Origin of the sequence: Leptospira interrogans (genome assembly GCF_900156205.1) — a bacterium.
Classification (GTDB): Bacteria; Spirochaetota; Leptospiria; order Leptospirales; family Leptospiraceae; genus Leptospira; species Leptospira interrogans.
On sequence record NZ_FTNA01000027.1, the window covers coordinates 1 to 49,737 of the forward strand.

The 49,737-nt window shown below is 34.6% G+C and carries 38 protein-coding genes and 1 pseudogene; 14 read left to right on the forward strand and 25 right to left on the reverse strand.

The annotated features are described in order from the left end of the window. The first annotated feature begins 828 nt into the window (after positions 1-828). The gene (locus tag BW942_RS16940; protein WP_001109419.1) at positions 829-2,100 is read left to right on the forward strand and encodes a leucine-rich repeat domain-containing protein; all 1,272 of its coding nucleotides are present in this window, start codon (positions 829-831) and stop codon (positions 2,098-2,100) included. An 848-nt stretch (positions 2,101-2,948) separates the two neighbouring features. Here the strand turns inward: BW942_RS16940 and BW942_RS16950 are convergent. Continuing rightward, positions 2,949-3,845, reverse strand: coding sequence for an LA_0442/LA_0875 N-terminal domain-containing protein (locus BW942_RS16950; RefSeq protein WP_000881487.1), 897 nt, complete (start codon positions 3,843-3,845; stop codon positions 2,949-2,951). A gap of 60 nt (positions 3,846-3,905) precedes the next feature. On the opposite strand from BW942_RS16950, the gene BW942_RS16955 reads away from it, so the two are divergent. Together BW942_RS16955 and rsx are read left to right on the forward strand one after the other, a co-directional pair. Further along, positions 3,906-4,448, forward strand: a complete 543-nt coding sequence (locus tag BW942_RS16955; RefSeq protein WP_000081452.1) for an RNA polymerase sigma factor — start codon at positions 3,906-3,908, stop codon at positions 4,446-4,448. A 10-nt stretch (positions 4,449-4,458) separates the two neighbouring features. Then, positions 4,459-5,511: an LIMLP_03685 family anti-sigma factor gene (gene rsx / locus BW942_RS16960; RefSeq protein WP_000433647.1), complete on the forward strand. Its 1,053-nt coding sequence runs from the start codon at positions 4,459-4,461 to the stop codon at positions 5,509-5,511. Positions 5,512-5,686: 175 nt separating this feature from the next. Here the strand turns inward: rsx and BW942_RS16965 are convergent, their stop codons facing one another. Further along, entirely contained in the window at positions 5,687-6,157 is a 471-nt protein-coding gene (locus BW942_RS16965) for a hypothetical protein (protein WP_001019268.1), read from the reverse strand. Positions 6,158-7,092: 935 nt separating this feature from the next. Between BW942_RS16965 and BW942_RS16975 the strand changes: the two genes are divergently transcribed. Both BW942_RS16975 and BW942_RS16980 read left to right on the forward strand, forming a co-directional pair. Continuing rightward, entirely contained in the window at positions 7,093-7,443 is a 351-nt protein-coding gene (locus tag BW942_RS16975; RefSeq protein ID WP_000267358.1) for a hypothetical protein, read from the forward strand. A 53-nt stretch (positions 7,444-7,496) separates the two neighbouring features. Next, positions 7,497-7,937 (forward strand): hypothetical protein, encoded by a 441-nt coding sequence (locus tag BW942_RS16980; protein WP_000847799.1) that lies wholly within the window; start codon positions 7,497-7,499, stop codon positions 7,935-7,937. Positions 7,938-8,748: 811 nt separating this feature from the next. Here the strand turns inward: BW942_RS16980 and BW942_RS16990 are convergent. Genes BW942_RS16990 through BW942_RS17045 form a run of 12 tightly spaced genes read right to left on the reverse strand, consistent with a single transcriptional unit; the run spans position 8,749 to position 20,503 of the window. Then, the gene (locus BW942_RS16990; RefSeq protein ID WP_001047885.1) at positions 8,749-10,287 is read right to left on the reverse strand and encodes an NADH-quinone oxidoreductase subunit N; all 1,539 of its coding nucleotides are present in this window, start codon (positions 10,285-10,287) and stop codon (positions 8,749-8,751) included. Continuing rightward, on the reverse strand, positions 10,284-11,972 hold the full coding sequence (locus BW942_RS16995; protein ID WP_000347200.1) for an NADH-quinone oxidoreductase subunit M: 1,689 nt from the start codon (positions 11,970-11,972) through the stop codon (positions 10,284-10,286). Before BW942_RS16995 ends, BW942_RS16990 begins: the two co-directional genes overlap by 4 nt. Position 11,973: 1 nt before the next feature. Then, positions 11,974-13,923 (reverse strand): NADH-quinone oxidoreductase subunit L, encoded by a 1,950-nt coding sequence (gene nuoL, locus BW942_RS17000; protein WP_000406351.1) that lies wholly within the window; start codon positions 13,921-13,923, stop codon positions 11,974-11,976. Positions 13,924-13,927: 4 nt separating this feature from the next. Continuing rightward, positions 13,928-14,248: an NADH-quinone oxidoreductase subunit NuoK gene (nuoK, locus tag BW942_RS17005; RefSeq protein WP_001015281.1), complete on the reverse strand. Its 321-nt coding sequence runs from the start codon at positions 14,246-14,248 to the stop codon at positions 13,928-13,930. After that, positions 14,245-14,946 carry an NADH-quinone oxidoreductase subunit J family protein gene (locus BW942_RS17010; RefSeq protein ID WP_000010969.1) on the reverse strand — a complete coding sequence of 234 codons (702 nt, stop codon included), beginning with the start codon at positions 14,944-14,946 and terminating at the stop codon, positions 14,245-14,247. The genes nuoK and BW942_RS17010 overlap by 4 nt, the downstream gene beginning before the upstream one ends. 13 nt (positions 14,947-14,959) lie before the next feature. Next, entirely contained in the window at positions 14,960-16,000 is a 1,041-nt protein-coding gene (gene nuoH, locus BW942_RS17015) for an NADH-quinone oxidoreductase subunit NuoH (RefSeq protein ID WP_001104353.1), read from the reverse strand. Next, entirely contained in the window at positions 15,997-17,328 is a 1,332-nt protein-coding gene (gene nuoF / locus BW942_RS17020; protein WP_000829480.1) for an NADH-quinone oxidoreductase subunit NuoF, read from the reverse strand. Before nuoF ends, nuoH begins: the two co-directional genes overlap by 4 nt. 15 nt (positions 17,329-17,343) lie before the next feature. Then, the gene (nuoE, locus tag BW942_RS17025; RefSeq protein ID WP_000540770.1) at positions 17,344-17,823 is read right to left on the reverse strand and encodes an NADH-quinone oxidoreductase subunit NuoE; all 480 of its coding nucleotides are present in this window, start codon (positions 17,821-17,823) and stop codon (positions 17,344-17,346) included. Continuing rightward, entirely contained in the window at positions 17,823-19,040 is a 1,218-nt protein-coding gene (locus BW942_RS17030; protein WP_000990075.1) for an NADH-quinone oxidoreductase subunit D, read from the reverse strand. The genes nuoE and BW942_RS17030 overlap by 1 nt, the downstream gene beginning before the upstream one ends. A gap of 1 nt (position 19,041) precedes the next feature. Next, positions 19,042-19,578, reverse strand: coding sequence for an NADH-quinone oxidoreductase subunit C (locus BW942_RS17035; protein ID WP_000660863.1), 537 nt, complete (start codon positions 19,576-19,578; stop codon positions 19,042-19,044). Beyond that, positions 19,575-20,135, reverse strand: a complete 561-nt coding sequence (locus tag BW942_RS17040) for an NADH-quinone oxidoreductase subunit B (RefSeq protein WP_000524416.1) — start codon at positions 20,133-20,135, stop codon at positions 19,575-19,577. The genes BW942_RS17035 and BW942_RS17040 overlap by 4 nt, the downstream gene beginning before the upstream one ends. After that, positions 20,126-20,503, reverse strand: a complete 378-nt coding sequence (locus tag BW942_RS17045) for an NADH-quinone oxidoreductase subunit A (protein ID WP_001057833.1) — start codon at positions 20,501-20,503, stop codon at positions 20,126-20,128. The genes BW942_RS17040 and BW942_RS17045 overlap by 10 nt, the downstream gene beginning before the upstream one ends. 369 nt (positions 20,504-20,872) lie before the next feature. Between BW942_RS17045 and BW942_RS17050 the strand changes: the two genes are divergently transcribed. The 5 genes from BW942_RS17050 (at position 20,873) to srpC (ending at position 27,164) form a co-directional block, all read left to right on the forward strand. After that, positions 20,873-21,526 (forward strand): hypothetical protein, encoded by a 654-nt coding sequence (locus BW942_RS17050; RefSeq protein WP_001050075.1) that lies wholly within the window; start codon positions 20,873-20,875, stop codon positions 21,524-21,526. Positions 21,527-21,538: 12 nt separating this feature from the next. Further along, positions 21,539-22,003, forward strand: a complete 465-nt coding sequence (locus BW942_RS17055) for a MaoC family dehydratase (protein ID WP_001151672.1) — start codon at positions 21,539-21,541, stop codon at positions 22,001-22,003. A gap of 30 nt (positions 22,004-22,033) precedes the next feature. Continuing rightward, on the forward strand, positions 22,034-22,489 hold the full coding sequence (locus tag BW942_RS17060) for a MarR family winged helix-turn-helix transcriptional regulator (protein WP_000074962.1): 456 nt from the start codon (positions 22,034-22,036) through the stop codon (positions 22,487-22,489). A gap of 1,543 nt (positions 22,490-24,032) precedes the next feature. Next, positions 24,033-25,664 (forward strand): N-6 DNA methylase, encoded by a 1,632-nt coding sequence (locus tag BW942_RS17065; protein WP_082279658.1) that lies wholly within the window; start codon positions 24,033-24,035, stop codon positions 25,662-25,664. 765 nt (positions 25,665-26,429) lie between these two features. Continuing rightward, a complete protein-coding gene (gene srpC / locus BW942_RS17070; RefSeq protein ID WP_000486770.1) occupies positions 26,430-27,164 on the forward strand; it encodes a sigma factor SigX-regulated lipoprotein SrpC in 735 nt (244 codons plus the stop codon). Positions 27,165-27,738: 574 nt separating this feature from the next. Here the strand turns inward: srpC and BW942_RS17075 are convergent. Together BW942_RS17075 and BW942_RS17080 are read right to left on the reverse strand one after the other, a co-directional pair. After that, positions 27,739-28,158 (reverse strand): globin, encoded by a 420-nt coding sequence (locus BW942_RS17075; protein ID WP_001026807.1) that lies wholly within the window; start codon positions 28,156-28,158, stop codon positions 27,739-27,741. Positions 28,159-28,556: 398 nt separating this feature from the next. Next, positions 28,557-29,351 (reverse strand): FcpA-related putative periplasmic flagellar protein, encoded by a 795-nt coding sequence (locus BW942_RS17080; RefSeq protein ID WP_000682938.1) that lies wholly within the window; start codon positions 29,349-29,351, stop codon positions 28,557-28,559. Between the two features lie 132 nt (positions 29,352-29,483). Between BW942_RS17080 and BW942_RS17085 the strand changes: the two genes are divergently transcribed. Both BW942_RS17085 and BW942_RS17095 read left to right on the forward strand, forming a co-directional pair. Beyond that, positions 29,484-29,930, forward strand: a complete 447-nt coding sequence (locus BW942_RS17085) for a methylglyoxal synthase (RefSeq protein ID WP_000665953.1) — start codon at positions 29,484-29,486, stop codon at positions 29,928-29,930. A gap of 923 nt (positions 29,931-30,853) precedes the next feature. Beyond that, entirely contained in the window at positions 30,854-31,480 is a 627-nt protein-coding gene (locus BW942_RS17095) for a hypothetical protein (RefSeq protein WP_001009732.1), read from the forward strand. Here BW942_RS17095 and BW942_RS17100 read toward each other — a convergent pair. The 5 genes from BW942_RS17100 to BW942_RS17120 form a co-directional block, all read right to left on the reverse strand. Beyond that, positions 31,477-33,474 (reverse strand): tetratricopeptide repeat protein, encoded by a 1,998-nt coding sequence (locus BW942_RS17100; protein ID WP_000603580.1) that lies wholly within the window; start codon positions 33,472-33,474, stop codon positions 31,477-31,479. The genes BW942_RS17095 and BW942_RS17100 overlap by 4 nt on opposite strands. Continuing rightward, positions 33,471-35,501, reverse strand: a complete 2,031-nt coding sequence (locus BW942_RS17105) for an NHL repeat-containing protein (protein WP_017861764.1) — start codon at positions 35,499-35,501, stop codon at positions 33,471-33,473. The genes BW942_RS17100 and BW942_RS17105 overlap by 4 nt, the downstream gene beginning before the upstream one ends. A 491-nt stretch (positions 35,502-35,992) precedes the next feature. Beyond that, entirely contained in the window at positions 35,993-36,196 is a 204-nt protein-coding gene (locus tag BW942_RS17110) for a hypothetical protein (protein ID WP_000406198.1), read from the reverse strand. A 44-nt stretch (positions 36,197-36,240) separates the two neighbouring features. Next, positions 36,241-36,804 carry a DUF1564 domain-containing protein gene (locus BW942_RS17115; protein ID WP_000575851.1) on the reverse strand — a complete coding sequence of 188 codons (564 nt, stop codon included), beginning with the start codon at positions 36,802-36,804 and terminating at the stop codon, positions 36,241-36,243. Positions 36,805-37,726: 922 nt separating this feature from the next. Continuing rightward, positions 37,727-38,668, reverse strand: a complete 942-nt coding sequence (locus BW942_RS17120) for a histone deacetylase family protein (RefSeq protein ID WP_001141967.1) — start codon at positions 38,666-38,668, stop codon at positions 37,727-37,729. Positions 38,669-39,126: 458 nt separating this feature from the next. Here BW942_RS17120 and BW942_RS17125 point away from each other — a divergent pair, with 458 nt between their 5' ends. Next, positions 39,127-40,305, forward strand: a complete 1,179-nt coding sequence (locus tag BW942_RS17125) for a putative glycoside hydrolase (protein WP_000291460.1) — start codon at positions 39,127-39,129, stop codon at positions 40,303-40,305. A 1,098-nt stretch (positions 40,306-41,403) separates the two neighbouring features. On the opposite strand, the gene BW942_RS17130 is transcribed toward BW942_RS17125, so the two are convergent. Together BW942_RS17130 and BW942_RS17135 are read right to left on the reverse strand one after the other, a co-directional pair. Continuing rightward, entirely contained in the window at positions 41,404-42,204 is an 801-nt protein-coding gene (locus BW942_RS17130; RefSeq protein ID WP_000505733.1) for an enoyl-CoA hydratase/isomerase family protein, read from the reverse strand. Further along, positions 42,204-42,731, reverse strand: coding sequence for a hypothetical protein (locus tag BW942_RS17135; protein ID WP_000381195.1), 528 nt, complete (start codon positions 42,729-42,731; stop codon positions 42,204-42,206). The genes BW942_RS17130 and BW942_RS17135 overlap by 1 nt, the downstream gene beginning before the upstream one ends. A 633-nt stretch (positions 42,732-43,364) precedes the next feature. Here BW942_RS17135 and BW942_RS17140 point away from each other — a divergent pair. Next, positions 43,365-44,651 (forward strand): DUF1577 domain-containing protein, encoded by a 1,287-nt coding sequence (locus tag BW942_RS17140; RefSeq protein WP_000268191.1) that lies wholly within the window; start codon positions 43,365-43,367, stop codon positions 44,649-44,651. Between the two features lie 1,235 nt (positions 44,652-45,886). Here the strand turns inward: BW942_RS17140 and BW942_RS17155 are convergent. Continuing rightward, a pseudogene (locus BW942_RS17155) lies at positions 45,887-47,036 on the reverse strand (IS110 family RNA-guided transposase). 489 nt (positions 47,037-47,525) lie between these two features. Then, positions 47,526-48,767, reverse strand: a complete 1,242-nt coding sequence (locus tag BW942_RS17160) for a tetratricopeptide repeat protein (RefSeq protein ID WP_000232107.1) — start codon at positions 48,765-48,767, stop codon at positions 47,526-47,528. Positions 48,768-49,737: the final 970 nt, after the last annotated feature.

Below are 49,737 nucleotides of genomic sequence, written 5' to 3' on the forward strand. Positions count from 1 at the left end.
TTTTATAAAAGATGTTTCTGATTTTTTTTAAAATTTATCTCAAAAATAATTTAAATATCGCATAACGGTTTACTTTGATTAGTAAAAAGTTTTTAATAAATTTTAATTTATAGAAAATGAAACTAAGTTTGTAGAAACTTAAAAGAAATCTGCGAAAGGTAGTGACAAGTTGGTAATAAATAACTTTTAGAAATCTATAAATTGGACTTTAATATGGTGAGTATCACTTAATAAAGATTGGATATAAGATTTAGATCTTAGAGTTGTTACTCTGAGTTTATGTTTCCTCTTGCACAAATTTATGTTTAAGAGAAATTATCTAAACGGAGAAAACGTATTTCATGCAAAAATTCAAACTAAAAATTTATTCTACTATAACTATAGAATAAAATACGCAAATTTTTATTTGAGTATAAAATATTTGATACTTTGTTATAACATTATCAGTGAAACTTAAAAGACTTTGGTAGTAAGTAAAATAGTTCCAAAGTGTATATTACTGATCCTTATAAGATATGCCTAAAGTTTTATCTCTCAACTCACATCTGTCTACAACTCGATAAGGTTTATAGTCTGGGAGAAATACTCAATTCTATCTGTTTAAAGAAGAAGTTTAATACTTGCTAATGGTCCCGAAAATCAGGGCAGCCAAAAGTTACGTAATTTGTGAGGACTAATTCAAAAAGGTCACATAAATTTTCTAGGAGATTGATTCTTTCAAAAATATTTAAGGTGTTTTACTTAAGTGGATTTTACACACTGCAATAGTTTTCAATTTCGGGAACATATCAGGATAGACTTTAATTTTAAAACGGGAAATATCGGCGTATGAATTATAGATTTACAAACATCCTAAAGGTTATAATTTTCTTTTGTTTTATTTTCGAAATACAATCAGAAGAAATACAAAAACCTTATAAAAATTTAGCAAAGGCTCTTCAAAATCCAGCAGACGTTCGGAACTTAGATTTGAGTTTCCAAGGGTTGAAGACGTTGCCAAATAAAATAGGACAACTTAAGAATTTACAAAAATTGGATTTAGGCGGAAACGAACCTACGATTTTGTCTAAAGAAATCTGGCAGTTAAAAGATCTGCAAAAATTGAATTTGAACAATAACAAACTTACGGTTCTCCCTAAGGAAATCGGACAATTACAAAACTTGCAAGAATTAAGTTTGCATAGCAATGAGCTCGTAAATCTTCCGAAAGAAATTGGACAGTTTAAGAATTTGCAAAAACTAAATTTGGACAATAATAAACTTACGGTTCTCCCTAAGGAAATCGGACAATTACAAAACTTGCAAGAATTGAGTTTACTTAGTAACAAACTCATAAGTCTTCCCACAGAAATTGAACAACTTAAAAGTCTGAAGAATCTAGATTTGAATCACAATGAATTTACTACTGTTTCGAAAGAAGTTATGCTACTTGAAACTTTAGAAAATTTAGATCTAAGATCCAACAAACTGAAAACAATTCCTAAAGAGATAAGACAACTTAAAAGTTTGAAAGTGTTGATGTTAACTGGCAATCAACTTACCTCTTTGCCGAAAGAAATCGAACAACTCCAAAATCTAAAAACATTAAATTTGGGAGAAAATCGTTTTCAAATATTTCCCGTAGAAATTTTAGAACTTAAGAATTTACTGGAATTGAATTTGTATTATAACCAACTTGTAGAGTTTCCGAAGGAAGTTGGACAACTTAAAAGTTTAAAGTATTTGAGTTTGTATCACAATCAAATTACAACTCTTCCGGTAGAAGTTACACAATTGCCGGATTTGCAAGAGCTGCATTTGTCTGGGAATAAAATTACGATTCTTCCAAAAGAGATTCTACAACTTAAAAATTTAGAATGGCTGTCATTGAGTAACAATAAACTCAATGCGCTTCCGAAAGAAATCGGACAGTTGAAAAAATTACAAAGGTTGGAATTAGGAAACAATCAGCTTACGACCCTTCCGAAAGAAATAGAACAACTTAAAAATTTACAAAGATTAGAATTAGATTCCAATCCCATTTCTCCAAAAGAAAAAGAAAGAATCCGAAAACTTCTTCCTAAATGTGAAATCGATTTTGAAGGAGGGGGAGGAGAATAGTCGGGGCCTTCCGAACTTTTGAAAGATTGGAATTGTATTTACCTGAGAAATTTTAAACTTGTTGTAAATCTCTAAAATCAATCATCTTTGAATTTTTAACTGTGGTTTGAGTTCCCAAAGTTTTAAATAGAATTATAGATTTTGAATATTTATTTTTTTGATTCGATTTATGGTGGTTTTTACATTTATTTTTATGGAAAAGTAAGTTTTTTATAAATGAATTTCTTGCGCCGAACTCAGGTTACTCGGAACTATAAAATAGAATTCCCACATTTTGCACTGAAACAGGATTTTATAATAAAAATTTACAGTACCTAATTTGATAGTATAACCAACCCACAAGTTGATTAGGATTTTAGAATCAAAATGAACTCAACAGAACGGGCTTTCTATGGATCGCCGTTCTGGGCTCAAAAAGGCACATTTTTCAAGTATTCCGATAAGAATGAGTCTTTGTACTTGCAAAAAGTATGTTTTTCTGATAGAGAAAAATTTTCCAAACCTTATCGCCTTACCCAAAAATAGGGAAAACTCAGCACAACGCTTTCCTCAAACTCAATGCATCGCTCCCTAAGGGTCGCTCTGCAGGTTGCGTTGGAAAACTCAACACAACGCTCTTTATGAATCGCGTTGTGGAGTGGGAACTAAGTTTTACAGAGGATTTGTCGTAATTCCGACAGATTTATATTGAGATCAAATATTTGTAGGGTTGGTGATGATTTGATAGGAATCAGTGATCTATAAATTTTAAAATAAGTTCTAAATTTGATGAAGGTAGATTAAAATATCAATCGGATATAGAAATTTGATTTAAGAATTGTTAATCTTGGATCTTTATAAAGGGAAAATTAAAACCGAATGGTTACACCGCCTGAAACTTCCTTATCTCGATAAGAAACGTTTACGTTAGGCACAATTTCCCAGTTTTCAAATTTATATCCTAGAAACGCATCTAAAATTAAAATTAAAATAAGACCACGAGTAAATCCTTCTTTTTCATAAGCATAACGGTCCTTAGTTAACAGTTGACCATCCGAAAGTACAACTTGGCCAGATTTTTCAGCTAAGCTATAACTAGCAGCTATATTCATTAGATTGTGATCCTGTGATGTAATAGCGATTAAATCCAAAGGAGTAGCCGGTTGGTTTGTTTCAATCGCTTGTTTTACAGGACTTAAATATATATAACTTTTATAGACAAAGAATAGTTCTACAAAGACGAAAAAGACTCCTAATCCTTTTACGTAATAAGAATCATTTCTAAGTAATCTAGACCAACCTGGTATTAATCCTTCGGCAAAAACTCCAATCCCTGATTTTTTTTCTCGATTTTTCGGAATATTTTCTTCTTTTACGGTTTCTAAATTGGGGACTGAGTTCGTTTTTGTGGTCTCTTGATTTTTTACTGTTTCTTGGTTTTTGACTGGAATCGGTGCTCGATCAGAAATAAAAACTTTTTGTACTTCTGTGAGAGGGATTTTTTCCACTTTCCCACTTTTATGAGTAATTTCAAAACCGTTGGAAACGGTTTTAACGCTCACATTATTGATCGTCCTACCGTTTTTGAGTAGGATTGACTTTGCATCTAAGTTTGTAAAAAGAGAAATCCATAAGAAAAGAAATGATACACCTTTCATAAAAAGTGATTTGTTTTGGTTTTGGAATAAAATATCTGATTTTGCAATTTTAGATTTCTGGATCTTGGAGAATTTAAGTTGGAAAAATTTTTGAAACGTCGCAAGCATTCGAATTTTTTTGATTTTTAGTGACACTTTTTGGAAAGTCGGCTCGTTATTGAATATTAGATGAGCCAAAATTCCGAAAGTCAAATTTTTGATTTTGACGGTTTATATTCTAGAAATTATGAGAAAATTTATCGGTTTCTTCTTAGTAAAGGGGCTTCCAAAGAAGAGGCAGAAGAAATTTGCCAGGAAACTTTTATCAAGGTCTTGAGACATTGGGAAAAATTTGATCCTTCCAAGGGAAATGAAACCTCTTGGATGCTTACGATCGCAAAAAACCAATTCTTAGATATGATAAAAAAGAAAGATACGGTTGAAAAGAGAGAATTGGGAGATTCTCAGAAAGTTTTAGAGATTATTTCAAAAAAGGAAACAGAATACGAGGAAGATAGATATCAGTTGGATCTTTTAAACGCAAGTGTAGAAAGTCTACCTCAGTTGGAAAAAAATATAATTGTACTGCGTTTTTTAAGGAAATATACGATCAAAGAGACCGCCGATAAATTGGGAATATCAGTGAGAACGGTAAATAGAAAAACATTCGCCACACTCACCGTTTTACGTAAGAAATTGGAAGCATTGAATTTCGACTTTGAGAGTATATAGGAGATAAAATATGGAACCTAATTCAGATTCAAATCGAAGGTCAAATATGGAACGAGCAATTTCAAACGAAATGACACGGCTAGAACTCAGTGAATTTTTATCGGATCCAAGATCTAGAAAAGAATTTTTTGAGTTGATGAAATTAAAGAATAAAATCGGACATTTAGAAATGAATCTAAAGTTAGGATCCGATGAAAACAAAAGTAGAACTTTCTATATTAGAAATTCATTATTAGCTGCTGCTTGTGTTCTTTTGCTTTCAGCTCTAGCTTTTTATTTCAGATTTTTTTCTTCGGAACAAAACGAATTTGAAATTACAAAATCAGTAACTACTGGTCAGTGTAATGTTTCTATTAATAAAGAAAACATTATTCTGAAATCGGGTAAGGATTCTTATTGTGATTATACAATTTCGGGAGAATTAGGACTAACGTTGAGGATTTTACCAGAATCCATTTTTTCAGCTTCTAAAAAAGGAGATGAAGTAAATCTAAGTTTAAGTTCCGGAAAAGTTTTATTCACTACGAACAAAAAAAAAATATCTTTAAAAATTCGGTCGAAAGTAGATACTTTATCTTCCGAACTTTTGGGAACAACTCTCGTTTTGATCGCAGATCAACATTCTAAAAAATATCAAATTATGGTTTTGGAAGGAGCTATACGAGTCGATTCTACAAAATCAAAAATGGATATTTTACCTGGTTATTCGGTTTTGAAGGATGGATCTTCTGAAAGTTCTACTCAATCCTCTGGGCAAGAAGTCGAGGTTATGAAAATTGAGCCAAAAGAATTTACAAAATACCAAGCGCTTTCGGAGAATTCTAAAAAGGTCTTAAATGAAAACTTTACTCATCACAATCGGGAAACGGATTTTTTAATCAAATCCGAAATAGAAGAGAATTCGTATCCTATATATCGTATCACTCTTAAAAACAAACAAGTTGTTTCTGGAACGATCGAAGAGACTGAAAAATTTTATCTACTTAAAGATAAAGATGGGAATATCAAAGAAATTGAAAAAGAGGATATAATCGAATTAGAACTTGTTCAACCAAAGAACTAACACGTGTTAGATTTTTTTTCAATACAGTATTTCCATTTAATATTCTTCTAATACAAGGTTTCACAAACTTTTACCTTGTCAATTTAGCCCTTCTTTAAACGTGGGAATTATTTGAAACCGAGATTTTATAGTCGGTTCTTAAATTAACTTTCTATCGATTTTAAATTTTAGACTCTTAGTATTTGGGCCAATCGATCTGATCATCTTTAAATAATGGACTAAACCCGAAAAAGACTAGTTCATCTTCTTCAAATTGAAAGACCGCGTTGATTTTATCGGAGAAAGCAGTGACTCCAGTATGATCATGATCTTCTTCCTGGTCGTGTTCCTCTTCGTCATCTTCTTCGAGATCGTCGATTCCGTTTTGATTGAGAAGCTCTCGGATCGTTTCGATGGATTCTCCAATGATTGGTTTTCCGAAAAGCTGAATTGACGGATTTGAAGTTGTAATCGAATATAATTTGTTATCTTCTTCTTGATCAAATTCGTATTCGGATTCTTCGGAAAAATATTCATATCCGGTGGATTGTGTGCCTTCGTAGTCGTAGTCGTAAATTTCGTCTGGTTCTCCTAATTTTGATTTTACTTCGTCTATAGACATTCCGAAATAAATTCCGTTTAATCCTTTTCCGATTTCTATGTTCATTTTTTTCTCCTTCCGATAGAATCACAGACTTTTAAATCTCTGTGACTTGACAATCTCTTAAAATTCTTCTCTTGGTTATTTATCTACAACTTTATGTTTTTAAATTTGGCGGAATCAATTCCCTGGGTATAAGAAAACCAGAATGGATTTTTTGTTTTAATCTTTGGAAATCCAATACTTGAATATGTTTACTACTGAAACATTCGTTGTGGTATTTTGGTTAATTTTAGAATTGTATGATTCGTTTATATAAATTTGAAGATATTGGATGTTGAAAAATTCCATAATGGAAGATTAATAAAACGCTTCAACCGATCGTTTTTATACAATGGAGACCGATGGAGAGTTAATTTTTCAACAACTCTATTTATTTTAATGTCGTTTATCAATACTGATTCTAGATAAAGTTTTATAGATTGGTTTTCATTTTTAAAAATTAAAGTTTGTGGGGTTTTAACCAATTCTATTTTTTGCTATAAGTAGAGTTGAAAATTAATTTTCTTTTTACTATTACTTTGGCACATAAAAATAATATTGGAAACTTTTTTTAAAGGTTTAGATGTGGAATCTGCTTCGAAAAAAGTCATAAGATAGTATAATTTGTAAACTTTTATTCTTCGTAAAATCCACGATTCATTTTGAACACTATTTTTTTGTGTCTGAGTAGTTAAAGGAATGGAGTAAGATATAGAACTTTTCAATAACTTTAATATAAGAAATATTTAGATTGAGATTTTTTCTTGAATGAATTTTTCAAAATAATTGAAGCAATGTAATAAAGATACTGAGAGCCTTGTCGCAAAAGTTTGTTTGAGTGCAAAATATTGGATACTTTGTCATATAGTTATCAATAAAAAAGTTTGAAACTTAACTGAAGTAAATAATAAATCGTAAAATTCGCTTTTCAAGAAAACGCTATCTGGTATTAGATATGTATGTGGAATTCCATTCCCAATAACGTTAGAATTAGTTTTTTCATTTTTATAATCTTAGCATTTTTAGGATTTTTTTCGCTGGGAGCCGTAGGTTTTGGATTGTATTATTTGATTTTCCCGGTTGCTGGGTTTTTATTTCCACATCCTGATTCCTTACACGGCGATTGGGTTTGGCCTTCTGCGATTTGGGTAGGTATATTATGGCCTTTGGGTTTTATATTTGCGTCTATTCTATTTAATTTTCTTAAGAAAAGAAACTGGCCTAAAAGTATATTATATTTTTTATATATTCCTTTATTATGGCTTTGGGTAGCTCTTCTTTGGCTTTATTTTATCAATAATAAAATGTAATCAATGACAAAAGTAACGTGTTGTTTGTTATATTTGAATTTAGGTAAAGCTCTATGAAAACAGGAAAATCGTGGATTGCAGTTTTATGGATCATGCTGTGTTTATTTGTCTACGACTGTGAGGAAATCAATACGAACGATCCAGTTTCCGCATATTTATATTGGTCCGGTGATAGCTCCTTGCCCAAAGATTTGGAAGTAATTCACGGTAAATATTGGGAATCCCCTCATATTACTCATGAACACATTTTATTTTTAGAGATCAAGGCGCCCTTACAATGGAGAAAAGAATTTAAAGAATTGAATCAATTAAAAGAAGTGAAAAGAAAGTCGAGTAAAAATAAGTATTTCGACCAAAATGCTGAGTATCCGGTTTGGTTTAAACCTCCGAAATATTTTAAAGTGTTTATTCCAAAAAGTGAATATATCAAAGGATCTACCTACTTTGAAAACCCCGTGGATGGACATATGTTTCTTTATGAAGTTCATTTATAATTGGAATACTACGTTTTAAATTCATGATTTATTTGTTTAAAATCTAATTTGAGGTTTTGGTATCTTGTACGTTTAAGTCGTGTTATAGCAGAATTCGAGTTGTTTCAGAACTTGAATTTGTGGGGACTAGTATAAAATACAAAAAGAATCATCGTCCATCCGATTTCTGCGCAAAATCGCTGTTTTGCGGTCATTATTAAAATTTAAATTTTATTTTTTACTCGGACGCATGAAAGATACCCGAAATGAACCGTCTATTTTTACAAAAATAAGGAAGTCCTCAAAAACTCGGAATTGTTGGTTGTTTTTTAAAGGAGGTCGTATATTCTAACTTTTGAAACAAGCTTTGGTAGTATTATTTTCATGCGTTCGAGTAGTAACGTGAGTTCGACTGAGTAAAAATTTTCTAAAAATATGAGTCTTACAAGTTTAGAATTTGTTCGTAAAATCGTCGATTTGTAATAGTTCCCACATCATTTTACAGACAAACTTAAGTTTTGTGGTAGTTCCTACAGATTACGTCTCTTTTTATCTTTTTTGTGATTTTAAATCATACTTTTTTCGAACGAAATCTTGCAGTAGTTCCCACATTTAAAAAATCAGTCTGTAAAGTTCAGATTCTAACTTTTTTCAGAATCATGGTTTTCTTACGCCGAACTCATGTTAAATAATAACTGTTAAAAACTATAGCTTTGAAAGAGTTCCCGCACATTTAAAAACGGTAAAATCAAGTTATCGATTGGTTTTAAAATTGGACTTTTGGATCGAATTATATTCCAGTGGTTGTAAATTGTGGTGTTTGTTCTTAAATTCAACGAAAGATGGAACTTGATAACCGCAATTCACCTAACGCTAGTAAGTTGCCTGGAACTAACAAAAACCATCCTACCGAGACCATTAAAAGACAAAATAATACGACCCCGGTTACTCCTACGCTGTAAGGCGCTGCGTGGTTCCTGGATATTTCTCCTTCGTCGCTACTCATAAAAGTTGCGATTCCAATTCTTAGATAATAATAAAGTGCTAATGCTGAATTAGTTACCCCACCGATGAGTAATATCCGATTCATGAGTGTTTCCGATTCTGCGAGTTTTTGAAATAAGAATAACTTTGCCCAAAAACCTCCAAAGGGAGGAACTCCCGCTAAAGACATGAAGAAAATGTTAATTGCTATTGCAGTTAAAGGTTTTACTCCAGATAAGGATTGAACGGAAAAGAAAGTCACTTGTCTGGTTCCTTCTTCCAAATATGCGAGGATCGCAAACGCTCCCAAACTCATAAATGAATATACGATTAGATAAAATAATACTTCCTCTTTGATCCCTGCAGAAATTCCTGCTACTACATAACCTGCGTGTGCAATCGAAGAATACGCAAGCATTCGTTTTAAATTTTCTTGTTTTAATGCGAGTAGGTTTCCGTAGATCATAGAACATAATGCAAGAATTCCGGGCAACCACGCCCAGGTACTATTCTCAAGTGGAAGTGGTAATTTTGTATAAAGTATTAAAAGTAGCCCGATCGACGCAGCTTTTGCTGCAGTGGACATATAACCTGTAACAGGTGTTAAAGCGCCTTCATATGCATCCGGGGTCCAAGCGTGATATGGAAACAATGCTATCTTAAACGCAACTCCTGTGATGAACAATACTAAACCTATCTTGGCAAAGTTTCCTTGATAACCGGCGATGGTCAGTGGTTTTAAAGCCTCGGTAATATTTGTAGACCCGCTTCCTCCGAATAAAAAAGCAATACCCATCAACATAAATCCGGAAGAAAAACTTCCTAATAGAAAATATTTCAATGTGGCTTCTAAAGAAAACAGATCACTTCTTGCCATCCCTATCAATATATATAAACAGATGCTCATTAGTTCTAAAGCCACGAACACTAGTATAAAATCTTGTCCCGTAGTCATTAGAGTCATTCCACAAGTTGCAAATAGAAGTAGTGGATAAAATTCAGGGAATTCTATTTTATGATTTTTTAATATTCTCGGAACTATTGCAGCGGTTCCAATTGCCATAGAAATATAAATTAAATTTAGCCAAAAAGATAATACGGAATTTTCAATTTGCCCACTAAAGTGAAATCCGTTTCCTGGAAATCGAAACGAAGTATAAAATACGGCCGCAAATGCCAAAAGTAAAATCAGTCCCGAAACGTATCTTACGATTATAAATTCTTTCGTTTTAAATAATACGGATAAACAAATCAAAAATACTCCGCCTGTCGCCAAGACGAGCGCAGGTAAAACGGAAAGTAAGTCTGGCACGTTCGGAACCCTACTTTCATTAACGACCTGTGCAAGATTTAAAAATGGTAAAATAGATAAATCAAATAGATTCATTTTTGTGTCTCCTCATCGGAATTTTTTCGAATTGGTTCCGGTAAGGAATATTTGCTTGGATATCTTTGCAGACGTTCCGCATATTTAGACGGTTCTACTCCCAGGGATTTATAAGAAGTGAATTTTCTTAGATGTTCCACGTCCTTATGATACGGATCGTTTAGCTCCGCGCTTTTAAACGTTTTTTTAGATCGATCTTCTATAACTTTGGCAGATGCAGAGTTTAATGCTACTTTTACGGAAGGTTCTAATACTTTTAAAAATGGTTTCGGATAAATTCCGATCCAAAAAATCATAATTACGGTCGGTACTAAAATTACCCATTCTTTTAAATTAAGATCATTGTGTTCGATTAAGTTTTTAGTCGGTTCTCCAAAGATCATCCTTTTTGCAAATAACAAAAGATAACCCGCTGCGAATACAACTCCCGTTGCAGCTAACGCGCCGTATACGACATTTGCTTTGATACTTCCGAGTATGATTAAAAATTCTCCTATAAAACTGTTGGTTCCTGGCACTCCAAGAGAAGAAAAAATTGCGATCGCAAAAAATACTGAAAATACTGGCAGCAGTTTTGACAATCCGCCTGCTTTGGATATGTCGTTGTTTCCGATTCTTTCGTGTAACATTCCAAGCATAAAGAATAACATTCCCGCGGTAAATCCGTGGTTGAGCATCTGCAACATTCCACCGGCCATCCCTTCTTCGGTGAAACTTAAAATTCCCAACATACAAAAACTCATGTGAGAAAGGGAAGAAAATGCCACGACTCGTTTTGAATTTTCCTGTGCCATCGCGATTACTGCCCCGTAGATAATTCCTGCGATACAAAGGGCGCCTAAAAGTTCTCGGTACTCGAGCATTTCTTCCGGAAAAAGTGGAATCGCCAATCGTATAAATCCATACAATCCGATTTTTAATAATATTCCGGAAAGGTCCACTGAACCCACGGTTGGAGCTTGTGAATGTACGTCCGGCATCCATGTATGTAGAGGGAACAATGGAACCTTGATCGCAAACGCAAGTACAAATGCAAAAAACATAAACAATCGTATGTTTTTAGGAATTTCCGGTAATAAACCTGTGGATAATTCTTCTATTACGATCGTTCCTGTTTTAAAATATAATATTAGAATTCCTGCAAGCATCAATACCGATCCGGTAAAAGAAAAGATCAGATACTTAATCGCTGCCTTGACCCTTTGATCTTCTCCCCAGATTCCCACCATAAGAACCATCGGGGACACCATTGCTTCCCAGAAGATGTAGAATAATACTAGGTTTCCGGATAAGAACACTCCATGCACGCTCATTTCTACGATCATTAGATAAACATAAAATTCGCGAATTCGATTTGTGATGCTCGTCCAAGTTGCTAACGTGGAAAGAAAAAACAATAAAGAAGACATTCCACAAAGTAAAAGACTAAATCCGTCCAGTCCTATATGGTAATCTACTTTTAGATTTCCGGAAACGATGATTCCCCATATCCGATCTACAAATTGAAGTGAAGAGTTCGTAGGATCGTATTTGAAATATAATCCTACAATAATTAAAAAGGGAAGGAGTGTAAACGATCCTGCTATGAATCTTAACCAATTTACTTTGTTGGATAAAAATAAAAGTGGAACCCCAATGAACGGTAAAAATAAAAAAACACTCAGTATATACGGTGGGAAATCCAAGTTATAGCCCCCTCAATAGAAAAAAGGAAAGAATGACCACGGTTCCTAATACAATCAAAATTGCGTAGTCCACTACGATTCCGGTTTGAGCCCTTCTTAAAACCAAAGAAATCGCAACCGCCACTCTTCCCGTGCCGCGTAACATTAGATCTAGGAAATTTCTTTCCACGTGATCTGCTAAAAATTTTCCGAGCAGTAGGATCGGTTCCACGATGAAGTTATGATAAAACTCATCCACGTAGTATTTTTTAGTAAGTATTCTTTTGATTCCGGTATGGGATTCTTCCGAGTCTGGAACTTTTTTCCCGTTTAAAAAGATCATCCTTGCGATGAATATTCCGGAAATTGCAACTGCAATCGATACCGCTATCAAACTCAACTCGACAGTGGTTGTTGTTCCGACCTCGCGAGCGTCTAATGGTTGTTTTACGATCCTTTCCGAAATTTCAATTCCTCGGATAAAAACCGGACCGAAGTAACTTGTAAGTATTCTGACTCCTCCGTAAAAAAGATGAGGAACTTCCAAAAATCCGGTGACCGTCGCTCCGATGGATAAAATGATAAGGGGAATCGTCATCACAAGTGGGGATTCGTGCAGATGCGAAGCCTTTTCGGAAGATACTCTGGATTCTCCGTAAAACGTTAGATACGTCATTCGAAACATATAAAACGCCGTCAAAAGCGCGGTTATAATTCCGAGTCCGTAAAACAAGGTTCCATAAGCATAAGCTTTTTCTAATATTAGATCTTTGGAAAAAAATCCGCTAAACGGTGGTATTCCTGAAATTGCAAGCGACCCAATCAAAAAAGTAATCCATGTTATTTTCATCTGTTTCTTAAGTCCGCCCATGTTACGTAGATCCTGTTCGTGATGTAACGCGTGGATTACCGATCCGGACCCCAAAAATAGAAGAGCCTTAAAAAAAGCGTGAGTCATTAAATGAAAGAGCCCTGCGACATACGCTCCGGCTCCCATCGCCACAAACATATATCCGAGTTGTGAAACGGTAGAATAGGCCAGGACTTTTTTGATGTCGTTTTGAAATAAGCCTACGGTCGCTGCAAAAAAAGCGGTGATCGATCCTATAACTACGATCCAATGTCCGACTTGTGGAGCGGATAAAAAAATAGGATTTAATCTTGCGATTAAAAAGATTCCCGCCGTTACCATCGTCGCCGCGTGAATGAGCGCGGAAACGGGAGTTGGGCCAGCCATCGCGTCCGGAAGCCATACGTGTAATGGAAGTTGTGCGGATTTTCCGATCGCTCCGATAAAAAAACAAGCCGCGGCTAACGGTAGTATATAACGAAAAGATGGTATTTCTAAAATTGCTTCTTCGATTACGGTAAAGGATACGGAACCCGTGTACCAAAACACGAACGCAATTCCGAGCAACATCCCTAAATCTCCGATTCGGTTTACGATAAACGCCTTCATCCCGGCGTTGGCGGCCGTTTCTTTATGATAGTCAAACCCTATCAATAAATACGAACAAAGTCCTACTCCTTCCCATCCTAAAAATAGAAGTATTAGGTTTTCTGCAAGTACCAGATTGAGCATCGAAAATATGAACAGATTTAAATAGGCGAAGTAACGCGCAAAACCGGGATCGCCTTTCATATAACCGATGCTGTATAAATGGATGAGAGATCCGATTCCGGTGATGATCAGAACCATATAAAGGGAAAGTTGATCCACTTGATAGGCGAGGGATACGTTTAAACCTCCCGTAGTAATCCAAGGAAATAAGGTGACGATTTTCGGAATTCCGTTTCTCATCGGATGAAACCGGTCAACAAAAGACAAAAGCGCCAACGCAAAGGATACGAACACGGTCGCTGTCGAAAATATTCCCGTAAATCCTTTCAACCATTTGCCGAAAATTCCGGAAACTAAAAAGCCGATCAAAGGAAGGGCGACTAACGTGGGTATGAGTACAGATATTTCCATTCTTCTACCATTTCATCAGATTCATTTCGTCTACATAACTAGTCTTTTTGATCCTATGGATTGCGATGACAATGGCCAGTCCGATCGCCGCCTCTGCCGCCGCAATCGCCATCACAAAAAACACCACCACTTCTCCGTCTATTTGATGCAGAGCTTTTGAAAATGTTACGAATACTAGATTTACCGAGTTTAAGATCAATTCTACCGACATAAAAATCAGAACCGCGCTTCTTCTTACCATCACTCCCGCGACTCCGATTGTGAAAATGATCATCGCAAGTATGAGGTAGTAGTGGATCGGAATTCCGGATATAAAGTGGTTCATAAGGTTTCTCCTTCCGTGTTCCTTCCTAAATTCTTTTTTCCGAGTACTACCGCGCCAAGCACCGCCGCAAGTAGCAATACGGAGATGAGCTCAAAAGGAAGTAGATAACGTAAAAACATCGCGCTTCCTACGGCTGCGGTATTTCCGGAAGTGAGAATGATTTGGTCCGTATCTTTCTCGTGTACATGGTTCTGATTTTCGGAAGTAGTCTTCGGAGTTTCCAAAGTTGATTTTGTGTTCGTTTGTTTTATGTTTTTAGAAATCTGAAACGAATAACCTACAAATTTTCCGTCTTTATTTTGAGCATACCCGATCGGAACCGTGGTTTCGGATGGAATTCCATCTTGAACCGCGGTGATTAAAAGTACACCTAAAAACATTACCAATCCCAAATATAAGAGTTTTTTAATTGGTTTTTCGAAGATAAAAAACCGAGGTGCATCGTCCCGAAGCGACAGTAACATCAACACAAATACTACCAAAACCATAATCGCCCCGGCGTAAACCAGTAGCTGCATCGTGGCGATAAAGATCGCGTTCATCACCGCGTAGATCGCCGCTAGTGAAAAAAAACTGAGCACTAAAAGCACCGCGGCAGTGATTGGGTTCGGATGAAAAATCACTCCCAACGAACTGAGTATCATCACCGAAGCGAATAGAAAAAACAAAAGCAGTTGAGGTTGATCTGTAAATGACATATTTCTTATATTCTTAAAATTGTATATAGATACTCGCGATTAGTATGTTCAAAATCGCCCAAGGAATGAGTTTTTTCCATCCCAAAGACATCAGTTGATCATAACGGAAACGGGGGAGGGTCCATCGTACCCATAAAAACAAAAAGGTGAAAAATAATACCTTTCCTAAAAAGAAGACAAGTCCGAATAACGGTTGTAATACGTGCCCTTCTAAAATTCCGAACGGAACCTGATATCCTCCAAAAAAAAGAAGCGTTACTACACAACTCATTGTGATCATGTTCATATATTCCGCGATAAAAAAGAGTGCGAACTTAAAGGCTCCGTATTCTGTGTGGAATCCCACAACCAGTTCCGATTCCGCCTCCGCCAAATCAAAAGGTAAGCGGTTTGTTTCTGCAAACATGGCTACTACAAACAGACAAAACGCGATGAACCCCGGAAGTTTGAAAATGTTCCAAAGACCTACCTGAGACGCGCTGATGTCGGTAAGTCTTAAAGAACCAGATAAAATCACGATCGAAACCACGCTCATTCCGAGAGGAAGTTCATAGCTGATCATCTGTGCCGTAGAACGAACCGCACCTAACAACGAATATTTGTTATTACTCGCCCAACCCGCTATGATAATTCCATAAACCGCTAAAGAGGAAATCGCAAATAAAAATAAAATTCCCGTATCCGGATTGGCGATTTGTAGATCTAAAAAAGTAAGACCGGTTTTTTCCTGAAGCCAAGAAGGAAGTGGAATTTGTCCTCCCAGTGGAACTACGGACCAAGCCATAATCGCGCAAGTCATGGAAATCGCTGGAGCGATTAGATACATTACCTTATTTACTTGAACGGGAAACACTTCCTCTTTAGTCAAAAATTTAATTCCATCCGCGAGAGGTTGTAACAAGCCCCAAAAACCGGCGCGGTTCGGACCTTTGCGATCTTGGATAAAACCTGCGACCTTTCTTTCTGCGAGAGTATAGTATGCGCATGCAGTGATGAGTATAAAAAAGAAAAGCCCGCTTTTTAAAAGCCAAAATAGAATTTCGTTCCAGTTCATGGACTTGTCTTTTCTCCTGCAGTCGACTCGATCTTATCTTCTTTTCTTCTTCGAGGATGATCGGGTACGATCGGTTTTACTTTCAATTTTGCGTCAAACTCGGAGCGGAACTTTTGTAACGCTGGTCGGACCGCTCCTACACAAGCGTCTGAAAGTGGACAGATCGTGGTTCCTCCTTCCATATTTCTGGATAAAGAAAAAATCAGATCTATGTCTTCGGTTGTTCCTTCTCCTTCTCTAATTTTATAGAGAATGTCCCTGACCCAATGTGTTCCTTCTCTACAAGGAGTGCACTGACCGCAGGATTCGTGTGCGTAAAAACGGGCGAATCGATACGTGGTTTCTACAATGTCAGTTCCTTCCGCAAGAACGATTACCGCTCCAGAGCCGAGCATGGTTTTATGAGCGGCCATGGATTCAAAATCCATATTTGCGGTTTTACATTCTTCCGCGGTGAGAATCGGAACGGAGGATCCTCCCGGAATGATCGCCTTGAGAGGTTTATCGTCTATGATTCCACCACAAAGATCATTCACTAATTCTAATAAAGGAGTTCCTAATTCGATTTCGTAAACGCCCGGTTTTTTTACGTGACCGGATACGCTGAATAATCTCGTGCCCGGAGATTTTTCCGTTCCTATTTTAGAATACCAATCCGCTCCCTTATCTAAAATATGAGGAATCGCCGAAAAAGTTTCTACGTTATTGACTACGGTCGGAGAACGATAAAGTCCCGACACGGCGGGGAAGGGGGGTTTTAATCTAGGATGGCCCCTTCTTCCTTCGAGTGAATTGATCAGCGCGGTTTCTTCTCCACAGATATAAGCGCCCGCTCCTTCGTAAAGAATCAGATCAAAATCAAAACCGCTTCCTAAAATATTCTTTCCTAAATATCCTTTGGAGTAGGCTTCGTCGATCGCCGCCTGTATGGCTTTTGCGCCTTTTTGGAATTCTCCTCGAATATAAAAAAATCCTTTGTTGGAACCGATCGCGCGCGCTCCTATGATCATCCCTTCTATAATCTGATGTGGAAGATTCTCAATCAGTTTACGATCTTTGAATGTTCCCGGTTCTCCTTCGTCCGCGTTACAAATGATATATTTCGGTTTTGGAATGTCTTTGGGAATAAACGACCATTTAAGACCGGTCGGAAAACCGGCTCCACCCCTTCCTCTCAGTCCGGATTTTTTGACTTCTGCGATGATGTCGTCTGGTTTCATCTGAAGCGCTTTTTTCATTCCATCGTATCCGTGTACGGATTCGTAAAACTCCAGTTTGGTGGACTGAGGATTGTCGATGTATTTCGTAAGAAGTTTCATTTCTGCCATAAGGATTTCCTTTTGTCAGTTCAGATCGTCTAAAATCTGATCTACTTTTTCGGGAGTCAGATGTTCGTAAAAGTCGTCGTTAATTTGCACCATAGGAGCGTATCCACAGGCGCCTAAACATTCTACTTCTTCTAAGGTGAATTTTTGATCAGACGTAGTTTGTCCGGTATGAATTCCGAGACGTTTACAAATATGTTCTTCGATTTCGTCGCTTCCACGCAGATAACAGCTAGACGTTCCGCAAATCTGTATATGATATTTACCGACCGGTTTTTTATTGTAGAGGGTATAAAACGTGGCGACCCCGTAGACTTGCGCCAGAGAAATCGGATCTCCTATACGTTCTGCAATGTAGTTCATTCCTTCTTGATCCACAAATCCGTTTTCTCTTTGTAGAATATACAAACAAGGAAGAATCAGGGAACGTTTGTCCGGAAACGCTTCCAGCATTTTTTGAAATCTTTTTTCGGAAGTTTCGCTGAACTTATAACCCATCAGCAATCCAACTCCCCTGCGATCACATTTAAGGAACTCATGGTCGCGACCGAATCCGCTAAAAGTCCGCCACGGACCAGTTCTGCAAAAGATTGATAATACCAAAAACAAGGGCGTCTAACGTGTACTCTCCAAGGTGATTTTTCCCCTTCGGATACGATGTAAAATCCTAACTCTCCGTTGGCTGCTTCCGTTGCCATGTAGTATTCTCCCGGAGGTACTTTTACGCCGTGCATAATGATCTTAAAATGATAGATCAATTCTTCCATGTTGTTGTAGACTTTGTGTTTTTCGGGAAGATAGGCGTGAGGAAGATCTGCGTGCCAAGGTCCGCTTGGAATTCCGTCTACGAGCTGTTCGATGATCCGGATCGACTGACGCATTTCTTCCATTCTCACTAAACTTCTGTGAAGAACGCTTCCGTCTTCTCCAATTGGAATGTCAAAATCGACTTTGTCGTAAAATAGATACGGTTCGTCTTTACGAACGTCCCAGTCCACCCCAGCCGCTCTGAGGTTGGGTCCGGTATAACCATAGGCGATTGCGTTTTCTGCGGAAATTCCTCCAATCCCTTCCGTGCGTCCCAGAAAAATTTTATTTTTTAAAAGAAGACTGTTGAATTCTTCAATTGCAGGTTTGAGTCCTTTACAGACCAGTTTGACCTCTTTTACAAAGTCTGGATAAATATCTTTTTCAAGACCTCCGATTCTACAAAACGTAGTGGTGAGTCTAGCGCCTGTTAGTTTTTCGATGATTTGATAGATGTTTTCTCTATGATGAAATAGATGTAACATCCCCGAGAATGCGCCTAAATCCACACCTAAAATTCCGGTGCAGATGATATGATCTATGATCCTGGAAAGTTCGGAGATGATCATTCTAACATACGTTACACGATCCGGAACTTCTATCTGCATCATTTTTTCCACGGCCAAAATCCAGCCAATATTATTGAGTGGAGTGGAAACATAGTTCATCCGATCGGTGCAAACTAAGAATTGATTGTAAGTATAACGTTCTCCTAATTTTTCAAAACAACGGTGTACGTATCCGATCACCGATTCCGCTTCTACGATTCTTTCTCCGTCGATTTGGATCACGTTTTGTAGAATTCCGTGTGTGGCCGGATGGGACGGTCCCAAGTTTACGAGTAGATGACCTTCGGGAAGATTTTTATATTTTTGTTCGAAGTGTTCTGCGGTTTTTTCGTACATCATACTATTTCTTCCCTCCTTCTTTTGTAATGTCTTCGTTTACGTGAATGTGTAAAAGGTCTTCGATCAGATAATCTTGACCAAAACCTTCCAAAGGAAAGTCCTTCCGCAAAGGATGTCCTTGAAAATTATCGGGCATTAAAATCCGATCTAAATTAGGATGACCGATAAAAGAGATTCCAAAAAGATCATATACTTCTCTTTCCGGCCAGTTCGCTCCTTTAAATACAGAAGTAATACTTGGAACCGATTCTCCGTCTTCCAGTCTAACCTTGATACGAATTTTACTGGAAGCTTTATTTTCAGAACGAAGTAGATAATTGACTTCGAAACGAGGCTCTTTTTTACCCAGCCAGTCTACTGCGGTTAAATCATTTAGAAAATTATAATGAAGTGTTGGATCGTTTTTAAGAGCGGTTAGTACGGGAACTATACCTTCCACTTTGAGAAAAAAAACGGGAACGTTGGATATTACTTCTTCCTGAAAATCTAAAAAATGAGGGAATTTTTCTTTGAGAAAACTTTCTACTTTTTCTTTCATCGCACAACCAGGGGCTTATTTCTTTCGTTGAGTTCCTGGATCTTTTGCATTACTTCTTGACGTCTTGCTTCCAAGCCCTGGGTTTTTAATTTAGTTTGTAATTTTAAAAGTGCGTCTAAAATTGCTTCGGGTCTGGGAGGACATCCTGGAACGTATACATCCACGGGTAGAATCCGGTCTACTCCCTGTAACACGCCGTAAGTGTGAAACATTCCTCCGGAAGAAGCGCAGGCGCCTACACTGATTACAAACTTAGGTTCTGCCATTTGATCGTAGATCTGTCTTAAAACCGGAGCCATCTTGTAGGTGATGGTTCCCAAAACAAGAATCATATCCGCTTGCCGAGGTGAAAATGAAGGTCGTTCCGCACCAAAACGTGCGATGTCATAATCGGAGCAGGCGGTGCTCATATACTCGATACCACAACAGGCGGTAGCGAAAGGATAAGGCCAAAGGGAATAGCTTCTTCCCCATTGGATTACGGATTCCACGTTTCCAAGTTGAACCATATCCCCCAGTGCCTGGCCCGGGGTTTTACTCAAATCACTTAGTCCCATTCCAGCGCTCCTTTCTTCCAGATATAGTATAAACCTACCACTAAGGTTAGAACAAACACAAACATCTCGAAGAATAGAAAAAAACCAAGACCAGCGTTCTTAAACCCGATCAAATTGACCGCGTAGGGAAATAAAAAAACCGCTTCGATGTCGAACAGTATAAAAAGGACGGCAACTAAGTAAAACTTGATGTTAAAAAGTCCTCTCGCGTCTCCGTAATACTGTACCCCGCATTCGAAGGTATCTTGAGGTTTGGATTTCTTCTTAGGACCTATGAGTATGGCAAGGGTAAGAATCAGAGCGGAGAAACCTACTCCAAGTAAGAATTGAATTAATAAAGGGCCAAGATGTTCAGGAGCGTTATTCATTGAATCGTATAGACCGGCATTTTGTTTACCACATGCTATTATTAGAACCGGATTCATAGCACCGATTAGACTCTCGTTTGTATATAGCCTGTCAACCTGAAATTCAAACAGATCTTATTTCGGCTTTCAGGTCCTTTCATTTTTTTAAAAATGGAACTCAACTGAAAAGGATCGGTTTTGATCCAGTAATATTTCAAAAATAAAAAATAGAATTTTTTTCAAAACAATTCTAAAAACTTTCTCGGCAAAAACGAAAGCAAGTCAAAACTAAAATATCCTAAATTAGAATTTAGAATCAGAACGCCAAAAGCTATCAATCCGTTTGATAAAAAACGGATGGACAAATGATTCATCTAACAACTGGTAGTAATGAATTTGAAAAGAGAAAACGATTTGTATTCCTCTCGTATCCCACTCTACTTTTTCGGGAAGAGAATTCTCACGTCCCAAAGTCTTTTTTACGTTCTATTTATATTCTTTGTTATATTTGTTCAATGTTCTCCTCAATATTCTATTTTAGGAAATGTATTCGTTCGAAAAGGTTTTGCTCCCGAGAAAAAAGTTCGTCACGTAGTTTTTCCGGTTCGAATCCGATCTGCTTGGTTATTAAAAAGTCAAAATGTGGAACAAAAGAAATTTTTTGAATCTAGAAGTTACGAAAAGTTAGAATTAGCCATTCTTGGATACGGCGGTAAGATCCAGGAAAAATATAAATTGGAAAAGTTATTTCGTTCCGAAATCGAGTCCGAAAATTCATTGAACGAAGAAAAAGGGATTCAGATCGCCAAACAACTCAATGGTGATGTGGCAGTTTTTACTGATATTACGGACTATGGAACCGCTTCTGGAAATTCGGTTTTGGAAGTTACTGTAAAAGCGATAGAAGTAGATAGCGGGGAAGTTGTATGGAAAGCAATCTATTCTGGAAAAGCATTGGGGCTTCAGGACAATATCGATTTGTCCATTTTAGAATCTGAAATTTTTGAACATCTTACGGAAAAATTAAAAAACAAAACGGAGTAAAGGAGAAAAAACATGGCTAAGGTAGTATTGTCCAGTTTTGCAGAATTGGCAGCGTATGCCGGAAAGGAGATCGGAGTTTCCGATTATCACACTGTGACTCAGGAGCAAGTGAAAAAATTTGCGGACGCGACTCTGGATCATCAGTGGATTCATACTGACCCGGATAAAGCGGCAAAGGAATCCCCTTTTGGAGGAACGATTGCTCACGGTTATCTTACCTTATCTATGGCGCCTTATCTCTTATCTCAAATATTAGAATTAAAGAATATTAAGATGGGGATAAATTACGGAATGGAAAAACTTAGGTTTTTAGAACCCGTAAAAGTAGGAAGCAAATTGAGACTGAAAGCAGAGTTGATCGAGCTAAAGGACCTAAGAGGTACGGCTAGAATGACTCTGAAGATGACTTTTGAAACCGAAGGTTCCACAAAAGCAGCTGCGGTAGGAGAGGTTATCTATCTGTATCAATTTGCCTGATTGAAAAATAAATTTAAAATTAGGTAAAATATGAGTCCTAGAATGGTCATTTATTTGATCTCGAGAATCCGAGACGAATTTCACAAGCATCTCAATCAGGAGTTAAAGGAAAAAAATTTAAGTCCATTAACGACCTCCCACGCGGATATTTTGTTTGCGCTCGTAAAAAAGAACAAAGCACAGATGCAGGATATCGCAAAGATGATCAATCGAGACAAATCCACGTTAACCGCTCTTGTGGATAAATTGGAAGTGTTAGGGCTTGTAGCTAGAACAAAAGATTCTGAAGATCAAAGAATCATTCATTTGGAACTTACCCCTAAAGCGGATTCTGTTCGTCCTGTTTTACTTGGAATTTCAAGGTCTCTTCTGGGAAATTTATATAGGGGTTTTACGGAAAATGAAAAGAAAGAATTGGTCCGTTTATTGATGAAATTATACCAAAATCAAAATCCGGAGTCTGTTACTGTAGATCTTCTTCAGTAGATTCTTTTTTTATTTTGAGTTGATATGGCTTTTCAAGTTTAGCACCTGCGAATCTTTAATTAAAGGTTTATCAACTACTAAAAAATTGAATTTGTGGTAATTATAATAAGAACCTAATCATCCAAAGGGAAGTTAAAAATTTTTATATTACTGATTCTTATAAAATTGAGTACTTAGGTTTTTTATTCCAAAGTCTGTCGAACGCCCTAAAGGGAGAGATGTATTGAGTTTAGGAAGTGTTTTGCTGAGTTTAAAAGCGACCGAAAACCCAGCGAATGCCTCTCTAAGGACCGGTATTCAGGAAGAATTTTATTGAGTTCAAGAAGTTACGTTTTAGTTTCACAAAAATGTGGAAAGTATAATATTAGAGAGTCATAAATCATACAATGTAAAGGTATATTTTATGATAACTAATAAGTTTTGTAAGGCCTACAAGGATAGAATTTTTGAAAAATTCATATTACTTTTTGATAAAATGGATTTGATCTATTTGTTTTTATGAAAAACCGAAAAAACTTAAAATTTCAAAAACTTGAAAAACTGATTTTGAATTTTATGGAAATATGAAAATTTAATTAGTATTATATGATAATATTAAAATTTATTTAATTGTCTAATCTTTCTCGAACTGAAGATGGTGAATGATTATTTTACTTATTATCTAACGATGTTATGAGTTTGTTTCAAGAATTAGAATGATGGATTTTTTGCGAAAGAAACTATAAAATAGATACAATTCAATAGTTTTCGGAAATTCAAAGTTTAAACGGATTATTTGTCTAAAAATTTATTTTAAAGTGATTTTCTTAAATAAATTGATACTTAAGAGATATTTTTAACTAAGAATTCTGTTCATAAGCATATTGTTTTTGGAGTAACGGTTAAATTGTATTTTTATTCTCAACTCAATCTAAATCGTTTCGGAACTGGTAAAAGAACTGACTAAGTTTCTTTTTAATTTTGGATAAAACCTTCTCTACTTCAATTTAAAGTATGATGTTTTTTGATCTGAAATTTTAAACGTTTTTAAATAAGAATCTAAAATATAAAAAAACTCAACTCCTGCTGGAAAAATTTTATTAACCAATCCAAGGAATCAAAAAAAGATAAATAAAAATTCTATCGATTATAAAGTGTTTAAGAATAAAAAAAATAAAACGTAAATTTTAAAATAACGAAAGAAAGATATTTGTTTCAAAAATAACTTCATTTTTTAAATCTTAACGAATCAACATTTTTAGAAATCTAAAGAATAAGAACTGAGTTGAATTTTAATTCGAAGTCTGTTTATAAAAATTTTCAATAATATAGATGTATACATCATTATTCTCATGTCCGTTTAAAAAGATTTCTAATGTAGAAATGTTCAATAGGTAGTATACTGGTAAGTCGTATAACAATACTAAGTTTAGTTAAATAATTTACTGGTTGTTAGGTTCTGAAACTTTTGTCTTTGACTGTTATAGGCTTTCGAATATAGAAGAGCATAAAAATATGATTTTGTTCGAAGTTACGAATGAATGATTGGAAATACACGGTATAGATGTCTCAAGAGGTAAATCGAAAAAATAAATTTCTAGGACAGTTTTTTACACCTGAAAGAGTCGCACATTTCCTAGTAGATTGGGTTTTAGGTGCAGAACGAATTACTTCTTCAGAAGGTTTAAAACGTATCCTGGACCCAGCGATCGGGAACGGAGTTTTTTTCGAAAGTGTGCTGAATAGACTTCCAGATCTCAATGCTGAATGGGTCGGTTTTGATTTGGATATAGAATGTTTAAGTTCAAGTCGCGCTGTACTAGAAAATAGAATTTCTGATTCTAGTATACTTAGTTTTTATGATCGGGATTTTTTATTACAGGAAGAAAATCAAAAATTCGACGTTATTCTATGTAATCCTCTCTATAGAAAGATTAACGATAAAAATTATTCAAAAGAGTTAATTCAACAATTTGAAGGAAAGTCGGATAGAAAACTTCCTGGAACCGCAAATCTTTACGTCTTCTTTTTATTAAAATGTTTGAATCTAATCCATGTAGGAGGTAGGGCCGCTTTTCTTGTACCTCAGGATTTTTTCAATTCAGGTTATGGGGTTTTTATCAAATCTGTTCTGCAAGAATCCGGATTGTTACATTCTTTATTTTTATTTTCTCCTCAAGATATCCTTTTTGACGAAGCAATTACGAGTTCTTGTATTTTATTATTTGAAAATTCCGAAAGAGAAAAAAAGTCCGGATTTTATTGGACGAGATTGAAACCGGGATTTTTTTCCGAAGAATCTAAACTTCCTCTTTGTTCTGTAGAATCTATTCAAACGGATTGGATTTCTTTTCCTGATCCAGAGGCAAAGTGGAGCCCCATTTTTCATCGGCTTGAAAAGAAAACGTATCAGAGCGATAAAAAGGCCGATTTTGAAAAAGAAAGATTAGGTCATTTTGTTCCGTTGACTGAGTTTGGGAAATTTACCCGAGGAATTGCGACCGGAGACAACGACTTTTTTCTATTTACAAAAGAAATGGTAGAAACTTCTGGAATTCCTGAAAAACATTTTAAAACTTGTATTCCAAAATCTCAATATGCAAGAAATAGAATATTCTTACACTCTGATTGGGAAGAGTTAAGCCAAAAAGGCGCCAAAGTATGGTTATTGGATGTAAAACTTGAATTTGATCTGAAGGATTCTCTTGCTTTGCGAAATCACTTACAATTTGGAATTACAAGAGGAGTCCATCAGAGATTTTTACCTTCGAGAAGAAAAAATTGGTATACTCAAGAATCTAAGTCCCCTTGTCCTATTCTTGCTTCCAGTTTTCATAGAACTGAAATTAGAATTGTCAGAAATTTTAGCAACGTAGTTCACTTAACTTGTTTTCACGGGTTTAATCCAGTCGCCAACATGGAAGAATGGGTAGATCCTCTTTATGCGTATCTTATCTCTTCGGTTTCTAAAAAGGATTTGGAAACTAGAAGAAGAGAATACGCGAGAGGTCTTTGGAAAGCCGAGCCGGGAGATTTAAATTCTCTTTGGGTTCCTGATTTTAGAAAATTAGATCCTCAAATTCAAAACGAATTGAAGGATTTAGTTTTAGATTTAAAACAAGCTCGATTTTCTTCTGAAAAGGAATCGTTCATTCTGAATCGGATCGACTCGATTTTTAAAGAATGGTCTGTTTGATTAGTTCTAAAAATACATTTTATTATCCAGAACTATATAACACTATCCAACATTTTGTTTTGAAACAGTACTTATAATTAAAATTTATACTACTCAGTTTTGCAAAGATTACTAAAAGATTTTGTTTATATACTAAGAGCCGTTTCAAAACTTCAAAGGATTTTACGCGATAATTCTTTAGAAATTTTTAATATACAGTAGTTCCTACAGATTAGGTTGTATTTGTCAATTTGCGAACTTTCGAGTAGATCTAATGTAGTTAAATTTGTAATAGTTTCCACATTTTGATGCCAGCTCTTAATTGAAATGTTTTGTGGGATATATAAAAGTATTTAAATATTATAAAATACAAAATTATAAGCATTAAGAAAATTTCGTTCTATGGACAAAGTTTAAAACTGTGATAAGTGGGTAATTTTCTTTTTAAGTTTGTATATATAAAAAAATAAGATCGATTTTAAATACTTTGTTTAAATGTTTAAAAATGGAGTAAAGTTACAAAAATTTCATAGTTTTGAAGAAAAATTTAAAATAGAGACTAAAATCTTTTTGAAAGTATATTTATTTTTAGAAAAAAGCGTATTTCAAAAATCGTAAAGCGGGCAAAAGAGACAGAATCTGGGAATCACAGATTGTAAAGACGACTGAATTCACAAAACATACGCATTGGTTTTCAGGATTTAAATCTTATTTTTAAATTTTTTCGTGGCACAAAAAAATTCTGAGTTCGTTGGCTTAATTGAATCAACTTTGGAGGATTCGATTATGTTTCAAAAAAAAATAGCAGTTGCACTGCTCTTAACTTTGTTCTTTGCAAACTGTAACAGTAAAAAGGATGACGATTCAACTACCAATCTGCTTTTATTAGCAGCAGTTCAGTCTCAAAAACCCAATGCTTCCGGAGTATATGCGGCTTTAAGTATGTTGAATGGGAGTAACAATCCTGGACAACAAGGAGCCTATTCCAATGGAAAAGCGTCTCCTTTTTTAACAGGTCCGGAGACGACTAAGGATTGTTCTTTAGGCGGAAGTATGAAAATGTCGTTAGGAAATCTAACCGAGGGACAAGGTGCCAATGGATCAATGATTTTGAATTATACAGGTTCAAAACTTATCTTTCAAAATTGTAAAGAAAATGTTCCTTCGGCGGAAAAGGGAGGAAGTTCTGAGGTCACTACATTTAACGGAGAGATTTCAAGAGACGGTAGCTTAGAAGCTATTATTGATATAAATAGTTTCGATCAAAATACCGGTTCATTTACGTATACCATGAATAGCACTCAAAAAATGTATTCGGATTCTTATTCGGTCAACGGTTCTGTATACCCTAAAGTAGATCTTACTTTTAAAGTCAGTAATGGGAAGTATGCGGCATCGAACATGAATGATGTAGATAAAGCTACTCTGTCTGTTGAAGAAACAGTAGAAGTTACTGGAACTATTGGAGAAGAAAAAATAAAAGAATCTTATACTACTAAATATACAATTAGTTTTAAGTAAGTTTTTATCAGTACCGCCGAGTGAATGTCTCGGCGGTTTTCTCTAAAATTATCGATTTTATCTGATCAAATATAGATCTCAATTTTCATAAAAAAGATTTTTATATTATTAAAATTTAATGTGGCCGCTTTTACCTTACTGCTGAAAGACCTTTATCAGAAATCATCGGCAAATTTTTTGAGCCTGTCTCAAAACCTGAAAAGAAAATCAGTTATAATCATTAGAGTTGTTGAAAAATTCCCTAACTCTGATTAACAAAACTGCTTCAATTGCCCATTTCCATAAAATAGAAACAAATGGAGAATTAATTTTTCAACAATTCTATTTTATAGAAATTTCATTTTCATCAAATAAAGTAATTCTCATAGAATATACTATTACTCAGAATTACATAATAAAATACACAATGTTTATTCTGAGATAGAGTTTTTGCGATAAAGATTCATGGAGCTTGATTTTATAGAGAGCAGTCAAACTCATAGTCTTTTTCGTATTTTATAGAGATTAAAACATTCTCCAGTATTAAAATATTGTAATATATAGCTAAGAAAGTATTTTATAATATTTAAATGTACTAGAAGCTTATTTGTAGGTTATTTTCAGAAGAAGTATAAATCATTTTAAATACTTCTTGCCAACTTTTTTCCACTTCGTGAGAATACCAAGGACCGAGCCACTCTTCTAACGCAAATAGCCAGGCTTTTTCAAGAATAGGAATTTCTTCTGCCTGATTGCAGATTTTAATACATTCCGTGCCGAAATTTTGGATTGCCTTTTCTAATTGTGAGTATTGAACACTGGAGAGGGAAATGTTTCGAGCAGAGTTCATAAAATGTTTAACGTCTTCTAGTTGAATTCTGGAAAATATGTTCTCGTATTTTGTATGATTTTCTTTGAGATAGATAAAAAATAATTCCGCGAATTTAATTCTATCCAAATTGACTATATCAAGAGATTCATTTAAACTTCGAATTTGATTTTCTGAAATATTCATTTTTAGCTTATTCTCCCAAATACAATCAATCTAAAGGGATCTATAGAAGGATATTCGATTTTGATCTGTAGATCTTTTGAATTATAATACGATGTGTTATAATCGTATCGAATATGAATTCGCTGTAAGAAAATCTTGGCAAAAAAACTTAGTAGATCAGCAGGAGGTATTTGTTGAGTTTTATACTTATAAATCGTGGTGAAATTCAAACACACGGATTGCAGCATGATGCTCCAATTCCTTTAGAATTTCAAAAATCGATTACGTGGGAACTCACGTTATTCTAATAGTTCTGGATAAAACTATACTTGCATTTTTATAAAACTAAAAAGTCTTGTTGCTATTGGTTGTTCGAAAGATTTTTGGCAGACCCTAAATAATTAATCAAGAATTCTTGTTTAGTCTTTAAAAAGTTCTTTGGAAAATTCAAGATAATCCGAAGAGTTTTTTCCAAATTTGAACTCAGCGTATAAAAGTCCGTGTTTTTTTCGGAGAATGTCGTATTTTTCTCGCGCTATATCGTCTCGATTTTTTTTAGAAAGTCGATAGGCCCTTTCGTAACAATTAGCAAGAAAACCTTGAGCTTCGGAATCTTCGTAGTATTTATTTCCGATTTGGATATATCTTTCTAAAATATCCATAGCTTGCAGAAAATTTTTTAAAGCAAGTTGATGTTTGATATATTCTCTATAAATGTTAGCTTGTAGATCTCGAAACGTATCTGTGTCTTTAACTTTTTGATTTTGAATTCTTTCCAAAAAATTCATGGAAGAAACTAAAAGATGAATAGAATCGGATCTGGATTTATTTAAGTCTCTGGTAATTGCTCTTTCAAAATTTTCGCGGCGACTTTTTTTTTGCCATTCGTAACGATCCGCCTCAAAGCTTAAGCTATCAAATTCTTTTCGTTTAAGATTCATTAATTCGTTCGTTTTCCTAAAACGATCTACGGACTGTAAAAAGTTTTCTTTCGCTTTTTCAAAAAGGTTTTTGGAATTTTCTTCGCTCGCGTCGCCTAATAGATCCAGATCTTCGAATTGAAGAAAATCCTTTCCCCAGTCGGAATCACCGCTACTTCCGTCCGGAATTAAAATTTCGATTTTCTTTTCGTTGGAAGTTGATTCACTCCAGAGTAATAGAGGAAAAATAAATAAGATCGTAAGAAATGTAAGATAAAAAGAAGAATGCTTCATTGGAAATCTGTTCGAATCTAAGACAAGTCTAAGAATCGATTTGAAAAAAAATATTTTAAGTCAATTTAGGATTGGTTTGAAATTTGCGTCATCAAAAAATTAGATTCAAAATAAACGAGAAAGAGTAATAAAATGAAAGAAGTTTCCGTTCCGGCAATCAAAAGAATCGTATTGATTGCCCATGATAATCGTAAAGAAGATTTAGTAAACTGGGTAAAAACTCACAGAGAAATCCTTTCAAAACATCAGCTATATGGAACTGGAACGACTGGAAAATTGATAAGCGAAGAAACCGAACTTCCGGTTTACAGATTTCTTTCTGGGCCGTTGGGAGGAGATCAGCAAATTGGTGCTAAGATTGCTGAAGGAGATTTAGATATAGTAATTTTTTTCTGGGATCCACTAACAGCTCAACCCCATGATCCGGATGTAAAAGCTTTGCTTAGAATTGCGGTTTTATACAACGTTCCTATGGCTTGTAACCGATCCACTGCCGATTATATGATCAGTTCTCCTCAATTTACAAAAACTTATAAAAAGATCCTTTTGAGTTACAATACTAAAGTAAAAAAGGACTGATTAAAATAAGATTTATATTCAAAAGAAAATTTGAATATAGTAGGTTTTTAAAAAAAACAGATGCAGAATTCTAAAATGTTTATATTTACGGTATCGGTTATTGTAAACTATCTTAAAGATACATTATTCTTTGTCTGCTATTCGGACGCATGAAAATAATAATACGTTGAGCTTGTTTAACGTGAGTAGGGTGTAGAAAAATCAGGGCGAATCCGACTGGCTGTAGTAGCCAGTCGGACCGGGCTCTCAGCTTGGGTCAATAAATTACATGCAAGAAACGTTATATAAAATATCATCTTCAGTTGTAATTTATTGACCTCGCATCGATCCCTTTCGCGTTATGTCAAATTCACGATTGTAAAAACTGAAAATGTAGGAACTTCTTTAAAAAAGCCAACAAATTCGGGAAATACATTTGAAAACATTCATATCATTGGTAAATCGCCTATTCAATTTAGAGCCTGCCTCAAAACACCGTTTCAATGCAAAATATGGGTGTTTTATTAGAGTTGTTGAAAAATTCCATAGTGGCGATTAACAAAACTGCTTTAATTGCCGATTTGCATAAAATAGAAACAGATGGAGAATTCATTTTTCAACAACTCTATTATATAATTTAAAATAAATGTAGCGCAATCAAGTGATCAAAATGTTTGAGTTAAATGTCAATTTGTTTAAAAAATATTTGGGTGAAGAATGGAGTTTTGTTGAAAAATTAATTTTCTTCCTTAACTTTTTCATTACTAATCTCTATAAAATCGAGTGCCGTTAATTTTATCACAAAACACTGATTCTATGTAAAATAGAGTTGTTGAAAAATTCCATAGTGGTGTTTAACAAAATTATTTCAATTGCTCGTTTCTATGAAATAGAAACAGATGGAGAATTCATTTTTCAACAACTCTAATATAAAAGAATAATTTATGAATTTTAAGAATTCGCTTTCCATGTCGATCCAAAACATATTTTATATATTAAAAAACCGTCGAAACACGATTTATCCTTTGCGATTTTCGGAAGAAGCCGTCACGACTATTCGAACTCATCTTCTAGATCGATTTGAAACGGCGTTTCAAGTGAAACTAGAAAGAAAACACGAACATACAAAAGTTCAAGTAGGTTATGATAGAAAAAAAGGAATAAAAACCATACATACTTACCCGGTCGAGCTGGAAATTGCAAAAGAAGATGAGATTTGTTTGGAAGGTTCTATGATTGACTGGGATTCTGAAAAACATGAATTTAAAATTTATCCAGACGTAGATGTGGAAATAGAATATAATGGTATTCTAAATCATTTTGAGATGCAAGTAAATCGAAACGTATTCTCAAACGATAAAGTGAGAGTTTATACAAAAACTACGGGATTTCCGAGTTGGTTTCCAGTTAGAGAGAATATATTAGAAATTAATAAAGTAAAAATTAAAGGAAGAATTTGGAAATTGACTTTGGAGGACTGGTGCCAACCGGAAGAAATTATGAAAATCGAAAGTTCAATAGCTAACGAAGTATTGGATTATTTTAGCGATTTTCCTAAGCGTCAAAGTTAACGTTTCCAAAATATCCTATCTCCTTCTGAAATCGTTTTTAAACCGTTAATTCCATTATCGGGAACGGCTCTGGAAAGAAAGTAATCGATTTCTTCTATCGTAGCTTCTCCGGATTTTCCGGAGCTGTTGTAGATCTGGATTTTGCTTCCTTTTTTGAGGCCGTCAAGGGCTCCTACGTTGACTATCAGATCTTCATCCTTCACTTTTAATACGGAACCACTCGGAGGTATAGAAGCTAAAATTTTAGAAACAGATCTAACAACCGCTTCCGGTATAAAATCTCTACCTTTTGAAAATATTCTAAATGTCGAAAGCACTTTCTCGTGTTTGGAATCTTTGATTGTCCAATCTATGTGCAAAGAATGGTTTTCGTATTTTAGAGAACCATAAATTAGAAATCTAGGTTTGATGCTTTTTTTTGAAGAGTCTTTAATTTTAAGATATGTAGATTCGGTATAAGGTAGGGTTTCAGTATAAGGAGCTGCTTTGATTTCAAAAGATGGGTTGTTACGAGCAGATTCTAACACTTCTGAAAGAGTGATCGTAGGATTTAAAGAAAGATTTTTACGTACGGAAGAAGAAATTAAAAGTGCCAGATCTGGATAATCTCCTAAAAAGGATTTATCTAAAAGATCAAACATCAAAAGAACGGGTGGTGTTCTTCCATAATTTTCAACAAGATTGTCTCCTGTAATTTCTATTAAACCTTCTCTATAAGCGATTGATTGTTTGGTGGAGCTCAGAAGATTTTCGATTTCATATTGATATTTTTGATTTTCAGGATATTTCTTTCTCAAAAATAAAAGAAGGTTGAGATAACGCGGAAAAAATCCAGTTCGTTTATATTCTGATAAAGTTTGAAACTGAACTTCTGGTTGACCCGGAATGAGTTCTCTCGCACAAGAAAGATGATGAGAAGCCATATCATAGAGAAGAGAATTTTTAGAAGAACGAAAACGTTGCATTCTATATTCTCCTAACTTTCTTCTGAAAGAATGATTTTCTGGAAAATGATCGAGTGCAACCGATTCTGCTTTTTGTCTTGAAATGGAGTCTAAGTCGTCTAACTTTAATATTTCGATTAAATCGTTTTTAAGTATATCTTTGGAAGAACTATTTGCGTTTTTTTCTTCCGCAAAAGCTTTTAGATAAAGATATAAAGGGTTTTGAGGATAAATAGAAACGAGTTTGCGAGAAAGTGATTCTGCAGATTGAAAGTCTCCTTGCCATATTCTGATTTTTGCAAGTGAATCGATTGCTTCTTCAAAATCCGGATATAAAGAAATTGCTCTTTCCAATTTTTCGGAAGCGATTTCTAGTTTTTGTTTTTTTTCTGGATCGGAACTTTTTTCGGACCAATCCATTAATAACAAAGCCATATTAAAGAATAAATCCGGATCGTCTGAAGATGACGCAAGCGCCGCATTCCAAAGATGATAGGATTTAGAAAAGTTGCCGGTTTTGCCATTTACCTTCGCTTCTAAAATTTGAACTTCCTTAGAATTTTGGAGTCTGGATTTTGATGCTTCCAGTTTTTTAAGGGCGGATTCGTAATTTCCCATTTCTAAAAGAATCTGAATTTGAATTGGGGCCAGAACTGGATCAAACGGATCTGTTTCTAGAGAAGGTTTAAGGAGGTTTAGAGAATTATGATATTCTTTTTTTCGAATGTATCCTAAGGCGGCTCCTTTGATTGCAGCTTTGTTTTCCGGCTCTAATTCTAATACTTTGTTATAAGCGTCTAGGGATTCCTTATCCTTGTGAAGATGTTGTGCCGCTTCGGCAAATCCAAGTAAAGAACGGATGGACATAGGATTTAAACGAGAGGCTTCGGAAAAAGATTGATAAGCAGCCGTGTAATTACGGTCTTTAAGAAAAGATTCTCCTTCTTGGATTTTTCGAACTGTATCTTGCGAATGAGTTGATCCGATGGATAAGTATAAAATCAGAAATAATAGATATAGAAAAGGTTTTTGTAAAAAACTTAAAATCATTTCGTAAAAAATCCAGCTTCCGTTTTTCCGGATGTGTTTCTAAAATTCGCTTCTATAACTAAGGGGATATAAAAATCTTTCTTATCCGCGTCGATTCTACTTTTGAAGGATACAATATAACGTCTGTCTTTATGAGATAAAAAAGAATTATAAAGATTTTTTTCTGATCCTTCGCCTGGGATTAAGATAAACTTTCCTCCGGTAGAAGCGGCGATCATTTTATAGGTTTCGACTGCCGATCCCGAATCTGAAAGTGATAAGAAATAGATTGGAATTGAATGTGCTTTAGAATAGCGTATGATTTTTTCCGATGAGATTTGGGTAAAAGAATCCGGATACGAATTTCCTGAAACTAAAACTAATACGATTCTAGGTCCTAGGCGTCCAAGCAAATCGGATATTCCTCTATAGATTGCTTTTCCTGTTTTAGAACTAGTATCACTAGGAGAAGTTCTTAATATTCTAAAAATTTCATGCATAGAGTAGTTGAAATCAGAAGCTTTGATCAATTCCGTTCCCGAACGCAATACTTCAATTCCATCGTATTGTCGAAGTGAAGTTAATAGTGGTCTTAAGGACTTTTCAAATACAGGATAAGCTGCTTTAACTTCGGAAGTATTTTCATAAACGAGGGATAAAGAAATTCGATTGTTAAATTGTCGCATGTCCGTAAGGCCGATCAACGGAGAAAGATTTCCGTATTCATAAACCTTAAATGAATTTCTTGGAATTGTTTTGATGTCTCTGCCCGATCGGTCTCTTACACGTAGAAATACAGAAATATCCGGATAGTCATGATTTAAAACTTTTTCCAATACTACGTCCATGTTAGAAGACAATTGATTGGAAGGGCTGAAAATTTCTACTCGATGCCGATTGAAATCTGCAATGAACTGTGTTCCGGTATAGTCAAAGGTGGAAGAGAATGGTTGATTCAGTTTTCGGACAACATTTTTAGAATCTCGAAAAGAATCTAATAATCTCCAAGTATTGTCTATGGTATTATAAATGACGAGTCCCGACTTTTCATCGGAAATGTAAATTTCGTTTTTTCGAATTGTTAGATTGCGGGGCGAAGATAGTATGTTTGGATTGGTAATTTCTCGAAGAAAATTCCCTTCCGGATCGAATACCGCGATTCGGGAATTACCTCGATCAGCTACGTAGATTTCTCCTTTGGAATTGATTTTTAGCCCAGATGGGTTGCGTAGAATTCCGACCCCAATTTCTTGTACAAAGGTACCGTCTGATTTTAATTTCTGGATTCGATTGTTTCCGGAGTCTGAGACATAAAGATAACCGTTTTTTGTATAAAATATGCCGGTCGGTCCATGAAATGCACCATTCGTTTTTCCAGAACTTCCGAATCGGTTGATATATTCGCCTCTTGTATTGAATTCGTAAATTTTATCAGCTTTAAAATCAGCCACAAAGATTGAATTTGCTCTTAATGAAAAGAATAGGGGACCCGTTAAATTCCGACCTAAAGATCCTTTAAAGTTATCTATAGGATTACCGTTTGGGTCAAATTTTACAATATTTGCTGTATCAAAGGAGAGGACATAAAGAAATCCATCGTCATCAACGGCTACATCAGATGGATTTCGAAATCTAAAACGTCTGAGTTTATCACCTAAAATTGCAGAGTAGTACCGGACTGTTAAATCTTGACTTCCACCAGCTAGATTAATTCTTAGGGCGTCTAATCGTGCTTTTTGGATTTGATTCAGTCCTATCGTACCTTCAATTTGTTCTAATTCCGACATACTTTCAGGCCAATCCCCAGAGAGGTAGTATGAGTTTGAAAGTAGGAGCCGAGCTAATGTAAAATCATTTTTAATTGAAAGCGCTTTTAAAAAATTCTCTCTTGCGGATGAATACTGAGAATTATTAAAATAAGAGAACCCTCTTGTAAATTGAGTTCTTGCTTCTTTTTCTTGAATAGAGAAATTGGGAAGTCCGTCAGAACTCAAGGATAACGTAGCTGAGGTAAAGACTAAAATAATAAAAAGTCTGTGAAAATGCATGGATGCTTATTTTTGCCTCTATCTCTATGAGTCACTTGAAGAGACATAATTTCAAGAATTTTTTATTGAAGCTCCTACAATAGGATCTTCATCATATTTAACGTGAATTTGTTGAGTGATAGAGAAATCTATTTTGTAAAAGGGAGCCCTCTATAAATTTAAAAAGAATGATTTTAAAATCAACTTTTTGCATAAAATTGCCTTTTGATAACGATTACAAAATTAAAGTCTATTTTTATAGAGATATAGATTCTCTAAAGATTAATTTTTAATCTAATGATGATCTCTAAAAGCTACGATTTATACGAAAATTTGAAATGTGAAGTCACTTTACCCTCTGAATTTTACAAGCTTTTTCCTAAGCACCTTTGTTGTATTGAAAAATAGTCGGAACTTCTCTTGACTCCAGATTTTACAGAAAAATAGAGCGATGTGCAATTAATTCAAACTCAAATTTGATTAAATGATAAGAATTGAACCGTTAATAAAAATTATCTTGGTTTTAAAAAAGGAGATTTTACGAAGACTTTACGACTTTGTTTCCAATTTTGGTGATGTTTTTGCCAAATCTCTCTTTTTGCTCGGTTCTCGGAAAGTTCTGATTTAGTTTCTCGAATCAGAAAATCCAAAATCAAGATATAATTTCTAAAACGTACTTCAAAATGATTTAGTTTTTCTTCCAAGGAAATTTCCATTTCTTGTTTAAATATCGGATCTTACCTATAAAAAATAGAAAAAATTATGCGCTGTTCAATTCGAAATTTTTTCCAAGTAACATTTTCTTTGAAATTATTTTAGAATTAGAAAAGATTTTAAAGTAAAAATGAAAATGAATTTTTTGTTTTCCTAATTTTATAAGCTCTTCTGCTAAATTTATAATTTGCAAGTCTTCTTCTCGGTCTAAATCGACAAGCCGAGAAAACAACCTGCATACGGATAGGCTAAAGTAAAATCCTATAAATTTTGCTTTATACCAATCTTGGTAATCTGGACGAAAAGAATATCGAATCAGTTGTTGGTTTTTAGATTGATAAAGTGTTTTTCTAAAAGCAGCATCTGGGAATTTAGAAGATAAATCTCTTTTTTGAAACTTCAGAATCAAATAATGAAAATAATTCTTTAAATTTTTATGTTTTTTAATCTGTTTATGTAAATAATTTTCTAAGTGTATTGGAACCAATAAATCAGAAGGCCCCGAATCCTTTTTTGATTTTCCTTTAAATTCAGTGAACTTTTTTAGATGGTGTTTTAGCATTTTTATCTCCTCTTTAAATGCAGTTCCAGGAGATATAAAAAAGATCATATCAAGTGAAAAAAATTTCAAGAAAACCTCTATAAAATGAATTTTTAGTTTTGTGATGTTCGTAAAAAAACTGAATTCGTGCAGAAATTTGATTGGGCGATTATTCTTTTGAGACTTATAAGATTTTTTAAAAAAATATCTGTATTACTTGAAAATATGAAAATGATATCGAAGATGAATGGTCAATTTTTGAAGATGTAGGAAGTTCCATAGATTGAGTCTAATCTGAAATTGTTAGCTTTTTTGGAAGGGATTCTACATTTTAACGTTTAGAAAAACGATAGTTTATTTTCACGTGTTAAAGTCATAAATTTAAAAATAATAACAGTAATCAATTCAAGAAAGATTATTGCTGAAGTTACGATAATTTAAGAATCTGTTTCAAAACTTTAAAATTCACCATTTTTTAATCTTCAAAAAATATATATGGTAGTTCCTACAGAAACCGTCATATTGTATGACTTACGGCTTTTCGTATTTTTTTGTTATTTATAGTTTTTATATGAGTTCCTACATTTTTAGAATTTGTCCGTAAAATCGTGATTTGCAGTAATTACTACATTTAAAGAATCGATCTGTAAAGTTCAGATTCCAACTTTTTTCAGAATCATGGGTTCCTTAGTCGAACTCATGCTATTTGAAACTTAGAGCGTCTTGTTTCATAGGTTAGATAGGTTTTATTAGGCAGATTCTTAATAAAGACTTTTTTCAAAGATTTACATGTCGTAACTGCTATAGAAATTTAGAATCTATTCTACTTAAAAACTATATAAAAGAATACCAATGTTTTGTTCCGGAAATAGGATTTTGTGACAAAAAATTTAAGGTACTCAATTTTATAAAAATCTGTATTGTTGAACTCTGTTGCATAGTTTTAAGTAAAGTTTTATTTGAGATTTCTACTAAGGTTTTGGAATAATTCTTAAGAAAAAGAATTTAAAGCTGCTACGTGAACCTCTACGGATTCTGATAACGCAGCCAAGTCGTAACCCCCTTCTAAAAAGGATAGAACCTTGCCACTACAAATTTTATCTGCGCTTTCTAAAATGATACGGGTGAGGTCTTCGAATCCTTTTGTTGTTATATTCATTCCTCCGAGAGGATCGTTTTTATGTGCGTCAAAACCTGCAGAAATCAAAACTATATCTGGCTCAAAACGTTCCATTGTAGGAACAATGATCTCTTTGAATTTCTGAATATAGGCTTGGTCTCCAGAATTTACTTGCATAGGGATATTTTTTGTAGTTCCAATACCTTTTCCTTTGCCGGTTTCCGTTGCTAAACCGGTCATTGGATAAAATGGGAATTGATGAATCGATAGATAAAAAATATTTGGGTCTTCATAAAAGATTTCTTGTGTTCCATTTCCGTGATGGACATCCCAATCAATAATAAAGATTTTTTTAAATCCATTGTTTTGTAAATATCGGGCAGTAATGGCCACATTGTTTAACATACAAAAACCCATGATACGATTATGCTCCGCATGATGGCCTGGAGGTCTAAGAAGAGAGAAACCATTTTTGATTGTTCCCGAAATTAAGAATTCCGACAATATTATTCCAGAATTTGCTGCGGAGTAGGCTGATATCCACGATTTTTCCGTAAAAGGAGTATCTGAATCAAAATAACCTCTTTTTCCTTTAGAGTTTTCAATTTTTTGAATGTGATTTTGAGAATGGATTTCGTTGAGAAATTCATTAGGAAGCTTTTTCATTTCAGGAAAAAATAAAGAATTAAAATAGCTACTTTGATGCAATCTATTCAAACACGCAAGTAGTCTGTCGGAATTCTCATAATGTGGAATTGTAGAATTCGCATTGTGATAAAGAAAATCTTGAGAGTAGATAAAACCTGTCGGCATTTTATTTTTCTGTTTTTCTATTACGGATAGTTAAAAATTTATATCATTCATAAAATAAAAACTCAAATTTTTCAATGTAAAGAAACAAAAAAATTAATTTACCATGAAAGTGAATGAAAATAAAAGATGAATTCTTGTAAAAAATGTATTGGTTCCTAAATTTATGTTTTTTTGAAAGGAAAGTTATATTCTAATTTTTGAATAAACTTCATTGTTTTATTTCATATATTTTTGTAGTAATTAAATTGCCTTATCCGAAATTTGAAAAGTAATCTAAATTTTATTTCGAAATTGAATTTATTTTTTAGTTAAACATACTTAATTCCGACATTTAATAAAGGTTAGAGTTTTTATTAGACACATTATGTCCGATAAAAGTATTATTCTAAGATCAAATATAGGATTCTTGTGATAGGTTCTAAAAAGATTTTTTGATTTTTTTTAACTTTTTAATCTCTATGTATTATATTATCCTATTTATTATTTGTTTTGCTTGGACTTCATCTGCGTTTCCCGATTTTGATTTTCCTTTTCCAATAAAAAATACTAAAAAACATTCAATTGAGACGATTCTTTCTGAATCTCGCAAACAAGAAGTCGGATCTTCTGAAAATTTAAAAAACAATGAAAATCCTAAATCTTTTTTAGGAACACAAGTTGAGTCCGCTAAGACCGAATCGAAAATAGAATCTTTCAAATTTAAATCACCTAAAAAAAACAAAATCTTCAAAATAGAAGTCGTGAAAGCCCAGAATGAGGAAAATTTTTTAAAAAATTCCGACTTAGAAACTGTTTCTAATGTCAAAGTTCCGGAATTTTCCAGGGGGATTTATATTTCGCAGAAAACCTTAAAGAAAGAGAGAAAATTTGATGATCTTAGAAAAAAAGGGAAACAGCATGGGATTAATTTTCTCGTAATCGATATTCAACCTTCAGTTCCGTCTAAGGAAATTGTAGAAACTTTGATAACAGAAGGATTTTATCCTGTTGCTAGAATTGTGAATTTTGACGGGGGACTTCCGACAGAAAAACCATCTATCCAAAGAATCAATTCAATACATAAATCGATTCAAGCTGCTTGTAAATCCGGTTTTCCAGAAATTCAATTGGATTACATTCGTTATGCAGATAATCTTAACTTAAAACTAACTTACGAAATGCGATATAAAAATATCGCTGAAATTATTAAGGGTATCAGAAAGGAGACTCTTAGGTGTAATAATCTTCCTTATATTGGGGCAGATATTTTTGGTCGGATCCCATTTAACAAAAACGATATGATCGGACAGAAAGTAGAAATCTTTGCTCAACTTGTCGATGTACTTTATCCAATGCTTTACCCATCTCATTTTTACGGTATGTCCGATAAAATCAAAAATCCGTATCAGACTGTGTATGACGGAACTCTTTTTACGATTAAGAGATCTCTAAAAACGACAAGAGTTATTCCTTACATTCAAGGTTTTAATATGTCTGTAGGGAAGTCGGGACTCACACTTTCAAATTATATCAAAGCTCAAATAAAGGCCTCTTATGATAGCGGAGGGCATGGATTTGTAGTTTGGAATGCCTGGAATGATTACGAACCTACTTTTCAGGCCTTGAAAGACTACGAGAAAGAGTTGAAAAAGGACTAATTATAATTTTTTCAAGTGTGAGGTTTCTATATTTTTACGATTTTACTGACTCTTACGTAATAAATTAACATGAGTTTGGCTAACCAATAAGCAATGCAAAAGAGCGATAGCGATTGTAGCGAAAAGCGTGGTCGCGAGCGATTTGCCAAGATTTTCCTACACCAAATTCACATGAATTTTAAGATAATTTCCGTTTTAAAAACAGAGTTTCATATTCTATTGTTGAAGTACGAATAAGGCTAAATGAATTTGATATGAAGTTAATCTATTGAATTTTAATCAATAAAATGTAGGAACTATTATCTTTAGAAGAATTTTTATTATATTAACGTGAGTTTGGCGTAAGAAACCCATGATTCTGAAAAAAGTTGAATCTTAGCTTTATAGATCGATTCCTTAAATGTGGGAGCTATTACAAACCACGATTTTACAAACAAATCCTAAAATTGTAGGAACTCGATACCTTTAGAAAAATCTTTCTCTGTCGAACTTATGCTAAAATGGGATTAAAATTTTGATGACAGCCGTAAAACAGCGGTTTTGTGCAAAAATCTGATGGACGATGATTCTTTCTATATTTTCCCACAATTTTCAAAGTTTAACTGTGAAATCTACGATTTGTGAGAGTTAAGTCGCATTACAAATTTTTAAACATTTATTTTTTACGGAAAATCAGGTTTTTATAAAACGAATCTCTTACGCCGGACTCACGTTATATTAGAGTTATTGAAAAAATTCCATACCGGCGATTAACAAAACCGCTGCAATCGACTATTTCATGAAACAAAAACGAGACGGAGAATTAATTTTTCAACAATTCTAATATAATCTATAATCATTCAAACAATGAATTTCATGTAGGAATTTGATTTTACTCAGAGATAGATAATAAAGGTAGTTCGGTATAAAAATTAAATATTTCCGTAAATGTAGGAACTTCTATTTTAAAAAAATTTTATACTTAATTTTGACATTATTTCTAGAAATGTAGAAATTTACTGTATTCTTTTAATTTAAAAACAAAGTTCGGAATTGAAATTATTCAAAAATTTCGAGCATAAATTTTAAAATGAGGTGTAATGTCGGAATTACTATGCTTTATAGTCCTTTGAAAATTGGTTTTCTTTTTTGTTCGATCGCTTTAATTGTTTCTTTGAAATCAGAAGAAATAAAATTTCTTGCCTGGGACTCAGCTTCTTTTCTAAGAGCGGCTTCTAATTTTTCCTTATCGTAAGTGTTCTTTTTTAATTCACTAAGCGCTAAAGGGGCACTTTCAGATAATGCAATTGCAATTTCAGTAGCTCTTCCTAGGACTTCTTTTTGAGGAACTGAATCGTTACAGAGTCCAAGTCGGAACGCTTCTTCACCATTTAATGTTTCTGCTAAAAATAAAAGTCGATTTGCAATATGAGTTCCGAACAATTCTTTTACGATATAACTTGAACCCATACCAGGATGAATTCCGAGTTTAACAAAGTTGAATTGATATTTGGCTTCATTGGCAAAAATACGAATATCGCATGCGAATGTAAGTGAAAATCCCGCTCCAATTGCATGGCCGTTTGCAGCACAAATTACTGGAATATCCAAACGTCTTACGGATAGGAATAGATTGTAAAATTCGAACATTGTCTTTTTGTTCGTTTCATAGTCTTTAGTCGAAAAAGACTTTAATAGTTCGAAATTACCGCCTGCTGAAAAAATATCGTTTTTTCCCGTTAAAATTACAACCCTTGGTTTATTTTGTTCTGGAGTTTCTAGCAAACCTTCGATAATTTTTTTGAATTCTAAACCCATTTCGCGAGTCATAGAATTTCTGGTTTCAGGATTGTTGAAGCTTAAAGTCAGGATTTTGTTTCCTGAACCCAGATCGATTGTGTCTCGGTCTATGAATCCCATTAAACTGCTTTTTTCTCCAATTCGAAACTTTCATACCAGATTCGGTCGGATATGGTCAACGGTTTTTCTCCAATTCCCATCTGAGTATAATATTCGAGAAGTGTTTCCAGATGAATTGCTTCTTCATCTTCCAAAGTCCAAAAAGTAGAGTCAATGGATTTTGAAATCAGAGCTTGGCCTCTAATGGAATCTTGAAAGTATTCTGGTTTTCCGGAAAAAATTAAATGTGCGGAAATAAGATCGAATCGAATCGTTTCCAAGATTTTTTTGAATTCGAATTCCGACTTTTCGAAATATCTGGATGCGATTTCGGTTTGAAAATAGTCTCCCCACGTTAGAATGTCCGGTTCTACACCTGTTTTCTCTTTGATTTGCTCAAGCTTATCTTTCTCAATAAAAGGAGTAACCGCAAATCTATCTACAAGTTCTTTCAGAGCAATCAGATTCAGAATTTTTCCGGCTGATAGCTTTCCTTGTTTCATCATATCAAACAATTCCGGATTGAGTTCCGACTTTCTTGTGTCCATACATTCTTTTTCGGGATATTTTCAAACCTTCCCTTGGATTTTTTCTAGATCTATCTAAAAACTATTTCAGTAGTGCAGATTTGATTTTCTCTAAGTTGGGGCTAAGTTTTTAATTCATAATTTTCAAGTTTAGAAAGATGGCATTTATTTTGAGGCCAAAATTTTTTAAAAACAAGTCGAGTCTGAAATCTCCTCTATAAAATTCGAAAGTAACATCTCGATGTCAGTTTTCTTCGTGAAATCATCGCTTCACAATCTCCGTTCAATCAAAAATTCATTTTATAAGGGTTCCATATTTTTATCTGAGATAATAACTTATTTGAGTTTAGGCTGTTATGTCTCTTATGATTTATGCACAATGAAACTGCTCTTGATAGAGAATTCTAACACTTACTGATCATAAAATTGAGCACCTTAAATTTTATCGTAAAATAGAATTATTAAAAAATGAATTCTCCATTTGTTTCTATTTCATGGAAACGGTTAATTGAAGTAGTTTTGTTAATCTGGACTATGGAATTTTTTAACAATTCTAGTTCCAAAGTAAAATATTGGGACTCTTTTATATAGTTCTAAGTAGTAACTGAATTCCGACCTATAGAAGGTCGATATTCAAGATAGAAGTTTAAGCTCATGGCAGTCGGAAGATCGGACAGTTTACAGGAACTCATTACAATTCTGGAAACAATGTTCGGAGAAACGATCATTGGAACCGACATCAATCTTGTAAAACATCTGTTTTATTATCTCAAGGCGGATGAGGTAGAATTCCCGTTTGATTACGACGGACAAAGATTTTTTGCCGTCGTGGAAAATATAGAAGAAACTACTGTAAACCTAAGAATTTCGGGTGCGACACAAGGACTAACTTTAAGAGCTAAAATCAGTTTTGAAATCATGAATATTCTTTATCAATTCGAAGTAATAATACTCGAATTTATGGAAGATTCGATTGTCCAAATCCGAATTCCGTCGGAACTACAAGCTGCTTCCTTTAGAAAAAATGTCCGTGTGGCCGTAGACGATCTATTTATGAACTATGTAATACTTTTCAGATCGCTTTCCGGTGGAGGAAGAGAAATCGGCAGAAACATACAAGTGGAGCAAAGATTCAATAGTCTCATGAGGGAAATCAAAAAGGATAATCCCGATTTAAGATTAATAAATATTATAATATCTGAATATATTTCGAACATTTCGAGGGAATACGAAATTGTATTTTTTTCTCAGCATAGGGAAGAGACATTTTTAGACTCTTTTGTTCGTAGACACGACCGGCCTGTATTTATACCGGATACTTCCTTGATCATTAACTATATACGTGAAGATGATGGTTCTGAATCAATTGGTGGAAATTACCGCGAAGAATATATGAGAATGGTTCTTGAAAATGGACAGGATTATGCAGATAATTTTTTTAGAGAGCTTCAAAAAAAAGAGATCAGGGAATTCGTGATTTCTTATATAGTATTGCCGATTCGATTGTTCAATGATGTAGTAGGTTACATTCGAGTTTATACTTCGGCCATGGATCGTTTTTCTATTACCCCTTTTCAAGTTGGTTATTTAATCGAACTTGCAGAAATTTTCAGTTACTCAATTACTAAAATTTTTATTCGAGAAAATAACTACGGAAATGCGAAATCAGGGACCAGGGTGGTTGATATTAGTATAAACGGGCTTTTGTTCGAAATCGAAGAAAAAAGAATTTTTCAGTATTTAAAAAAACATAATATTATAAAAATATTTATTCCGGTTTCAGAAAAAATCCTAATTTTAAGAGGCGAAGTGGTTCGATATATTGTCGTCGATGAAGATAGATATCATCTCGGGGTGAATTTTTTTGATTCTAATCCGGATGACATGTTAATTCTACAAAAGTATATCTTTACTAGGACTAGACGAATCCTTTCGGAATAAAATGGATTTTAAGGTTCGCCCTGTTCAGGATTAAATAATGCGGGCGCTCAAGTTTTTTATTAGTCTTTTCTAATTTCATTGAATCAAGAATGTCTTATTCTAAACTACCTTACGTTCAAGAAATATATCTTTCTATCGATCGGCATTTGGAAACGTTTTGCTCTACGAAGAAATAAAAAAGATAGTTCTGTGAAAAATGAAAAGAACCGAAAAAGATTCAAAGATTTAGAGAGAAAAAGGCTGAATGGAATCATTTACTTGAGAAGAGTTATACATGTTTAGAATAGCCTAAAAACTTGAAGTCAGTGATGCCTTGGTGTGATTAGTATGAAAAGTAACGGTAATAAGTTATCTTTTCTAGCTTTTCCTTACGGTTCGTAATAATTGCAACTAATAAGAATATAACAAATATTTTTCTTTGAATTATAATCAATCCTTGGTGAATGATACTTTATCTATTTTGCATATTTAGAACCTGTTCCAAAACCGTCCTATGTGGGAACTACCGCGAAAATTTAACAAGATTAGAACTGCTGGAAAGTTCGTAAATTGCCAAATGCGACCTGTAGAGCGACCATAGAAGCGATGCATTGAGTTTCACAAAAATGTAGGAACTACTAACTTTATTAAAAATTTCTAAAGAATTATAATGTAAAATTCTTTGAAGTTTTGGTACAAGCTCTGATATGGCGCCCCAACCAGAGCCGTAAATATATTTTTTTAATCACCCAATAATTTAGCTCGTTAGAGAAAAGCATTTGCGACGATTGATCAGACGGATATTCGCGGGTTATACATTGGGAGCTGTTCTTAGTCTAAAAACAACTTAGCACAATGCTTTCCTATCATAACCAACCCCACAAATATTTGATCTCAATATAAATCTGTCGGAGTTACGACAAATCCTCTGTAAAACTTGGTTCCCACCCTTTTATTTTTGGGTGGGGTGGTAAGGTTCGGAAAATTTTTCTCTATCAGAAAAACATACTTTTTGCAAGTAAAAAGACTCATTCTTGTCGGAGCACTTGAAAAATGTGCCTTTTTGAGCCTTCTGATTCTAAAATCCTATTCAACTTGTGGGTAAGGTTATGGCTTTCCTATGGGTCGCGTTGTAGATCAAATCTGAAATTCATCAGATTTGCTTCAACACTGAGTCAACAAATATTCCTCCTTTATCGTACATCTTCTCTAACGAGTTCGTATTGGATGAATTTTCATTTCTCTTTAAAACTACTTTAAGCTGCCAGATTCATCGCCGCCCAAATAAATCCGGATAGTTCTCTTGAAACTGCGGTTATCATTACCTGAGGGCTTTTTCCTCTTAGCTGTAAGTTACGAAATTTCTTGTGTAACCTTAAGGAAGCTTTTTCTGCTAAAGCAACGACTAATGCAGGTTGTCCGGTCCTTCTTGCGGCTACGATCTTACGGGGAAGCAATGCTGCCAAGCAGCTTCCGTCAAAATGTCTGGGACTTCCAGTTTTTGTAATCCCTGTTTGTTTTCTTTTGGAACCGCTAGAATATTCTCCGGGAACAAGTCCAAGAAAACTCATGAAAGAACCCGCTGTTTTAAATCTCTTAAAGTCGCAGACTTCACAGAGTAAGAACATGGCCGTTAAATAATCCACTCCTCGAAAACATCTTAAGATCCCCACTCGTTCTCTAAAAGCTTCACTCTTGATCCATCGCTTTGAGATTCTCTTCCTGAACTCTCACTCGGCTGTAATAGTCGTTAAACGTTTCCTGAAGGATCTCATTTTCAAAATGAAGATTATTCAACCATTTGTAATGACTCGTGGTCCAATATTTCGTGGCCGAATATACATTCCCTTTTCGTAATAGAGACTTCATCAATCTTTGATGATTCCTTCCTAAATCCAAACGAAGACTGTCACGCGATCTTAAATAATCTTTGACTACTTCGTTCTCTTCAGTTGGAACATGTATCGATTCTAAATCCCCACTTCGTAATAATCTAGCTAACTTGATCGCATCTCTTTTATCCGTTTTGATTTTGTCTTGGAATCTTTCCTGGCGCTACAAGGATACAGTTCACTCCCAAAGACTTTAGATATCTGTAAAGTGGATAACTGGTTACTCCTGCTTCGTAGCAGCAATGGATTTCATTCCATTCCGATTTGAGTTTATTGATGAATTTTTTGATCTGAACTTCATTATGCTTTATCTGTTCTTCTTTCACTACATCTTTCGATTTGCTCGTTAAATAAGCCAAACTGATCGTTTCTCTGTGGACATCCATCCATTATACTACATACCTTTCTTTTCACTTTAGTTCCTTCTGTTGGTTTTCTTGTTTTGTGGTAAATGCTTCGCATCTAACCCACGTTTTTCAAGCCCAGAAGGGGCGCCATTTTGTCTTAGTTTTATGCCACCTTGGTAATGAAATTGGCGTAATTTTTTAGTCCTGGAAATTTTTTTAAAGCCCATCGTAATGTGACCTTGACTTAAGTCAATGTGGTAAGTTCTATCTCGGATTAAGGAGTTAATGATCCCATAAGATTAATACCGTAAATTTCTATTGCAAAATTCTGTTTCAATACAAAATACTGAGGACTTTATTATATAGTTCTAATTAAAAATTCATTTGTAGAGGTTTATCAGTAAGATTGTTATTGTTATATTTTATAGAGTTTCTATTTAAACTTATCTAAAAACATGAAAAGAAATTTAGACCGCAATAAGCAAATCATTCCCAACAAATTATAGTGTCTATATTCATTTATAAAAATGATTCATCTTAGTTTTTTAGTTTCTAAAGATTAAAAATAATGAGGTTCCCATACTTTTTAAAGTTTGGGAATAAATTTATGGTCTGAGAATGCGCGCAAAGTTTTAAAATGCATAAATGAAATAGGATCAGTTTAAGGATTTTAAAACATAAGGGTCACCCGGAACAGAAGCTGGTTTAAATACTTTATATTTTTCTAATGAATCTGCAAATTTGTTTTTTAAAATTCCTATTTCTTCTGATTCACCTAAACCACTTTGACCCGTATCAGAGGTCAATTCGGAGATTTTATCTATATAGAGTTTAGAAGCCAAAAGATAATTTCTATAATCCGAAGGATTGAGTTGGATTGCGTTTTTTATAAGTTTTTCGGAAATTTCAAAATATGAATCTGATTTTTTTCGATCCATGGAGGAAGGGCCAGACTTAGATTTTTCTTTATAAAGATAATAGTAAGTCAATGCAGAATGGGTAAGAAGTTCGGAATCGGATCGAGTAAGTTTGAAAGCTTCTTGAATCACTTCCATTGATTTAGAAAGAATAGACTGATTTTTAAAACCTTCCGTGTCATATTTATGATTTAAGTAATCAATGTATTCGGTGTAAAACTCAAGTTCTTCTTGAGAATTTTCAAAACGTTTGCGGTTATTCCAAGCCATAGAAAATTCCGATCCGGCTGAAATGTAGGCTTCTCCCGTTTTTTTATAAAGAAGACCTAAACGGAAATGTCCCATAGGAGAAGAAGGATCCAGGCTGATGGTATGTTTATACGACCGAATTGCTTCTGCAATTTCGTTTCTAGAAAAATGATAGTCTCCCATTTTTCTTTCCACGATTGCAGGTTCGGCTTTTTCGGAAGCTAAGGGAGCAGCCACCATTAGATTTCTATTTTTAACAAGACTAAGATTTCCAATTCCTCTTGCCCTTTTGCCAATAAAAGAGGTTTGAAAGATGGATTTGATTTCGATTTGTGCGACTATATTACCATTTTTATAATTTTTATGATCAAAGTCTTTTTCGATGAGATATAAAGTCTGACCGACCCTAAGACCCGGATCAAAGTTAATTTTGATTGTGACTAGATCTGCCCTTGTATCAACTCCTATGTCAAGGTGTTTGTTTTTTCCTTTTTCTTCAATCGGTTTGACCTTATCATACAAAACGGTTTCTCCTACAAGAATCATCTTTTCCTTTTCCGGTTTCCCAGGATCTCTGAAAGCATAGACAAGTTCTCTAGAGACAAGATTTCCAAAGGAAGAGATAAGAAGGAAAGTTGAAAAAAAAGAACAAAAGAATCTCACTTTATAAAGATCGGCGAATTTTACGAACTTGCCTCTAAAAAAGAACCGATTCAAAGAAGAGAAAACCATTTCAAAAGATAAAAATTTAACGGATCGAAATATAAAAGCTGAACTTGAGATTTGTTAGACGGTGTTCGCTTATGAATTATTTTTTAGTGTGATTCTGTAAAATTTATGGCGCCTCCTTTCGATCTATGATCGAAAGGATCGCGCTCTGTCGCGACTACGCTTCGCTTCGGTCCGTTTCCGTTGGAAACGTGACCGCGTTCGCGTCGCTTGGATCGCTGGCGCTTGCAATCTACTATAAAATTTAAAAAGAATGATTATCCAATCAAGTTTCTGTGTGAAGCTGCCGTTCTTACGACCGAAGATTCAATGAATAAACTCATTAAGAACTTTTATCCTAAAATCTCAAAACCAATATTAAAATCGAGAAAAGATATTTAACATAAGTTCAGCATAATCCAATGCTAAATCGATTGGGGTATAGAACGCTCTTTCAAACTCAGTAAAACGCTTTCCTGAACTCAAATCTCGCGCGTCCTATGGTCCGAGATAGGTCGCGTTAACTCAGCAAAACGCTTTCCTGAACTCAAATCTCGCGCTTCCTATGGTCCGCGAGATAGGTCGTGTTAACTCAGTAAACGCTTTCCTGAACTCAAATCTCGCGCTTCCTATGGTCCGCGAGATAGGTCGTGTTAACTCAGTAAAACGCTTTCCTGAACTCAAATCTCGCGCGTCCTATGGGTCCGCGAGATAGGTCGCGTTAACTCAGCAAAACGCTTTCCTATGGGTCGCGTTTTAGGTTGTTCGATGATCGTGTTCGATAACAAATTGAAATCAGGAAAAGATTTTGTTTTCAATTGAATCCTCAATTTGTTGATTGGAGCCGAAAGCACGGTTGCCCCATCTTTCTTACGTTGAATTCATGTTATTTAAAGGTTTGTGGGAACTCCCACCAAACTTTGATTTTACGGACAAATCTTGAAAATGTGGGAACTCCCACCCAACTTTGATTTTACGGACAAATGCTGAAAAT

Bases quoted from the DNA above. Each gene is read 5' to 3' on its own strand.
- nuoF (WP_000829480.1), bottom strand. From the start codon at position 17,328: ATGGCAGAAATGAAACTTCTTACGAAATACATCGACAATCCTCAGTCC.
- BW942_RS17075 (WP_001026807.1), bottom strand. From the start codon at position 28,158: ATGAATATTTCAGAAAATCAAATTCGAAGTTTAAATGAATCTCTTGAT.
- BW942_RS17160 (WP_000232107.1), bottom strand. From the start codon at position 48,767: ATGGTTTTCTCTTCTTTGAATCGGTTCTTTTTTAGAGGCAAGTTCGTA.
- nuoL (WP_000406351.1), bottom strand. From the start codon at position 13,923: ATGGAAATATCTGTACTCATACCCACGTTAGTCGCCCTTCCTTTGATC.
- BW942_RS16965 (WP_001019268.1), bottom strand. From the start codon at position 6,157: ATGAACATAGAAATCGGAAAAGGATTAAACGGAATTTATTTCGGAATG.
- BW942_RS17085 (WP_000665953.1), top strand. From the start codon at position 29,484: ATGAAAGAAGTTTCCGTTCCGGCAATCAAAAGAATCGTATTGATTGCC.
- BW942_RS16990 (WP_001047885.1), bottom strand. From the start codon at position 10,287: ATGAATCTATTTGATTTATCTATTTTACCATTTTTAAATCTTGCACAG.
- BW942_RS17060 (WP_000074962.1), top strand. From the start codon at position 22,034: ATGAGTCCTAGAATGGTCATTTATTTGATCTCGAGAATCCGAGACGAA.
- BW942_RS16955 (WP_000081452.1), top strand. From the start codon at position 3,906: ATGAGCCAAAATTCCGAAAGTCAAATTTTTGATTTTGACGGTTTATAT.
- srpC (WP_000486770.1), top strand. From the start codon at position 26,430: ATGTTTCAAAAAAAAATAGCAGTTGCACTGCTCTTAACTTTGTTCTTT.
- BW942_RS17040 (WP_000524416.1), bottom strand. From the start codon at position 20,135: ATGGGACTAAGTGATTTGAGTAAAACCCCGGGCCAGGCACTGGGGGAT.
- BW942_RS16980 (WP_000847799.1), top strand. From the start codon at position 7,497: ATGAAAACAGGAAAATCGTGGATTGCAGTTTTATGGATCATGCTGTGT.
- BW942_RS17055 (WP_001151672.1), top strand. From the start codon at position 21,539: ATGGCTAAGGTAGTATTGTCCAGTTTTGCAGAATTGGCAGCGTATGCC.
- BW942_RS17050 (WP_001050075.1), top strand. From the start codon at position 20,873: ATGAATTTGAAAAGAGAAAACGATTTGTATTCCTCTCGTATCCCACTC.
- BW942_RS17135 (WP_000381195.1), bottom strand. From the start codon at position 42,731: ATGGACACAAGAAAGTCGGAACTCAATCCGGAATTGTTTGATATGATG.
- BW942_RS17010 (WP_000010969.1), bottom strand. From the start codon at position 14,946: ATGTCATTTACAGATCAACCTCAACTGCTTTTGTTTTTTCTATTCGCT.
- nuoE (WP_000540770.1), bottom strand. From the start codon at position 17,823: ATGGGTTATAAGTTCAGCGAAACTTCCGAAAAAAGATTTCAAAAAATG.
- BW942_RS17120 (WP_001141967.1), bottom strand. From the start codon at position 38,668: ATGCCGACAGGTTTTATCTACTCTCAAGATTTTCTTTATCACAATGCG.
- nuoH (WP_001104353.1), bottom strand. From the start codon at position 16,000: ATGAACTGGAACGAAATTCTATTTTGGCTTTTAAAAAGCGGGCTTTTC.
- BW942_RS17095 (WP_001009732.1), top strand. From the start codon at position 30,854: ATGAATTTTAAGAATTCGCTTTCCATGTCGATCCAAAACATATTTTAT.
- rsx (WP_000433647.1), top strand. From the start codon at position 4,459: ATGGAACCTAATTCAGATTCAAATCGAAGGTCAAATATGGAACGAGCA.
- BW942_RS17140 (WP_000268191.1), top strand. From the start codon at position 43,365: ATGGCAGTCGGAAGATCGGACAGTTTACAGGAACTCATTACAATTCTG.
- BW942_RS17105 (WP_017861764.1), bottom strand. From the start codon at position 35,501: ATGCATTTTCACAGACTTTTTATTATTTTAGTCTTTACCTCAGCTACG.
- BW942_RS17045 (WP_001057833.1), bottom strand. From the start codon at position 20,503: ATGAATAACGCTCCTGAACATCTTGGCCCTTTATTAATTCAATTCTTA.
- BW942_RS17115 (WP_000575851.1), bottom strand. From the start codon at position 36,804: ATGATCTTTTTTATATCTCCTGGAACTGCATTTAAAGAGGAGATAAAA.
- BW942_RS17130 (WP_000505733.1), bottom strand. From the start codon at position 42,204: ATGGGATTCATAGACCGAGACACAATCGATCTGGGTTCAGGAAACAAA.
- BW942_RS16940 (WP_001109419.1), top strand. From the start codon at position 829: ATGAATTATAGATTTACAAACATCCTAAAGGTTATAATTTTCTTTTGT.
- BW942_RS16975 (WP_000267358.1), top strand. From the start codon at position 7,093: ATGTGGAATTCCATTCCCAATAACGTTAGAATTAGTTTTTTCATTTTT.
- BW942_RS17125 (WP_000291460.1), top strand. From the start codon at position 39,127: ATGTATTATATTATCCTATTTATTATTTGTTTTGCTTGGACTTCATCT.
- nuoK (WP_001015281.1), bottom strand. From the start codon at position 14,248: ATGAACCACTTTATATCCGGAATTCCGATCCACTACTACCTCATACTT.
- BW942_RS17080 (WP_000682938.1), bottom strand. From the start codon at position 29,351: ATGAAGCATTCTTCTTTTTATCTTACATTTCTTACGATCTTATTTATT.
- BW942_RS17030 (WP_000990075.1), bottom strand. From the start codon at position 19,040: ATGATGTACGAAAAAACCGCAGAACACTTCGAACAAAAATATAAAAAT.
- BW942_RS17035 (WP_000660863.1), bottom strand. From the start codon at position 19,578: ATGAAAGAAAAAGTAGAAAGTTTTCTCAAAGAAAAATTCCCTCATTTT.
- BW942_RS16950 (WP_000881487.1), bottom strand. From the start codon at position 3,845: ATGCTTGCGACGTTTCAAAAATTTTTCCAACTTAAATTCTCCAAGATC.
- BW942_RS17100 (WP_000603580.1), bottom strand. From the start codon at position 33,474: ATGATTTTAAGTTTTTTACAAAAACCTTTTCTATATCTATTATTTCTG.
- BW942_RS17065 (WP_082279658.1), top strand. From the start codon at position 24,033: ATGTCTCAAGAGGTAAATCGAAAAAATAAATTTCTAGGACAGTTTTTT.
- BW942_RS17110 (WP_000406198.1), bottom strand. From the start codon at position 36,196: ATGGAAATTTCCTTGGAAGAAAAACTAAATCATTTTGAAGTACGTTTT.